The following is a 57671-nucleotide window of genomic DNA, read 5'->3' as shown; positions in this document are numbered from 1 at the left end:
CCGTCCGAGATGGAACTCATGGACGAATCGGGGCTGTCACGCAGCACCGTACGCCACGCCCTTAAGGTGCTCGTTGATGAGGGCCTGGTGCGCACCGAGCGCGGGCGTGGCGCCTTTGTGGCCGACACGCCCGCGCTCCACGAGAACAACCTGGTGTTTTCGAGCTATACCAAGCAGGTCGAAGGCCAGGGCATGAGGCCCACCACGCGCACCGTGGACTCGGGCTTTGCCAAGGCGGCCGGCAGCATAGCTAAGTTCTTTGACGCCGCCGTGGGCAGCAAGCTCGTCAAACTTGTCCGCCTGCGCTACCTGGACGACGCGCCGCTGTGCCTGGAGACCACCTACCTGCCGCCAAGCTTCGAGACGCTCATCGATCGCGATATCAACGGTTCGCTCTACGCCACGCTGCGACAGGAGTTCCATCGCGCACCGGCACAGGGGCATAAGACCTTTGAGGTGTGCTATGCCTCGCAAAACGAGGCGTTTTTGCTCAACGTTGAGCGCGGGCAGGCGCTGATCCTGATCACCGACTACGTCTACGACACCGACGGCCGACCGCTCCATGTCTCCAAGCGCATCCAACGCACCGACCGCGCCAAATACACCGAACCCATCGGCTAACCTGCCAAAATAAACCTGTCCCTAAATGGTAGGTTTGGGGAGGTCGGGGAACCAGGTTGGTTTGGGTTGGTTGGGCGTGCGCTCGGCTAGGACCAACTCCATCCAACACATGTCGTACCAGCGACCGAACTTTTGGGCGCAGCGGTCGAAGGCACCCACCAGGCGGTAGCCCATATGGGCATGGAAATCCTGACTGTTGTGCGTCAGGTACTCGTCGTCCTTGTCGTGCGGCACGGCGATGAGGGCGCACATGTTGGTGATGCCCATCGCAATCAGGCATTGCTTGAGCGCATCGTGCAGCTTGCGGCCCAGCCCGCCGTGGCGCACATCGCGCGCCAGGTAGATCGACGTCTCGACCGACCAGTCGTATGCCTCGCGGCTGTTGAGCGGACTCACATAGGCATAGCCTACCGGACGCCCGTCCAGCTCCATCACCAAATACGGGTAGCGCTTGAGCGTACGCTCGATACGCCCGGCGAACTCCTCAACGCTCGGCACCTCGTATTCGCAGGTAATCGCCGTATGGCGCACATACGGCTCATAGATGGCAAGCAACGCCGGCGCATCGTCGGGCGTCGCCAGGCGAATCGTCGGCTCGGACATTTCGGTCATACAACCCTTCCCCCTCAAAAACAAAGGCTGCCCTGCGCCAAGCTCAGGCGCAGGGCAGCCCCTTGTCACTACATCAGGCTACAGGACAGCCGCCAACGCGTCGATGTCCTCCTGCGTCGTGGCCCAGCTGGTACAAAAGCGCACCACCGTGTGGGTCTCGTCGTACTTTTCCCAGTACTCAATCGAGGCATGCTCGCGAATGCGGGCCATGTCCTCGTTGGGCAGAATCACAAACTGCTGGTTGGTCGGCGTCTCCAAAAAGAACTGGTAGCCGCGCTCGTGCAGCACGCGACGAAGCGCCTGAGCGGTCTCGATCGCCTGGCGCCCAATCTCAAAATACAGGCCATCGGTAAAAAGAGCCTCGAACTGCACGCCCGTCAGGCGGCCTTTGGCAAGCAGCGCGCCATGCTGCTTAATACGCGGAATGGGATGCGCCGGGGCGTGCATACCGCAGAACACCACAGCCTCTCCGCAGAGCGCGCCGCACTTGGTACCGCCGATGTAGAACACGTCGCACAGCTGCGCCAGCTCGGGCAGGGTAATGTCGCACTCATCGGCCGCCAGCGCATAGGCCAGGCGAGCACCGTCCACAAACAGCGGAATCTCGCGCTTCTGGCACACTGCGTGAATCGCCGCGAGCTCGGCCTTGGAGTACAGCGTGCCGTACTCGGTCGATAGACTCACGTACACGGCACCCGGGAACACCGTATGCTCGTAGCTCTCGTTTTCGTAGAACACCTGGATATAGTTCTCAAGGTCCTCGGCGTGCATCTTGCCCTCGTAGCCGGGGATGGTGAGCACCTTGTGGCCGCCAAACTCGATGGCGCCCGCCTCGTGGCAGGCGACGTGGCCAGTCTCGGCAGCAACGACGCCCTCGTACGGCGCAAGCAGCATGTCGATCACCGTCGCGTTGGCCTGCGTGCCGCCCACCAGAAAAAACACGTCGGCATCGGGGGCCTGACAGGCCTCGCGGATAAGCTGCTTGGCACGCTCGGTATGTGCATCGGTACCGTATCCGGGCTGCGGCTCCATATTGGTGTCGACGAGCGCCTGCAGCACCGCCGGGTGTGCGCCGTGGGAATAATCGTTGTTAAACGCGAGCATGGCAATCCTCTCTTACCGGGTATCGGCCAGATGATTCAAACGGAGCTATTGTACGCCGCTGGGATAGGCAATGCGCGCGGCAAGGCACTCAAGTGCCAGCACCAGAGCAAAACCGCAGCTCACATCACTCAAAAAGTGCGCTCCGATCACGATGCGGCCAAACGCGACGAACGCCACAACCACAGCCGCCGTCCAAAAGACCACACGACGGCGCGACGGCTTTTCCTTAAAGGCCGCTGCGGGAAGCCCGGCGAGCATAAGGCCAATCGCCGCGTGCGCCGCGTGTCCGCTCGCAAACGACTTAAAGCCGTCCTTGGCTACACCGGCGGCAATATAGGCCCGCTTGTCGGGGTTGCCGATCACCCACCACGGCTGAAACTCGAGCCCCGGCGTCACCTCGACCACGCGCATGCGCGGGCGCGACCACAGCGGCTTGACGATCACGTTGAGGATGATGGCCTGAGCGACCCACACGGCAAGCACCATGAGCGCCCAGCGTGTGAGCTCATCAGGCTCGGTCGTGCGCGTGAGGCGATAGACGATAAGGTTGGCGACGATGGCCAGCACAAACGTCAGCACCAACTGAGCCACGATGAGTTTGCCGCCAACCCTCAGGGACGAAACGATCTCGTAGCCGGTCAGGCCAACATTGACGAGGATGCCGAGCACGGCGAGCCATTTGCTCCCCCTGGAGTCGGGACGCACCGCGCGCACGAGCATAACGCCCGCGACGCTCGCCGTCAGCTCAAACGGCAGCTCGCCGGTCGCCTCGATAAAGCGGCCGTACATACTGCCGATGTTGAACAGCGAGTTCGAGATCTGATAATCGAAGAAACTGCCCACGCCCAGGCAGAGGGCAAGGATAGCCGCGATAGCAGCGGCATCTTTCTTATAGATGTACCCGAACATGCTTTCCTTTCGATGGAACCAGATTGCCCAAATGGGGCGTTTACGACGTCGACCCGTTAGTCATCGTCGGACGTGCCCAGCTGCTGCAGCAGCATGAGTGCCGCGGCCACGGGGCCGGTGCCGTCGTTGGCGTCGAGACCGCGACCCAGGCCGCTGCCCGCGCCGGCGCCCGCCTTGTAGGGCACCGACAGTTTGCGGCTCTTGGGGAAGTTTACCGCACCATAGCGGGTCTTAAGCTCATAGGCCACCTTCTTGGGAACGTCGACGCCCAAAAACGTGATGCGACCGCCGCTGAGCGTAACGCTCTCGAGCCCCAGGCGCTCGCCGCGAATGCGGATTCGCGCGCGATTGAACAGGTTGAGTCCCGCCAACGGCAGCTCGCCATGCGCGGCCTCGGTCTCTTCCTGCACCTCGTCGATGCTCTCCAGGTCCCCGGCCGCCGCAAGTTTACGGTATACGAGCACGCGCTGATCCACCGCCGGCAGGTACTCCTCGGACAAGAAGTAGTCGGCCGGCAGGTTGATGCCCACGCTCGCCGCCTCCACACCGGCATCGTCGTCGCCGCGCGCCTCGGCCACGGCCTGACCCAGCATCTGCGTAAACAGGTCAAAGCCCACGCTCGACAGATTGCCGTGCTGCTCGGCGCCCATGAGCGAGCCGGCGCCGCGAATCTCCAGGTCGCGCATGGCGATACGCATGCCACTGCCCAGGTCCTGGAACTCGGAGAGTGCGGTCAGGCGTGCCGTAGCCTCCTCGGTGAGCGGCAGCTCGCCCGGGAACATAAAGTACGCGTAGGCTTGCGTGGCAGAACGGCCCACGCGGCCCTTGAGCTGGTAGAGCTGCGCCAGGCCCAAGCGCTGCGAATCCTCGATGATGAGCGTGTTGGCGGTCGCGTTGTCGATGCCGCTCTCCACGATGGTCGTGGCGATGAGCACGTCGATCTTTTTGGTCGCGAACTCGATCATGACGTCCTCGACCTCGCGCGGGCTCATCTTGCCGTGCGCCACGCCCACGCGCGCCTCGGGCGCGGCCTCGTGCACGCGTGCCACGGCGTCGTCGATGGTCTTGACGCGGTTGGACACGTAGTACACCTGGCCGCCGCGGCCCACCTCCAGGCGAATCGCCGCGCTCACCACGTCGGGGTCGTACTCCCCCACGTGCACGATCACGGGGCGGCGCCCGGTCGGTGGCGTGGTGATCAGGCTCATGTCGCGCACGCCGCTCGTGGCCATCTGCATGGTTCGCGGAATAGGCGTGGCCGAAAGCGTGAGCACGTCAATCTGCTCGCGCAGGTTTTTGAGCTGCTCCTTGTGCTGCACGCCAAAGCGCTGCTCCTCGTCGATGATCACCAAACCCAGGTTCTTGGGGTTCACATCGGCCGAAAGCAGGCGGTGCGTGCCGATGAGCACGTCGATCGTGCCCTCGGCAAACGCCTTGAGCGCGCGCTTCTGCTGCGCCGGCGTGCGAAAGCGGCTGAGCACCCCGACCTCGAGGCCAAACGGGGCAAAGCGCTCAAAGAAGGTCTCGTAGTGCTGTTGGGCCAGAATGGTCGTGGGGCAGAGCACCATGACCTGACGGCCGGAGTCCACGCACTTAAACGCCGCGCGCAGGGCAACCTCGGTCTTGCCAAAGCCCACGTCGCCGCACAGCAGGCGGTCCATGGGCTTGGGCGCCTCCATGTCGGCCTTAATATCGGCGATAGCCTCCAGCTGGTCGCGCGTCTCGTCGTAAGGAAAGCTCTCCTCCATCTCGATCTGCTCGGGCGTGTCGGGCGGGCAGGCGATACCGGTAATCGACGAGCGGCGCGTATACAGATCGACCAGGTCAAACGCCAGCTTTTTGGCGTTCTTGCGCGCCTTGTTGGTGGCACGCGTCCAGTCGGCGGTGTTGAGTCTAGTCAGGCGCGGCTTGTCGCCGTCGGGACCAACATAGCGCGTGATGCGGTCGACCTGCTCGAGCGGCACGTAGAGCTTGTCGCCGTCGGCATATTCCAGCAAAAAGTAGTCGCGCTCCTTGCCGCCCACTTCCTGGCGCGCGATCTCGCTAAAGAGCGCGATGCCGTGGGTAGCGTGCACCACGTAGTCGCCCGGCTTAAACGGAAACGTGATCTGCGTAATGTCCACCTTGCGACGGCTGCGCGCGCGGTTGGCGTCCATGCGGGCATTGAGATCGGCGATCGAGAACACGGCTAGGTTGGCATCGGGCACCACCACGCCCTGCGGCAGGGCAGCATCCACAAAGGTCACGCGTCCGCGCGAGATGGTGGGTACGGCAGCACCGGCGGCAGCCTGGGCGGCGCCCGCCTCGAGCGAGCGGGCGTTGAGCGCGTCGGCCTTGCGCTCGCGAATTGCAGCATGAGCATCCTGGCGGGCAGCACGGTCGGCAGAATCTGCCGCTGCCACGCGTACGCGCTCGCCAATAACACCGGCGTTTTCGGGGGCGGCCGTCAGCGACTCCTCAAAGGTAATGCCCTCGTCGCCAAAGGTGAGCTCCATCGACTCGCGCGCTCCGCGGTCGGGAATGGCAAACACGCAGGCATAGCGCTTGCCCACGACTTCCCGAACGCGCGTCATAAAGCGGTTGTCCGAGCCTGCGATAGCCGGCTGCTCAATCTTGAGCTCTGCCGTAACCGCACCGCCGGCGCGGATCAGGCTCACGTAGTTCAGGCGCTGCTGAGCACCAAAGTCGAGCTGCTGGGCGCGCACGTACAGGCCGTCCAAGCGGTCAATCCCCGCCTCGCCGGCGCGCGCCTCGATATCCTCGTAGGCACGCAGGCAGTCGTCGAACAGCGAGCGCGGCTCGGACAGAACCACTAGCGCCTTGCCGCTCACGTGCGCCAACGGGCTCACGGTCTGGCCGTACATCACCGGCAAAAAGCGGTCGAGCTCGGGTGTGACGATGCGCGCATCAACCATCTCGAGCAGTGCCGCCAGCTTGCTGTCGCCCTGGCTTGCGCGATAGAGCGCCACGTGCATGTTGTGAACGGCTTCGTCGGTAAGCGCCAGCTCGCGGCACGGGAAGATCTCGATGCTGTCCTCGTTGCCGATGGTTTGGCCCGTGGAGCTCACCATACGGCGAATGCGATCAATTTCGTCGCCAAAGAACTCAATGCGCACGGGCGCTTTCTCTTGTGCGGGGAATACCTCGACGGTGTCGCCGTGCACGCGGAACAGGCCGGGTGCGTCGGCGGCGCCGGCATTGGTGTAGCCCATGCCCACCAGGCGCTGCGGCACTTCGTCAAAAGGAATCTCCTCGCCCACCGCAAAGGTCGTGGACTCCCAGTAGCGGCTCTCGACTGGCGGCACGCAACGCAGCAATGCACGGGCCGAGGCAACCATGATGCAGTTGTCCCCGCGCACGATACGCCCCAGAGCCTCGCAGCGCTGCGCCACCACGGCATCGTCGGGCGCCTGCTCGCGCCACGGATAGTCCTTGCGCTCGGGAAAGCGGCACACGTGCGCCAGGCCCACGTAGGCGGCAAGGCTGCGCGCGGCGCGATCGGCCGCGTCCTCGCCGCTCACAATGTAGACCGTAGGGCGCGGGCGGCGCGCAAACTGAGCAGCCGCCATAAGCGTGCGGCCCGACTGCGACACGGCCAGCGTCACATCCTCGCCGGCGTCGAGCCCGGCCTCGACGGTCTGCAAGGCCTCGGCAGTGTAGAGCTGCGCGGCTATACGGTGAATGAGCATGCTGTTCCTCCGGCATCGCAACGCCAAAAGCCCGCCGGGGCAAGCTCGGCGGGTCGTGCGTCAAAAGTATTGATTATCATGGTAGCGCATGAGGTGAACACGCCAGCGCACGCCAAACAGCTACCCCAAAACGCGCATGCTCGGGCACAAATCCGCCAGCGGGCACTCGTCGCACTTGGGCTTACGGGCATCGCAGATCTCGCGGCCAAAGGTGATCCACTGGTGGTTGACCGACTCCCAATACTCGTGCGGCAAGATCTTGAGCAGATCCTGCTCGGTCTTGAGCGGCTCTTTGGCGTGCGTCTTGGGACTCAGCATCAGACGGTGCGCGATGCGGTTGACGTGCGTATCGACCGCGATGCCCTCGACAATGCCAAACCCCACGTTGAGCACGATGTTCGCCGTTTTGCGTCCCACGCCCGGCAGCTTGACAAGCTCCTTCATGTCGGCCGGCACCTCGCCGCCGTAATCGGCGACAATCATCTGTGCGGCCTCCACGGCGTGCTTGGCTTTGCTCTTATAGAAGCCGAGCGACTTAATGGTATCTGCCACATCGGCAACGCTCGCCCCCGCCATGGCCTCGGGCGTGGGCCACTGGGCAAACAGCTTCGGCGTCACCTTGTTGACCTGCGCGTCGGTCGTCTGCGCCGAGAGCAACACCGCTATGAGCAGCCTATAGGGATTCTCGTGGTCCAAAAAACACTCAACCGGGCCATAGCGACGGTTAAGGCGCTCGCACACCTCAACGGCGCGCTCGCGCTTGGCGGCATTGGTCTCGCGTGGCATAACGACTCCTCGGATTGGCGGCATAACTTACCTATGGGCACGATTGTCCCACGTATGGGGTCTTTACGCCTCCAAAAATGCGCCGGTCTGGCGGCCCCACAAGCTTGCGTACTCGCCGCCTGCCTCGACAAGCTGCGCATGTGTACCGTCCTCGACAATCTCGCCGTCCGCCAGCACCACGATGCGGTCGAGCGCCGCCACGGTGGACAGGCGATGTGCCACCACAATGGAGGTGCGGCCGCGCATCAGGTTCTCAAGCGCCTCCTGCACCAGCGCCTCGGACTCACTGTCCAGGGCAGAGGTCGCCTCGTCGAGCACCAGAATCGGCGCGTCGGTGAGGATGGCACGGGCGATGGCCACGCGCTGGCGTTGGCCGCCCGAAAGCTTAACGCCGCGCTCGCCCACCATGGTGTCAAAGCCCCGGGGCAGGCGGTCGATAAACTCCAGGGCATTGGCCAAGCGGGCCGCCTCGCGAATCTGTTCGTCGGTGGCATCGGGGCGGCCGTAGGCGATGTTCTCGCGAATGGAGCGGTGAAACAGCAGCGCCTCCTGCGGCACGTAGGCAACCTGGCGGCGCAGGCTCTGCTGCGTGCAGCGCGAGACATCCTGACCGTCCACGAGTACGCGACCGCCCTGTACGTCGTCCAGGCGCAGCAGCAACTTGGTGAGCGTCGTCTTGCCCGAGCCCGATTTGCCCACCAGGCCCACGCGCTGACCCGCCGCCACATGGAGCGTCAGGTCGTCGAACACGCTCTCGCCCGCCGCGGCGTCGCGGTATGCAAAGCTCAGGTGCTCAAAATCAATCGCGCCCTCGCCCACCTTGAGCTCGGGAGCGTTCTCGTCGTCTGCCACCAGACGCGGCTCGTCCAGCACGCGCGTCATCTCGGCCGCATCGCCCAGCGCGCGGTTGATGCGCTGCATCATGGAGCTTACGTAGTTCAGGCGCATGGTGAGGTTGTACGTATAGGTAAAGATCATGACGAGCGCGCCGGCAGAGATGCCAAACCACGCGTTACCGCCCGCGACGAACACGCTCACCACGGCCATGGTGATGACGATAAGGCCCGAGGTCGTAAAGTTGCGCTGCATCATGGCGTGCATCGAAACCGTCTCGGCGTCGCGCGCGGCGCGGTCGGCGCTATCGAACAGGTCGCGCTCAAAGTCTTCGCGTCCGCAGGTCTTGACGGCCAGGATGTTCGTGACCGCGTCGGAAAGCACGCCCGACAGCTTGTTCTGCGCGGCAGACGTCGCGGCCGAAAGCGGCATGATGCGCTTATACATGAGCCAGACAAACGCAATGTAGACGACCATAATGCCCACCAGGATCACGGTAAACGTCGGCACCACCGGAGCGAGCGCCGCCACCGTGCAGACAACCGAGGTGATAGTGGGAATGAGCGAATACACCGTCACGTCCACCAGCCCCGTGTAGCCGCTCATAAAACGGCTCGTCTGGCTCACAAGCGATCCGCCAAAACGGCTGGTGTGGAATGTCATGGATTGATTGGAGAGCGTGTCGAAGCACAGGCGCGCCAAGTGATAGTTACCCGCAATCTCGAGCTTGTAGACGGTGTAGTCCTGCAGCTTGGAGAGGATCTGGCCTACCAGGTTAACGAGCACGAGCGCCAGGATGTAGGGGCCAAAGACCTCAAACACCCGGTCGCCCGCCACGGGGCCGGCCTGGACGCGGTCGACGATAAGCGCCATCACGTAGGTGTTGGCAAACGTGAGCAAAAAGATGTAGCCCGCCGACGAGAACACCGAGAGAAAGACGATCAGCGGCTGCGTGCGCGTGACGCCCCAAAAACGCTGTAGCGTGCGGCGCACGGTTGAGCGTTTGAGCGGACTGGTGCTTCTCTGTGACATGGGCTTCCTTTCACATCTGGCGGGGCTAAACGTCATTGTTGCATACTAAAGCGCACTTCAGGCAAGCACGATGCGAAAAGCAGCGGGGTGCCCGCGTTTGCGCCGGCGCCCCACCGTCTTGTTGTAATTATTCCTCGTCTTCTTGGTCTGTGGGAAGGCCCGCGGGCGTGAGTCCCAAGATCTCATCAGCTTGGTCGGCGTCTTCCAGCGCGTCGATGTCCTTGAGCTTGCGCTCCATGACGTTGGTGCGCGTGGTGATGATGCCCTCGACCGTCTTTCCCGCGGTCTCGATTTGCTGCTGAGCGCGGCGCAGCGCCGCCTGATAGCGCGGCAGCTCGGCCTTGACGGCAGAAAGCACGCGCAGCACGTCATCGGTGCGTTTTTGCAGCCTAAACGTCTGGTAGCTCATCTGTAGACTGTTAAGGATAGCCGCCATGGTGCTGGGACCGGCAACGTTGACGTGATAGTCGCGGCCCAGGGTCTCGATAAGTCCCGGACGACTGACAACCTCGGCGTACAGCCCCTCAAACGGCACGAACATAATGCCAAAGTTGGTCGTTGCCGGCACACTCAGGTACTTTTCGCAGATGTCCTTGGCCTCGCGCTTGACCATGGCATCGAGCGTCTTACGCGCAGCGGCGACGGCCTCAGCGTCACCCGACTCCTGGGCGTCGAGCAGATGCTCGTACGCATCGCCCGGGAATTTGGAGTCGATCGGCAGCAGCACGGGATCGCCCTCGTCTACCGGCAGCTTGACGGCAAACTCAACGCGCTCCGAGGCACCGGGCTTGGTGGCGACGTTTTCCAGATACTGGTCGGGTGTAAGGATGTCCGCCAGGATTGCACCCAGCTGCACCTCGCCCAAAATGCCACGCGCCTTTACGTTGCCCAGCACGCGCTTAAGGTCGCCCACGCCGGTGGCGATGGACTGCATGTCGCCCAGGCCCTTGTACACGGCCTCGAGCTGGTCGCTCACCTGCTTAAACGATGCCGACAGGCGATCGTTGAGCGTGCGGGAGAGCTTCTCGTCCACCGTCGCGCGCATCTGATCGAGTTGCACGTTGTTGTCTTTGCGGATAGCACCCAGCTGGGCATCGACCGTCTCGCGCACCTTGTCCAGGCGGTGCTCGATGCCCTCGCGGTTGGCACCGAGTTGTTGGGCCGTCTCGCGGCGCAGGTCATCCATCCGGTCACCAGCTTGCGAAAACTCGCGTGCGATGTTCAGGTAACGTTGCTGCTCCACGGCCGCATCTGTCGTCTGCTGCTGCGCGATGGCATTGGCCGTACGGCGGGTTTCGGCCAACGCGACGTTCAGGGCATCGAGCGCGTTGTTGGCCTGCTCGAGTGCCGCCATCGCCTCCGCACCGCCATCGCTGCGCTCTCGCAGCTCGGCGCGAAGGCCCTTGAGCTGCAGGGCGCAAGCCACAGCCACTCCTACCGCTACCAAGGCGATCACGACCAGCACAATATCAACAGCAGACATAGACTCAGCCCAACAAACCCAATCGATCATCAAACAAAACCGCAATCAATCTTACCCCGCCACACGCACCGGGCGCCCGGCCCCTTCTTGGGCGCCCCTCTCCTCCGCATATTCCATAATGCGGCGCGCCGTCTCCCTGCTCACCTTTGAGTCATCGCCGGCTAAGTATGCGTACACGTTTCCCTTATTCAGATTCAAATCGCGGCAGAGACCGTAGCGCGTTACGCCCGATTCCCCTAGCGCTCCCAACGTTCTTTTTCGCATCAGAGCGTTGATCCTTCTGTCCGCCACTGGCTTTTCCTTCACCGCTCTATACGCACGCCAAACGTTGGCATAACGATTAGGGAGTTTGTCCTCGGCGCATAGAGATGCCAGGCTACCCGTTTGGGCGTACAAGGACAAAACGCCCCGGTAACCCTCTTCCATCCACGAACCCTCGGATAAGCCCAGAACGTATTCGGCTTTACCCTGCGCCAAAGCGAGCAAAAACAGGGGCTCCGCCACGCGCGGCGCAACCGTCGTCGCCTGCTTAACCAGTTTTCTAAAACTGAGCGACTGCTGTCCGGATAGCTCTCGGCAATAGCCTTTTAAGAATCCCTCAAAGGTCAGATTCAACCGAGCACCTCCTTTTTGTATTGCCTGTATGCGCAGACCATCTCTTGATAACTCCGCTCCGAAGGCGACGACGCCAGCGCCTCGCCCTCGTCGAATATAAGCCGTTCGAGCAGTCCCCAATCAAGTCGGTCGACGAATGCCTGGCTATGAAGATCGACGATGTCGTTCGGACGGTAGGCATAGAGCTTCATTACCGCTAGGTCTTCCAAGGATGGCGTAAAGTACCTGATAAAACGCGCCCCAATATCCAAGGGAATCAAACGATCTTCGTAATTGAATGGCATCTGATTACAATATGCCGCCGCCATACCATTCACCTCGGAATATCGAGCTATGATCTCGCGGAGGCACCTGTCTGCCTCAAACACATCAATGTCATGTGTAACCGACCGATTCGTCACATCGTTAAGCATGAAGGCGCTCGGTCTATCGTCTCTTGGACCTATTTCCAGCTCCGCCTCTTCGTCAATACCCAAAAGAGTCTGCTCTAAATCCTGCTTATGCATAGCAAATCCTATTATTAATTATCATCAATAATACTATTCAGTCGCACGACAGGACCCACAGGATGCAAGAATTCTACTCGTGGCGATAATCCCTGCACCCTAGAAGTCCTAATGTGACAAACGCTAACTCTCCCAGCCGGCGCGGATGGTTGTTACGACATCGCCCAGGCGCTGGCCGAGAGCTGTCAAATGTTGGAGCACTTCGCTGGGCGAAGCGCCGTTGAGAATGCACGTAAGGGCATATGAGGCCAAGAAGATTGCCGCGAGTCCCAACGGGATCAGCACGATCATCGCCAGCGTACGCAGGCGCTGGGCCCAGCGACGGCGACGCGCACGACGCTTGTCGAACGCAAGCTCCTGCGCATATGAATCTTGCTGTACGGAATAGGCTCCTGGGTCCACCTCACCCGCAGACGATACCGCGGGCGCGGCGTTTTGCGCAGGAGGCTGGACGGCTGCCCCTTGCATTTGCATCTCCATAAGCCGCTGCTGTTGGCGCAGCATGCGCTCGGCTTGTTGCTGCGGGGTCTCAAGAAACAGATCCATGTTGGCCTCCTCAATAGGAGCATTCGATGCTTGCGCCCAGCATCCCGCACCATCGCGGCCGCGACAACGAAATCCGCGGCAATAGCCGCAAAGATTCTTTTGTCAGAAAACTGTCGAAAAGTTCAACAACTCCCCTACCAGCACTTTCTTTGAGCTTTTTTCGCCAGCAATCTTTTGCCCTCTCGCCCTTGCGCCATCCGACCAAAACCTAACCAAAAGCTTGACGGAAATTGTGAAGACAGGGACCCCAAACAAAACGTGCCGCCCCAAAAGGGGCGGCACACAAACTAATCTATTAGCCAATACTCGTTGGCAAGCCCGCGCCGTCAGAACCGCGGCGCATGCCTTTGCCTCGCGCGACCCTGCGGAGCCGTGAGCGAGAGGCAAAGGTATTTCCCCGCCCTGCGCTCCGCAGCAGCCAGCGCCACGCGCTAGTAGTTCACCACCTGCTCCTCAAAGTACGCCTTGGGATGGTTGCAAACCGGGCACACCTCGGGCGCCTTGGCACCAACATGCAGGTGCCCGCAGTTCAGGCACTTCCACACCTTTACGCCCTCGCGCTCAAACACCTCGCCCGATTCAATGCGCTCGACGAGCTTGTTATAGCGCTCCTCATGAGCCTTCTCGACAGCGCCAACGCCACGGAACTTCGCGGCGATCTCGGCAAAACCCTCCTCTTCGGCGGTCTTGGCGAACTCGTCATACATCGTGGTCCACTCGTAGTTCTCGCCCGCGGCGGCATCGCGCAGGTTGTCCAGCGTATCCGGAACAGCACCGTCGTGCAGGTACTTAAACCACAGCTTGGCATGCTCGGACTCGTTGCCCGCCGTCTCTGCAAAGATATTCGAAATCTGAACGTAGCCGTCCTTTTTGGCCTTGGATGCATAGTAACGATACTTGGTGTGCGCCTGGGACTCACCGGCAAAAGCGGTCTCGAGGTTCTTCTTGGTTTGAGAATTCTCAAAATCCATAGGTGTACTTCCCTTCAATACGCGCCGCCCATAGACTTTGAGCGGCATTGCCTTTAGGATACCCTCATGCCGAGAATCTAAACCTTACTATCCTGTTCTGCAAATTCGCGTCATTACACACTCAGCCAGCGCTCGCCTTCGGCACGACAAAAGCCTTCGCGCTCCAGGTCGGCAAGAATGCCCGCAATAAAATCGCAACCAACCGGTTCGCGACCCGCTGCGGCCTCCATCTTGTTAACGTCTGCAACAGCTTCAACAAGCGTTATGCCCGCCGGCTGTCCGTCGCGAGCTGCAAGCAGCATGCGCACGATATGGGCACGCTTTTGCCGACGCGAGCCCTCAAACTTGGACTGGCGGCTGTAGCCCGCCGAGCGCCTAGACGGATTGGGCAGCGTCTTTTTAAGATACGCGCCGTAATCCAGCAGCGCGTAATACCACGCGCGCGGCGTATCGGCATCGTCGAGCGGCACGGCAAAGGGAGCGACCTCATCCGCCGCCGCACCGGGCGCCGCCGGGCAGGCCGCCTGAATCAACGGCACCAGCTCGCGGTCGGGAACAGACGGAACGTCAGGAAAAAAGTGATGCAGAAAGACCGTGCGCACATTGGTCTCCAGGTACACTCCCGGAAGATCAAACGCAAACGACCGAATGCCCTGCGCCGTTGCGGGCCCAATACCGGGCAGCGCGACCAGGTCGCATGTATCACGCGGAAACTCCCCATCCCAGTCCTCCACGAGTCGCTGCGCGGCCTTATGGAGCGCCAAAGCACGGCGGTTGTAGCCCATGCCCTGCCAAGCGTCCAAAACATCAGAAGGAGCGGCCTGGGCGAGAGAATGCACGGTCGGAAAGCGGTCGAGCCATGCCGGCATGCGCGTCTCTACGCGTGGAACCTGCGTCTGCTGCAGCATGACCTCGGAAAGCCAGATGATGTACGGGTCGCGTGTGCGGCGCCACGGAAGGTCGCGATAACGCAGAACCCCTTCCGAACGAATCATCGAACGAAAGGGGTCCTGAATCATAGCTATGCTCCTTATGCGGCGCTACTCCTCCCGGCAAGCACACGCGCAAACGGCATACTCGGGAAAGGCGTCGCGGTCGGCGAACTTGGGATCGACGGCGGGGAACTGGCGGCGAGCGACGACATCGTCCAGCGAAACGGAATCGAGGTAGTCACGCATCAGCGCCTGGGCCCCAGCCCACAGGGAATGATAGCAGCACGTGCCCCTGCGTGCACAGTCGCCATCGAGTGCCGTGCAATCATTCATAACCATAGGGCCCTGAACGGCCTCGACGACCTGACGGATAGTGACCTCGCTCGGGTTGACCTTAAGACGCATACCGCCGTGGACGCCACGCAGGCTCTCCACAATACCGGCCTGAACCAAACCGTGTTGGATCGAACGGGCAAACGAATACGGAACATTGACCTCTTCGGCAGCAGTGCGAACAGAAAGCAACCGCTCCGGCTCCTCGGCAAGCATCGCAAGCATGCGGAGGGCATAATCAGTCTTCCTCGATATGTCCATGTTTCCCCTTTCAAGGAATACGAACAGCTCGAACGGGCTCCGGGGCCGAGCTTACGTCGAGACGCTAAATAACCGCCGGGACAACCAAATAGTGAATTAGATGTCCGCTGAAGGTCGAATCCAAAGCAAATTGCATCAGATTAAGCCAACAGTGGAATTTAGTATAACCTAACCCCCTGTTTCGTTGAACGAGTGTTGCGCAACAAACCCCCCCCTGTTTAAACCGATATACTTAATTCATTTCCGCATTTCGGAAACAAGGAGCAGAATGAAAGGGACGGCCGAGCGGTTGTCCTATTAAACGCAAAAAGCCACGTCCGAAGACGTGGCTTTAATTGCGTTGGCGGGAAGTACGGGGCTCGAACCCGCGACCTCCGACGTGACAGGCCGGCGCTCTAACCAAACTGAGCTAACTCCCCAGGCAGTCGTTCGCGTTTGTTTCCGCTCGCGTGCGCTGCGGGGATTAGTATACACAGAAGTCTGTTCGCCGCGCAACAACTTTTTTGAAAATATTTTTTGGGTCCCTCCGGGAGGGTCTCCGGGGCCGGCTGGCGCGGGTTAAGTTTGCTGCTCTACAGTCCTGCGCAAGACGGAAAGCACATTAAGTGCTTTCCTTTGCGTGCGGAACTCGCGACAAACTTAACCCGCGCCAGCCGGCCCCGGAGACCCTCCCTGCCGTCACTATGTTCAACCAGTTTTGCGGGCGTGCGCCGCTGCGCGGCTAGCCCGCGTGCTCCTCGGCGAGGTTGGTCTGATTGTTCTTGTTGAAGCTCGGCCTTTGGCTCAAATGGAAACGGGGGATGCATTGTGCATCCCCCGTTTTTGTTGCGGTTAATCTAAGTCAATAAACTTGACGCTTAAGACCTTGCCGTCCTTGACGAGCATTCTGGCCATGGTGGGGCCTCGGGTGCCTCTGGGGTAGCTAGCACTGCCGGGGTTGAGGACCAAGCAGCGGCCTACTTGAGTTTCTTTGGTTACGTGAGTGTGACCGTTGATGGCTACGTCCACGGATCCCACCGGGAGGTCTTCGCGGTAGTGGGCTACGGCGAATTTGAGTCCTTCGTAGGTGAAGAGGGCCAATCGATCCACGTCGGGCCCGTAATCACGGTAGTAGTCGTTATTGCCCAGAACCGCTCGCACGGGGGCAATGGTTCGCAGATGTTCGTAGTCCATCTCCGACGTAAGATCGCCGGCATGGATAATCAGGTCCGCGCCGCTCAACTCATCTAAAAGCGCGGGCGACAGATAACCGTGGGTGTCCGAGATGATGTCGATACGCTTGGCGCTTGCACTGTTCATGGGATCCCTTCCGCAAAACGATTTGGTGCATTCATACAAAAAGCCCCGCGGCTCCGCAGACGATTTTGGTCTACAGGGCTGCGGGGCCGGTGTGCTAGAGGCTCAGGGCCTTCTTGAGCGGTACGACGCGACGGCGCGAAACCGGTACGCGTTCGTCGACGCCCGTAATGCCCAGCTGGATAGCGCCCGAGGGAACCGTCTCGACGTCGGTAACACACGCCAGGTTAACGATATAGCGGCGGTGAACGCGGAAGAAGCCAAAATCACAGAGCTTGGCCTCGAACTGTGCCAGCGAGGTCGTCGACAAAAAACGGTCGTCGACGGTATAGATACAGGAGTAATCGTCCTTGGCCATAATGAAGCGAATGTCGTCCACGGGGATGAGCACCTTGCGGCCGCCCTTCTCCACCGGGATGCGCTCGATGGTCACCTTGCTGTCCGCAACGGGCTTCGTGCGCTGCATGACCTTCTCGATTGCACGATCCAGGCGGGCTTCCTCTACCGGCTTCATCAGATAGTCGACGGCATCCACATCAAACGCCTCAACCGCATGATCGCTGTACGCGGTCACAAACACGATCGCCGGCGGATTCTTAAGCTTATGCAGCGCCTCGGCAAGTTGCAGACCCGAAGCGCCAGGCATCGAAATATCGAGGAACACGACATCAACGCGACTCTCCATAAGCATCTCGATGGCGGAGCGAACGCTCGACGCTTCTGTGATCGTGCCGATCTTGCCCGTCTGCTCGAGCAAGAAGCGAAGTTCCGAACGGGCCGGGGCCTCATCATCCACAATCATCGCACGCAGCATGGGGATAAAACCTTTCGTCAACTAACTACGTCGGGCACCCGCCAACCGGCGTTAAGCCCGTGACCAATTATTCTACTCTTGAATGTCGAAGATGCTCTCCGACAAATCGAGATGTAGGAGCACTTTAGCGCCCTTACCCGGCGCCGATTCGACGCGCGTATAGGAGTGCGGCCCATAAAAGCGATGAATGCGCTCCGAAATATTGTGCATGGCAACGCCGGCGCCGCCACCCTGCGGGGAGCTGGCGTCGGGGCGGGCAGAGCGCTCGTCAAACAGTCTGGCAGCGATGCCCTCGTCCATGCCCACACCGTCATCGGCCACCGAAATCAAAATCGCATCGTCACCATCCCTGCGCACCGTCACGTCAATCTTCAGCGCACTGGCATCACCCATGCCGTGACGCACGGCGTTCTCGACAATCGGTTGGATCACAAATGCCGGAACCAGCGTGTCCTCGACGTCCTCGGACACGTCAAAGGTCGCCAGCACGCGATCCTCGCCAAAGCGCGCCTTCTCAAACGTCAGGTAGCGCTTGGTCTGTGCGACCTCGCGCGACACGGGAATGAGCGAACCCGAATTGTCGAGCGTTGCGCGATAGAACGAGGAGAACTCGCGCAGCAGCTCGCGGGCGCGCAGCGGGTCGGTACGCGTAAACGATGCGATGGTGTTGAGCGTGTTGAACAGGAAGTGCGGGTTAATCTGCGCCTGCAGGGCACGCACCTCGGCACGGGCCGTGAGCTCCTTTTGCACCTCGAGCTCGTGAATGGCGAGCTGCGTGGACAGGATTTCGGCAAAACCCGAGGCGAGCGCATACTGGGTACGGTCGACGGCACGCGGGGTCTTGTAATAGAACTTGAGCGTGCCGACGGTGCGGTCGCCCACCTTGATGGGTGCGATGATGCCAGCGGGGACCTGGTTGTGTGAGCCATCCGAACCCACCACGTCCACTACGCGGTTGAACGACTGGACGATACCGTGTTCGATGACGTAGCGCGTGGCGAGCGTATGAATGGGAGAATTGGGCAGCAGCTTTTCCTCAAACTCGCCCGCGCAGGCCAGTACGTTGCTCTCGTCGGTAACGGCAACTGTCATGGCGCGTGTCTCGGGCAAAATGCGCTGGCACACCAGACGTGCTGACTCCTGCGTCAGACCGCCTTTAATGTCCTCGAGCATGGCCGAGGCCACCGAGAGCGTCTCCTCGGTGTACTGCGAGCGAACCGAATCGGGATTGAGCGTCAAAAAGATAAAGATACACAGGAAGATGCATAGCAGCGCACAGGCGACCACGGTCGCGATTGGCTCGATTCCAGTCGCCAGGGCAAAAACAAAGTACACCAGCACACAAATGGCGCAGGATACGGCAATGATGCGAAAGATTGACATTGAACTATCGCGCTGGGCGCGGCGGTCGATCATTCAGCCCCCTCCAGGATGCTGGTCAGCTGGGCGTCACGCCAGAGCCCATCCATAATCTTGGGCCAGAAGCTCTGGAAACGCAGGTAGCTTGCGGCGTTTTGGCGTGCGTAGGTCCTGGCCTCGTCAATACCGTGGCGCCAAATGCGTAGGTATCCCTCGTGCTCGCGGGTAAACATGCTGCGGACCATGGCAGTCTTACGCACGCGATCGTCAAGCTCGCGCGAAATCCACGGGCCCGGATAGGGCATGAGAGACGCGGCTGTAACGGGAACGAGCTCTTTCTGGTGCGCGGCAAACGTTAGCTTGGCACGTTCGTAGTACCAACGGTACACGTCCTGCATAAAGCGCGGCGAGCGTTTCTCGGACTCAGGCGGCAGATGGCGCACGGTCCACTCGTTATCAAACCATACGTCGTAGCCAAACATGCGCATATTAAAGAGGTAGTCCAGGTCCTCGCCACGAGTGATAAACGGGTCAAATGCCACGCGGGTAAAGGCGCGGGCATGGAGGGCCATAAGGCCGCCGCACACATAGTTTGAACGCGAAATACGGGTGCCCGAGAGCGCCTTTTTCATCCAGCGATTGAACTCAATACGCTTGGTCCACCAACGGTGGCAGATGCCCACCTTGTCCGTGGGGGCCAGCGGCGATCCGTCTCGATCGTAAAAGTAGCCGCTCTTAACCAAGATTGGCAGGCCCTGACGTGTCTGCTGCCCCAACGCGTAAGTCGCGCGTTTCATAAAGTCGGCATCGATGACAGTCTCGTCGTCATCCAAAAAGATGACGGCATCGTGACCCAGCACGGCGGCACAGGCAAGTCCCATATTGCGGATGGCGCCATAGCCGCGCAGGCTCACGCATTCTCCCGAACCCTTGGGCGCAATCTGCGCTACGCGGTCGGCGATACGCGATGCCTGGGTATTGGTGACTACGGTAACTTTGAGCGTAGGGTGCGCCTCGACGATTTCGCGTACGCGCTTCGACACATCCGCCGTGGCCGAGATGGGACAGACCACCAAAAGGATGATTCGCGGAATATCGCGTACCTGCTCGAGCGAAGCAAGACAGCGATCGAGCTCGGGATTGGCGGCGTTGAGATTCGTCGAGTGGTCATAGACACCGGGAGCGTTTGCATGGGCATCATCGCCCGCCCAATATGTTGGAATCACAACCGTGGCGTTCATGCCTTCCCTCCCTGCAACACAAAAACGAGGCGCCGCCAAACACAGGCGACGCCCCGCGACCTAGCTGATTCCATCATACCCACTTGGGCAAATCATTGCTCGCAAGTCGCAATGTTTATTGCGGATAACCCCAAAAGAGTACCGCAGACAGGCACAATAGCCGCCCGCTCCTATGCGGCATGCTCTGCCGCTCGAGTCATGCGAGACAGGCGGGCCAGCAGCATAAAGCCAACGACCAGCAGCACAGCAATGGAAAGAACGCCCAGCGACGGGTTGCCGGTCAGCGAGGTGACGACCGACACCAGAAAGGTGCCCATAACGCTTGCATAGCGCCCAAAGATGTCAAAGAAGCCGTAGTACTCGTTGGACTTTTCCTTGGGGATGATGCGGCCAAAGTAGCTACGGCTGAGTGCCTGCACGCCACCCTGGAACAGGCCGACCATAATGGCAAGCACCCAGAATTCAAAGGCGGTCTTGAGGAAAAACGCGGCGAACAGCACAATGCCCATGTAGGCGGCGACCGCCACCAGGATCATGTTGAGCGTGCCCACGCGTCCGGCGAGCTTGCCGTAGATGATGGCGGACGGAAAGGCCACGAACTGTGTAACGAGCAGGGCCAGTACCAGCTGGGTCGAGTCGATGCCCAGAGCCGAACCGTAGCTGGTTGCCATTGAAATGACCGTGTGCACACCGTCGATGTAGAAGAAGAACGCAATCATGTAGACCAGCACGGTCTTGTTGTGGGCGATCTCGCGCATGGTGTGTACGACCTCGGAGAACACGCCGCCCACGATGTGGCCGATGGTGTCCTCGGGACCGCGCTCGCGACCGTACTTTTGCTTATAGGTGCGAATGAGCGGCAGGGTAAAGATGAGCCACCAGGCACCAGTGATGACAAACGACAGACGCGTTGCCAGCATGGTGGGGACGCCAAGAGCGGGACCACCCATGATAAGCGCCAGGCAGATGATGAACGGCACGGTGGAACCGATGTAGCCCCAGGCATAGCCCGAGCTGGACACGGCGTCCATGCGCTCGTCGGTGGTAATGTCGGGCAGCATGGCGTCATAGAACGTCATAGAAGAGTTAAGGCCGATGGTGCACAGCACGTACACGGTCAAAAATGCCATGGCGGACATTGGGATAGCCTGCGCCAGGCAAAGCACCAAGCCCGTGAGGAAGAAGCCCAAGAAGAACTTGATCTTGTTGCCGGCGTAATCGGCAAGCGCGCCCAGAATGGGCATGAGCATGGCAATGACCAGCGAGGCAATCGTCTGCGCGCTACCCCAAGCGACCACCAGATCGGCCGAGGAAGCACCGGTATTGATGGCGTTAAAGTAGATGGGCACCACCGAGGTGTTGAGCAACACGAGGGCCGAATTGCCCACATCGTACATAACCCAGTTACGCTCGAGCTTGGTGTATTTCATGGACAGGGACCCTTCGTATTCGCCCGATATGAAGTCAGTTCATCGTACCCCAATTGCACAGAGGCACCGGTAAGGATTCGGCAAAGGGGCACGCACGAGCCCTACTCCTCGCGGTCGAACTCTTCGTCAGCGCCGAGCACGCGACCGCTGTAATTGACGTGGTTGGTCACGGCCTCCATATCGCCGGTCTCGATAAAGCGGGTGACCGTGCACTCGTAATCGACCAGCGCGCGGTCAAAGACCTCGGGGAAGCTCTCGTTCGAGACCTCATCGGTAAAGGGATTCTTCCACGTCAGATGGTCCAGATTGCCGGTGCGCTCGGGCGGCTCGGTCGTCACGCGGTGAGCAAGGCCATCGAGCAGGGAGTAGTCGTGTACTAGGCCTTCGACCAGGGCAATTGCACGCGTCTTGGCCGAGCCCGCCGGTTCAATGGTGCGATAGAGTAGCTGCATGTCGGCAACGGCGGCACCGTACTCCCCCGCTGGGATATCGATACCGTACACACGCCCGGCAACATAGCTCATCAGCACGCCGGCCACGCGATTGATGCGGTCGGTGGTGACGATCTCGCCCGCCGGCGGATAGTCCTCGACCGTGGCCCCGTCGCGCTTGAGCTGCAGCATCAACACGTCCAGGTCACTTTCGAGCACCGCATGGACCTGGCTGCCCGAATCCCCCAGCTCGGGATCGGACTCGACAATGCCAAACTGCTGCTCGTAGACAAAGGGGTGGGCATTACGGTCGAGCACGTAGTGCGACAGCAGGCCCAGCGCAAAGGCGCGGCCCAAGTTGGCATCGCGCGGGAGCAGATGGGACACGCCGTCGCGCAGGCACGAGAACTGGCGCGACATGCGCGAGCGATGCATGGCCTGCGCCAGCAGCGTGCAGTCGGAAACGCGCGGCGTCAGGATGTGGAAGAAAAACGGGTCGGGACCCTGGTTGCCCAGGATAAAAGCAATGCGTTCCTCGTCGGACGTAATGACGCCCTGCGGCAGACGATCGATGCTTTCCTCGCCAAACAGATGATGCGTAATAAGCGCAGGCATAATGATCCTTTCGATTTCATTCGATGTCACCCATTATGCCCACCGCGCGGCCATGCCAAACCCGCGTCGGCAAACGATGGCATGCGGACCGTCTACACAAGCCCCAGGCGCGCCTTAACCTCGGCAGCGCGACGACGGGACACGGGCACCGTCGAGGTTACGCGATCGAGCCTGAGTTCCATAAGACCCGTAGAACCGATCTCGACATTGTGCACGTCTTCCAAATTGACCAGATAGCTGCGGTGGACACGGATAAAGCCCTCGGAGGCCAGGCGCCGCTCGAGCGATGAAATCGACTCATTGATCAGATATGTTCCCTCGGCGCAGACGGCGTTGCAAAAATCGGCGCGCGCCTCAAAGTAGCAGACATCCGCCACGGGAATGAACACCTTTTTACCCCCACGATCCACCGTCAGGCGCAAAGGCTGGCGCGGAGCATGGACGACACGGCGAGCGCCCAGGGCGGTCTCGATCTTATCGAGCGCCTTTGACAGGCGAGCATCCTCGACCGGCTTTACGATGTAATCGACGGCATCGAGGTTATAGGCATCGGCCGCATACTCGGCAAATGCCGTCACAAACACCACGACCGGCGGTGTCTTTAGGTTCTGAAGCGTCTCGGCAAGCTCAATTCCCGAGCGACCAGGCATAGTAATGTCTAAAAACAGCACGTCGGGCTTGTTCGACAGAATCGATTCCACGGCTTCGGTGACATTGCCCGCCTCGGCAATCTGGCCCACACGCGCATCCTTTTCCAACAGATAGCGTAGCTCAGCCCTAATTGGGGGCTCGTCATCAACCACCAAGATATTCCAGCCTTCGGACATATGCGCTTCCCCTCTTTTTTCTCTCAATCCAACCGCGTGCTACACCGTTAGCGGCGCCGGCTCATGCGGCTCGCCGTTCAACTCAACGATGACCTGCGTTCCCACGCCCTCCTGGGACTTCACGCGCATGCCAGAATCTTCTCCGTAAAAGAAATGGATGCGCTGAAGCACGTTGAAGAGCGCCAGGCCGCAGCCTCGCTTGACGGAGCCGTCGGCGGTAATGCTTTCGGGCTCCTCTCGGCGATGCTGCTCAAACAGATGCGCGCAGACTTCTTCGCTCATACCGATGCCGTCATCTTCGACGATGATCTCCAAGCCGTCATCGGTCTCAAAAGCCCTAACACGAATGGAAAGCGGCTCGGTCTCACGCTGCGCATGCTTGATGCAGTTTTCGAGCAGCGGCTGCAAGATAAACGGCGGCACCAGGCTGTCGCGCACCTCAAAGTCGATGTCGACCGAAACGCGCAGACGGCCGTCGCCATACCGGGCCTGCATAAGATTGATATAACGCGTGCCCTGCTCCACCTCGTGCTCGAGCGTGGTGAGCGTATCGGAGTCAGAAAGCGTCTGACGATAGTAGTTGGAAAAGTCGATCAGCAGCGATCGCGCCTTGTCGGGCTCGGTTCGAACGAGCGAAACGATCGTGCTAATGGTATTGAATAGAAAATGCGGATCGACCTGCGACTGCAGAGCGCGGAGCTCAACGCGGGCCGTGAGCTCATCTTGGCGCTCGAGCTCAAAGCTGGCGAGCTGCGTGGAAATGAGATCGGCGAAACCCGAGGCAAGCGCCGTCTGTCGCATATCGATGCTGCTCAGGCGTGGGTAATACAGCTCGAGTGTGCCCACGCAATGACCGCGCACGCTAAGCGGCGCGACAATACCGGCACGCAGACGGGGAAAATAGCCGCCCGTCTCATTGGAGGCATCACGCGAAAACACGCTCTGCTCGCCCGTCTCAATCACGTTGAGCGTGGTCTTGAGCACTACCGGGGTTCCGGCAGGGCACTTTGCCGAGTCCTCGCCCCAGCTTGCCAGCACCTGCCTGCCGTCAGTAAAGCAGATGGCAGAAGCGATGGTCTCGGACAGGATAATTTTAGAGGCACCCAGGGCCGCTTCGGGCGTAAGGCCGCGCGACGTGTAGGCAAATATTTTTGATGCGATGGCGAGCGTGCGGTCGGTTGCGCTCGATGTGAGGTCATCGGGGACCACAAAGACATACGAGAAGAAGAAGCACAGCATGACCAGGCCGGCAATAACGACAACGCCTGGAACGGGATTGGGATTATCGGTTAAATCCCAGATAAGCAGCAAGATAAGCGCCGGAACGACAACACCGAGTAGGATGGCCTGAACCACATGCTGGGCCGTACGAAAGACCTTGGTAGAGTTGTAACTCTTGCCCAGATTCAGCCTGTTTAAATCCACCGTCATCCCCTCTTGTCCGTAGTACCGATAGCAATAAAGAGGGCCGCAAGCGACCCTCTCCATTGCATTATGCAATCAAAAACTGTGTTTTACATCCAGCCATCGACAAACGGTAGCTTAGGCGCTGTACTTGTTTGGCTCGCCGAAGGTGCCGGCCTCGACAATCCAGCCGTCCTTCATGATGACGTCCATGTTGTCGGTGTTGAGCACGTGGATGTCGGCGGCGACGTCACCGTTGACGACCAGCAGATCGGCGCACTTGCCGGCCTCGATGGAACCGGTCTCGTCCTCGATGTGGCACATCTTGGCACCGTTGAGGGTGGCGCAGGTGATGGTCTCGACCGGGGTGAAGCCGATCTTGTCGACGAACTCGTACATCTCCTCGATGGAGCAGGTGCCGTACGGGGTGACGAAGGAGAAGGAGTCAGAGCCGATCGTCATGACGACGCCGCGCTTCTTGGCCTCGCGCAGGCAGTCATAGTTGCGCTGCAGCTCCTTCTCGACCAGGGTACCCTCGTACTTGTCGTGCAGCTCGGGGACATAGACGGGAGGATAGGTGGCGTACCAGGTGGGCAGGAAGGCGATCGTCGGGGTGAAGAAGGTGCCCTGCTCGGCCATAAGGTCCATGGTGCGCTCATCGATATCGAAGCCGTGAATCAGCTGCTCGCAGCCAAAGCGAACGGAATCGTAGGCGGCGGCGTGGTTGTTGTAGCAGTGGCTCCACACGGGGATACCGACCATCTTGGCCTCTTCGACCACGGCCTGGATCTCCTCGGAGCAATAGTGCTGGTCGCGACCGGAGTCCCAGCGCCAGATGCCGCCACCGGTAGCCCAGATCTTGATGGCATCGGGGTTCTCGCGCAGGCGACGACGGACGGCCTTGCGCAGATCCCAAGGACCGTCGACCTGGTCGCCCCAGGGATGGGATTCCTTGTTGAGCTCCTGGGTGCAGTGGTGGGAGTCACCGTGACCGGCAACACGGCAGAAGCCGAGGCCGGTGGCCAGAACGCGCGGGCCCTTAAAGACGCCCTTGTCGATGCAGTCGCGAATCTGGATACCAAAGCGGCCGATCTCGCAGACGGTGGTGAGGCCGTGGGTGAGGCAGTCGTAGGCCTGCTTGACGGCGACGGCCTGCTTCTCGAGGAGCGGCTGCATGACCCAATCGGTGTCATCGTCGGTCAGGTTGCCCGAGAAGTGCAGGTGGGTGTCGATCAGGCCGGGAAGGACAGTCTTGCCGGCGGCGTCGATAACCTCAACGCCCTCGGGAAGGTCCTGCATAACACCGGCGTACTCGATCTTGCCGTTATCGTCGACGAGAACGAGGGAGTTCTCGACCGGCTCGGCACCGGTACCGTCGATGAGCTTGCCTCCAACGATTGCATACTTAGTGGACATGGTTCCTCCTTATGGATCCATATAGTGGGTGAGGCCGTGTTGGGTTAAGGCCTCACAAAGCTACCCAAGTGATGCCGGGTTCGGTACGCGGGAGAGAGGGCACCGCGCACCCAATCCGCCCCGGCTCGGCGTTACTTTTTACGGGAATTGGTGAAAGCCATGAGAGCCAGGCCAATAGCCAACCAGCCGATCACGATGCTCCACTCCACCATGTTGAGGGAGGCGGGAGAGAACGGAATCACGAGCAGGCCGATGATGATGGCGCAGGCAGCGATGGCGAGGCTGATGCCAAACTTGCCGCCGGGCACCTCGTAGGGACGAGGTAGGTCGGGCTCGGTGAAGCGCATGCGCAGGCAGGCAAGAGCGACCATGCCGCAAGAGAAGATGAAGGCGAGAGCCGACACATTGGTCAGAGGGATGAGCATGTTCTTGCCCAGGAACGGACCGACGACGGTGATGATGGCCAGAACGACGCAGGCGAGCTTGGGAGCGCCGGAATTGGGATCGACCTCGGCAAACTTCTCGGGCAGCTGGCCCTTGCGGCCCATGGCGAGCATAATGCGGCTCGTGGCGCCGTAGAAGGAGTTCATCGGGCCCATGGGTCCAAGCGTGGCGATGACGAGCATGGCCAGGTACAGGAGCATGTTGATGCCCTTAAGACAGGCAAGCGCGGGAACCGGGCTCTTAACAAACTCATGCCAGTCAAGGATAGTGCCGAACGAGTAAATGCAGACCATGTAGAAGCCGCCGGCGGCCAGCAGGGCCAGGGAGATGATCTTGCCGAACTTGTTCCAGTTAAGGCCCTCGGCTGCTTCCTCAGCCTGCTGAGGAATGGTGTCGAAACCGGCGTAGAAGAACGGGGTCAGAACCAGGACCGACACGATACCGGCGAACAGGCTGGTGCCCTCGGTGGCGGCCTTACCGCCGCCAGCACCGGCGACCTGGGAGAACACAGGCATGGCGTTGTTCGGCGAGCCGGTGAACAGCGAGACGCCCATGGCGAGTAGCATGCCGCAGAGCAGGGCCTTGGTCAGGAAGGCTTGGAGCTTGGCGGCCGAGCTGGCACCGCGGAAATTGAGGAAGATGACGTAGACTGCAAAGCCGAGCGCGATCAGCGTCGGGAACAGGTAAACGTCGGCGCCCAGGATGGTGTAGAGCTTGATGGCGCGCAGCCACTCAAGACCGGGCAGGCTACCGAACATCTCGGACACGAGAGTCGAAATGGCAATGGCCTCCCACGGGCACAGGATGCCGTTGCCCAGGGCCAGGAGCCAACCGGTAATGTAGCTCATTGTACGGCCAAAGCTACGATCGACATACTCGACGATGCCGCCCGAGATGGGGATAGCAGCCGTAAGCTCACCGAAAACAGCTCCGACGGGCACGAGGAAGATTGCACCCAAGAGGAATGCTATCATAGCGGGAACGGGACCGCCGCCCACGACCATCCAGTCGCCGACCTGCAGAACCCAACCGGTACCGATGATGGCACCGAAACCGATGGTGAAGAAGTTCCAGAGCGAAAGCGTTTTCTTCATGCCGCCGGTATCCTCGACTGCAACTTCTGCGTTCTTGTCCGCCATTGTTCCCCTCCTTTCCTTTCTGACGCCCCTTGGCGTCACCCCTTGCACGGCCTGTTTTGCCGCGCACTTTTTATTTCATGGCTTTAAGATACGGCCTTGGCACAGCAACGCCACTCGTAGCTCGACCGAAGGCAGAACTGCAAAACGAGCGGCGCCGTTTTTGGGACGAACGGCGAGGGGCGCCACTCGGTGCGGGCGTCCGTTTTGATGACGCGACTCAATCGCTCGCGGAGGGCGTCGCTTTATGACGCCAGGCTCGCTCCCGTCCATGCCGCTTACCGAGGTTTTGGTGTATGTCCTCATTTGCTGCACGTCTTTTTTGTAGGATGGACGGGTTATACATGAGACGAGGCGGTGCAAATGGCATACGAATACAACGGCGGCGAACGACAGCGAAACGTTCGCCTTGCCGGGCGTACCACGCCAGCATCCAGGAGTGTTTCTGACAACGACGGGCCGCAGCGTCCGCAGGATCGCCCCTTGTCGTCTATGCCGCAGAATACCAGCACGCGTCAAGCGGATCGCCCACGCTCGGGCACCCGTCAACGCCGGGCCGAAGTGCCTCGGCGGCAGAAAATCGATCGGCGAAAGTCTGACAACCACATCAGCCGTTTCTTTTCGAAGCCCCGCGGCGGACGCGGCGCAAAGCAGCCACGGCCGCTGGGACGCGGCCGGGCCGCCAATCCGCAGATTCATCGTCTCTGTCTTGCCCTGTGCTCCATCATGGCATGTCTGGCCTTTGTGTATCTGGGGTCGTGTGCCTCGCATGGCTCTGCCGGCCTAGAGCCCACCGCCGAGGAAAAGCTCCTCAAAGCCCCAGTCGCACCCGGCTACTCGTTTGCTTTTTCGACCCCACGTTCGCAGTGGAGTGCCGGCACCATGCCGCATATCTACCAGATCGACCCCGCATGGTCGGAGCTGCCCTACGCCGGTGGAACCATCCGCCAAAACGGCTGCGGACCCACCTGCCTCACCATGATCTACATCTTTAAAACGGGGCGCACCGATATGACACCGGTCGATATGTGCGCCCTTTCCGAGGCGGGCAACTATGCCCCCACCGGTGCCACCGAGTGGTCGTTTATGACGAGCGGCGCCGCGCAGCTGGGGCTTAACGGGACGCAGCTCTACAACGACCGAGACTCGATGGCCCAGGCCTTGCGCTCGGATGCTCCCGTAATCGCCGTCGTGCGTCCCGGCACGTTTACCAACGTGGGTCATTACATCGTCCTCTACGGCATTGACGACGCCGGCCACATCGGTGTCTACGATCCCAATTCGCCCAGCCGTAGCGCCCGCCGCTGGGGCGTCGTAGAAGTCCTCAACGAAATCGAAGCCATGTGGGCCTACTACTAGTCATTGGGTAGTCGTTGGGGACAGCCCTTGTGGACGCCACTTGTGGGCGGCCGGACAGGACCATTCCCAACAGCCAGAAACTGCCGTGCGCGGAAAGTGCATCCCGCTTTGGAGCTCGATTGCGGGATATACTTTCCGCGCACGGCCTGTTTGGGAAACTGCGGGCCACTTTTCGGCCAAATTCCGGGATGCATTTTCCGGTTGAGGGGTCTAGGGAAACTGTGCCCCATTTTAGAGGCTCTTTCTGGGATACGCTTTCCGCAGTTGGCGGCGCAGCCTTTAAGGACTGTCCCAAGCTGCCGGCAGGAAAGGAACGTCCCCAAGTGCCGGGTTGAAACAAAAGCCCCGCAGTCGGAGCGGACTGCGGGGCTCATGAAGAGAGGCTAGTTTGTGGGCGCTTTGCCTGGCGCCCACAAGAGAGGCAACAGAGTAGAGGCTACTCGTGGATGCGGGTACCGGAGAGGCCGGCCATGGTCTCGGCGGCCTTGTCCAGGGCGCCGATAATGCAGGTGCGGCCCTTGCGGGAACGGGCGAACTTGATGGCAGCGCGGACCTTGGGCTCCATGGAACCCTTACCGAACTGGCCCTCGTCGGCCAGGCGCTCGGCCTCGTCGGCGGTGAGGTCCTCGAGCTCCTCCTGGTTGGGCTTGCCAAAGTTGATGGCGACATGCTCAACGGCGGTCAGCAGGAACAGAACGTCGGCGTCGCAGTCCTCGGCCAGCAGCTCGCCGCCCAGGTCCTTGTCGATGACGGCGGGAACGCCCTTGTAGCAACCCTTGTTCTCGTAGTCGCGGACGACGGGAATGCCGCCGCCACCGCAGGCGATGACGATGAACTCGTTGTCGAGCAGGTTGAGGATGGAGTCGGCCTCGACGATCTTCTTGGGATCGGGGGAGGCGACGACGCGGCGCCAGCCGCGGCCGGAATCCTCGACGAAGACCTTGGAGGGATCCTCGGCCATGAACTCCTTGGCCTGCTCCTCGGTGTAGAAGGGGCCGATCGGCTTGGTCGGGTTCTTGAACGCGGGATCGTCGGGATCGCACTCGATCTGGGTGACGACGGTGGCGGCGTGCCAACGCTTATAGCGCTTGTGCATCTCGCGGCCGATGCCCTGCTGCAGATGATAACCAATGTAGCCCTGGGACATGGCGCCGCACTCGGGCAGCGGCATCTCGGGGGTGCCGATGGCGTCGTGGGCGGCGGCGAAGGCATTCTGGATCATGCCGACCTGCGGGCCGTTGCCGTGGGTGATGATGATCTCGTTACCCTGCTCAATGAGGCCGAGGAGTGCGTGGGCGGTGTTGCTCACGGCCTCGATCTGCTCGACGGGGTTGTTGCCGAGGGCGTTGCCGCCAAGGGCGACGACAATACGATCGGGCTTGCCAAGAGGCTTAGACATTGCTGGAATCCTTTCTGTAAAAGGCCTACATCCCATTAATAACCCACGTCCGTGCAATACGCGAGTTTATTAAGGTTTATATTCTCTTTATCGCTCATTTTATTCATTTTGAAAACAGTTGAACGGTGAACGGTCGTTTTTACCCGTTCAGCGTAAAGATGCCCAGCTCAAGCATATCTAAGCTATTTACGTGCGACTTTATTTTGATATAGCAGGGATTAGACCAGATTATGCAAACTATATCTTTGCTAAACACAAAACAGACAGCGCAATATCTTACTCGCACTATACGAGATTCTATACATTTTTAAGACGAGTATGCAGCCCTGCAATAACATGGCGTTTTTCATCCAACTTAGGGAATAGACGAGCACCTTTACCGCGCGTCGGCCGGCAGCCGGCGAGCCGTCTCGTCGATTGCCGCTTCCAGAAATTCAAAAACTGATATTGCGCGCGCAATTACGGCATGGTACTTTAGCGAAGAACAGCGCGGGCTGGGGCGACAGAGATCTGTCGTGAAGTTTGGGTTCGGCGACCCCGCTGCTGTCTTCTCCTTATCCGCCAGCGAACCCCTTGAGCGACGGATTGAGGAGGTCCTTACTATGACAAAAATGCTCAAGATCACGCTGAATGGCGAGACGTTTCTCGCCGACATGCTCTGGGACAAGGCTCCCGAGGCGTGCAAGCTGTTCGAATCGTCCTGTCCGGTCGAGTCACGTATCTTTTCGGCCAAGATCTGCGATGCCGAGGTAACCTATCCCGTATCGGGCCCCATCGCCAATTACGAGCACATCGAGAACCCCGTCTTTCACGAGCCGGCGGGCGCCGTGAGCTGGTATGGCGGCTGGTCGTCAATTTGCATCTTCTTTGACGTGTGCGAGCCCTTTGGCACCTGCAACATGTTCGCCCGCATCTGCGAAGCCGACCGCGAGCGCTTTGCCGCCGCCTGCCGCAATGTCTGGGACAACCAGGGCATGTACATTAAAAACGAAATCGTCGAGATCGAAACGGAGGCCTAAAGATGATGGATATCAACACCCTGCTCGCACTCGACCTTGCCGAGTACACCACTGCACTTGAGGCCCTCGCTGACCAAATGATGCTCGAAGAACCCCGTGACATCGACTACATGCGCCGCCGCAAGCTCGACACCGGCCGCGAATTCGCCGTCTGGAACTTCACCGTCGGCTACTGTATGAACGCCGCCGACGCTCTCTCCCTCCTGCGAGCCCAGGCCAACGAAAACGCCAACGACGGCACCGCCGACCTCGCAACGATCAACAACAGCGCCGCGCGCCTGTGCGACTGGTTCTCGGGCGCCTTTGACGTCACCGGCAAAATGGATGACACTACGGCAATCCTCGCCCACAGCCGCGACCTCTACGCCCAGGTAGAGACTCACGAACAGTTCGCGGCCCTCACCCGTGCCACTGAGCGCTATCTGGTCCAGCTCCAATTTTGGGTCGACCGCCAGATTCCCTGGCCGGCTATTAGCGACCTCGTCCACGGCTACCGCCTACGCACAGAGAGCGGCGAGACAAGGTAAAAACAGCCAGGTAGCACCAACATAGTCCCACCACGGGACCCAAAGTAAGAATCAGAGGGCTGGAGACGCACGCAACAGCGTCCCCAGCCCCTTCGCAAAGTAGAGCGCTGTTTCAGTGGCTTTGAGACCTTATCGGACCTTTGCTATCTTCCAATTTTTGTATATTTACGACGTTATTATCTGCCAATTTTTGTATGATTTTAGGCGATTCTATCTGTCAATTTTTGTCATTTGGGGGTTTAATGCTACGCCGTAAGGTCACTGATAGGCTTTTGAGCTGGAAGAATAACTCCAATAAGGCATTACTTGTTACTGGTGCGCGTCAGATCGGCAAGAGCTATGCGATTCGCGCGTTTGGAAAAAGCAACTACGCTTCGTATTTTGAGGTCAATTTACTACTCGATATCGAAGCAAGGAATGCACTTGTTGGCGCAAAGAACTCCGTTGACTTTATCAACCGCGTAGCCCTTCTTGCGGATGCGCCGCTTGTTGAGGGCGATACGCTTGTCTTTGTCGATGAGATTCAGGAGTATCCGCAGATCGTTACACTCATGAAGGCGTTGGTCGAGGATGGGCGCTTTAGCTATGTCTTCTCGGGGTCTATGCTTGGGACTGAGTTTAAGGGGATCTCTTCTTTTCCGGTGGGGTATGTAGAGCACATTGTTATGCGCCCGATGGATTTTGAAGAGTTTTGTTGGGCAAACAGCGTTAGCGAGAATGTGCTTGCAGGCATTCGCAGCTGCCTTGTCGAGAAACATCCTGTCGAAAACTATATTCATGAGGCGATGCTCAAGAACTATAGAGCTTATATCGTTTGCGGCGGCATGCCGGAGGTCGTTCAGAATTATATTGATTCGGGTTATTCGCTCGTGAGCACACGTGAGCTTCAAACTCAGTTGGTCGATCAGTACAAAAGCGATATCTCAAAATATGCATCGACTCGAGCGTTTAACGTTCGGTCGATTTTTGAGCAAATTCCCGTTCAGCTTGAGGCGGAGTCTCATCGCTTTGTTGTTTCGTCTCTGGGTGAGGGAGCTCGCCTTAAAAAATATGAGCAGGATTTCCTGTGGCTTGTTAACGCAGGTATTGGATTGATGGTCGCCAGGGTGACGGAGCCACGGAGTCCTCTCAAGAGGACGGAGAAAACGACAGCCTTCAAACTATACGAGTCTGATACAGGCATGCTCGCATCGCGATACCCCGGCAGCACTGCACGCGCTGTCTATCTTGATATGAAAACTCCCAACCTTGGTGGTCTCTATGAGAACGTGGTCGCGCAGGAACTCGTTGCCCTCGGGGCGGATGCATGGTACTACCAAACGCGTGAGGTCGGTGAAGTTGACTTTGTGATCGAAGGCGCCCACGGGCATGTTGTCCCAATCGAGGTCAAATCGGGCAAGAAAGTTCGAGCGCATGCGGCCCTCGATCGTCTGATGAGTGTAGGCGAGTACAAAATTCCCGAGGCCGTTGTACTGAGCCACGAGAATCTCAGCAAAGAGGGCAAGGTTCTGTACGTTCCAATCTACATGACGTTTTGTCTCGATGAGTTTATGGAAAAGGATGACCCCAATAACGATTTCTCGTTCGCACCCATATCTCTCTAGCCATTTGAATCCGCAATCCAGCCCCGCCCACGCATCAATGCATTTCCCAAGGTGCTGCGCGTTTCGCGGCAAAGCCGCGAAAAAGCAAAGGGATAAGAAGCGGCAACAGCCAAATCCTCCATCCATCCCCAAAGTAGCGCGACTTTCGCGGCAAAGCCGCGAAACAGCGAAAGGGGCAAAAGGCCCCCTCAGCCACGTCCTTCATTCAGCCCCACAATCCGAGGACGTAGTCGTAGCAGGATCTGAGGGCTAACCTTCGCGGACATTCCGCAGGACGAAAGAACCCCCGCCGCACGTAGTGCGCAGCGGGGGTTCTTTCATGTCCGAGGACGTCCGCGAAGGTTAGACCTCAGATCCTGCGGTGGGAGACCTAGGCCTCGTTGTACACCGTCTTAAGCTTCAGCAGGTGAGCGTAGCGGTCCATAGCGGCCTGCTCGTTCTCCTTGAAGAGCTCCTCGGCGCGCTCGGGGAAGGAACGCGTCAGCGAAGCGTAACGGGCCTCGTTCATCAGGAACTCCTGATAGCCGCCCGCGGGCTCCTTGGAATCGAGCGAGAACTTCTTGCCGGCAGCAGCCTCGGGGTTGAAGCGGAAGAGGTTCCAGTAACCGCACTCGACAGCCTTCTTCATCTCGGCCTGGCAGTTCTGCATGCCGCCCTTCTTAATGGAGTGCATCTCGCAGGGGCTGTAGCCGATGATGAGGGACGGGCCGTCATAGGCCTCGGCCTCGTGGATGGCCTTGAGAGTCTGAGCCGGGTTGGCGCCCATGGCGACCTGCGCCACGTAGACGTAACCATAGCTCATAGCGATCTCGGCCAGAGACTTCTTCTTGGTCACCTTGCCGGCAGCGGCGAACTGAGCAACCTGGCCCAGGTTCGAAGCCTTGGAGGCCTGACCGCCGGTGTTGGAGTAGACCTCGGTGTCGAAGACGAAGACGTTGACGTTGTGGCCAGAAGCCAGGACGTGGTCCAGACCACCGAAGCCGATGTCGTAGGCCCAACCGTCGCCACCGAAGATCCAGAAGGACTTCTTGGTGAGGTAAGCCTTGTCGGCGAGGATCGCCTTGGAAGCGTCGCAGCCGCACTTCTCGAGCTCGGCAACGTAGGCGGCAGCAGCAGTCTTGGAGGCCTCGGCGTCGTTGACGGAGTCGATCCAAGCCTGACCGGCGGCCTTGAGCTCGTCGGACGGACCGTCAGCGGCGATGAGCTCCTGGGTGGCGGCGATCAGCTTATTCTGGACGGCCTCGTAACCGATGGCCATGCCCAGACCGTGCTCAGCATTGTCCTCGAACAGGGAGTTGTTCCACGCCGGGCCGTGACCGTCCTTGTCCTTGCAGTAAGGAGCGGTGGCAGCGGGGTTGCCCCAAATGGAGGAGCAGCCGGTGGCGTTGGAGATGAACATGCGGTCGCCGGCGACCTGGGTCACCAGACGTGCATAAGCGGTCTCGGCGCAGCCGGCGCAGGAGCCGGAGAACTCCAGGTAGGGCTGCTTAAACTGGCTGCCCTTGACGTTGGCCGCGATGAGCTCCTTCTTCTCGGAGACGTTCTTGACCATGTAGTCCCAAACGGGCTGCTGATCCATCTCCTGCTCGGCGGGAACCATCTCGAGGGCGCCCTTGGGGCAGACCTTGACGCAGTTGGTGCAGCCCATGCAGTCGAGCGGGGACACGGCCATGGTGAACTTCATGCCCTTGGCCTTGGGACCCATGGCGTCGAGCGTACGGGTAGCCTCGGGCGCAGCGGCAGCCTCGTCCTCGGTCATCGCGAACGGACGGATGGTGGCATGCGGGCACACATAGGCGCACTGGTTGCACTGGATGCACTTGGTCTCGTCCCAGTGAGGAACGACCACGGCGACGCCGCGCTTCTCGTATGCGGAGGCGCCCAGCTCAAACTGACCGTCGGCACAATCGACAAAGGCAGAAACGGGCAGGCTGTCGCCATCCATGCGATCGATGGGCTCGAGCAGGTTCTTGACCTGCTGGGCGATAGCGGACTTGGTCTCCTCGGAAAGCTCGACAGGAGCGGCGTCCTCGGCGGTAGCCCAGTCGGCCGGAACCTCGAACTTACGGAAGGCGGTAGCGCCGGCATCGATGGCCTTGTGGTTGGCGTCGACGATGGCCTGGCCCTTCTTCATGTAGGACTTGGTAGCCGCGTCCTTCATGTACTGCAGGGCGTCCTCGGCGGGCAGGACCTTGGCCAGCGCGAAGAAGGCGGACTGGAGCACCGTGTTGGTGCGCTTGCCCATGCCAACCTTGGCGGCCAGGTCGATAGCGTCGATCAGGTAGACGTTGACGTTGTTGTTCGCGATGTAGCGCTTGGCCACGGCGGGCATGTGCTCGGCGAACTCCTCATCGCTCCACTGGCAGTTGACCAGGAAGGTGCCGCCCGGCTTGACGTCGCGGACCATCTTGAAGCCCTTGACGATGTAGCTGGGGTTGTGGCAAGCGACAAAGTCGGCCTTGGTCACGTAGTACGGCGAGCGGATCGGGGAATCACCAAAGCGCAGGTGCGAGACGGTAACGCCGCCGGTCTTCTTGGAGTCGTACTGGAAGTAGGCCTGGACGTACTTGTCGGTGTGGTCGCCGATGATCTTAATCGAGTTCTTGTTGGCGCCGACGGTACCGTCGCCACCCAGACCCCAGAACTTGCACTCGATGGTTCCGGGAGCTGCGGTGTTGGGCGCATCCTCGGCCTCGGGCAGGCTCAGGTTGGTCACGTCATCGACAATGCCGATGGTGAACTCGCGCTTGGGCTCGTCCTTCTTGAGCTCCTCGAAGACGGCAAACGCGGACGCGGGAGGCGTGTCCTTGCTGCCCAGGCCGTAACGGCCGCCGACGACCTTGATACCCGTCTTGCCGGCCTCGTAGAGAGCGGAGACGACGTCCTGGTAGAGCGGCTCGCCGATGGAACCCGGCTCCTTGGTGCGGTCCATGACGGCGATCTTCTGGACGGTCTCGGGGAGAACGTCCACGAAGTGCTTGATGGAGAACGGACGGAACAGGCGAACCTTGACCAGGCCGACCTTCTCACCGTGAGCGTTGAGGTAGTCGATGACTTCCTCGAGCACGTCGCAGAAGGAGCCCATGCACACGACGACGCGATCGGCATCGGGAGCGCCGTAGTAGTTGAACAGGCCGTAATCGGTGCCGAGCTTCTCGTTGATCTTCTTCATGTAGCCCTCGACGACGGCAGGGAGCTCGTCGTAGACCTTGTTGCAGGCCTCGCGGTTCTGGAAGAAGATGTCGCCGTTCTCATGGCTGCCGCGGGTGTGCGGGTGCTCAGGGTTGAGCGCGTGGTCGCGGAAAGCCTGGACGGCGTCCATGTCGCACATCTCGGCAAGATCCTTGTAGTCCCACATGGCGACCTTCTGGATCTCGTGGCTGGTGCGGAAGCCGTCGAAGAAGTTGAGGAACGGGGTCTTACCCTCGATGGCGGCAAGGTGAGCCACCGGCGAGAGGTCCATGACCTCCTGGACGTTGCCCTCGGCGAGCATGGCGAAACCGGTCTGGCGGCAGGCCATGACGTCGGAGTGATCGCCAAAGATGTTCAGGGCGTGGGAAGCGACGCAACGCGCGGAGACGTGGAAGACGCCCGGGAGCTGCTCGCCCGCGATCTTGTACATGTTCGGGATCATCAGGAGCAGGCCCTGAGAAGCCGTGTAGGTGGTGGTCAGAGCACCGGCACCCAGCGAACCGTGAACGGTACCGGCTGCACCCGCCTCGGACTCCATCTCGACGACCTTGACCGGGGTGCCAAAGATGTTCTTGCGACCCTGGGCCGCCCACTGGTCGACATGGTCGGCCATCGGGCTGGACGGCGTAATGGGATAAATTCCCGCTACCTCGGTGTACGCATACGAAACATATGCGGCCGCCTCGTTGCCGTCCATAGACTTAAACTTACGCGCCATATACCCCTCTCCTCTCATATAGGTATACAGGCCCCGGCGATTACCGGGATGTTGGCGTGATGGGATTTTCGCTGTTGCTTCCAGTCATCTGACAGGCGGACTCAGCAGCAGGTACATGGCGTGGAGAGAAGGCATGCCGAGGCGAGGAGGCTGCACGCGCTCCACAGGCCCAGCTACCCGTCTTGCACATGATCGAGCGCCGCAAAGGCCGCATGCCGGATGCTCCCGGGCACGCCCCGGTGATGGGAAGCGCCCGCAACGGAAATCCGCATGCGGGTTTATTGTACCCCGCCGTCAAGTGTAATTTCGACAAATATAGGCGGGCGGTAAAGGTTTATCCCGAGCGACCATCAAGGGCAAAAATTATCCTTCCGTCACCGAGGGACCAAATGGCAGCTGCGGTGAAATAGGAACTGTTTTTGCCGGCCGTAGCCTTAAACAGTCCCTATTTCACCGCAACTTATTTAGGAGATGAGTCAGAGGGCGCCGAGGAGGATGGCGTAGGTTGTGGATTCTCCGAGCCTGAGCTCGTCACCGGGGTTGAGCTGAGCGGAGCGGCCGGGCTCGACCTGGGTGCAGACGTTCGTCGCGCCGTTTACCACCACAGTTCCGTTGGTGGACGACAGGTCCTCGACGTACCAGACATTTTGGTCATCGCACCACACGTGGGCATGGCGAGCCGAAACGTCATCGCCCACATCGGTGATATCACCCTCCCCCGTCGCCAGCGCGCCGATCTCGACGCCCTCCTCACTCGGCTGAATCCAGCGCGGGGCGCTCACCACGTAGCCGTTTTGCACGCGCAGCAGTCCCAACGGGTGCGCAGGCGCCGCCTCGTGCTCGCCCGTGACCGTCGAGGTGCTCAGCGAGCGCGGCGTCGACGTGGCGCCGCCACAGGTCGCATGAGCGTAGTCGAGGGCATAGGTCACCGACGAGCGGACATCTGCCGAGCAGCCCACGGCGACAAACAGCACCAGGATGGCCTCGGCGCGCTCGGCGGGCATGAGCTCAGCCGCCTGCGACAGGCGCTCGAGCGCATTGCGATAGAGATTCGTGTCCTGATGGCATTCCTCGAGTGCCCGCACCATGGGCTCGCCAGCGGGGCCGCACACCATGTTGGTCACGGCCGCGGCGTCCATGGGATTGCGGCGGCGCAGGGCCAGCTGCGACATAATGCGCGCGGCCGAGGTGCCGTAATCGGCAAAATAACGTTCCTGCAGCGTGCCGACCGGCGCGCGCACGATAAAGCGCGAAACCCAAGAGCGATCGGCAGCACGGCTCTGCGGACTACGGCCGTCGACGAGCGGGCGGCTCGAGAGCACCAGGCCGCACAGTTCGATATGGCTCAGGTGCGCTGCGCGCTTAAAGATGTCAAACATTGCCCCGCACGGGGTGAGCTCAGCTTGAGAAGCCATGGCTTAGCCCTCCTTGGTCGCAGAGATAGTGTCGGATACTTCGGCCGGCCCGCCAAAGGCGCGAGCAGCCGCGGCTCCGCCGGCAAGCGGCGTCGCCATGGAAATTTTCGCACGTCGCGCTGACACGACGGGAAGCTCAAAGGCAAACCCCATCGCCAGCAAAAACCACGTGAGCGCATAGGTTGCAATTAAGGCGGCAACGAAGCCGCTCGCTACGGCGCGTTGGGAAAACACGGTGCATGCAACCGCGATCAGCACCGGAACCTCGCAGGCAGAAAGCGCCAGTACGCCTTGCAGGAACCCCGTGCGACGATCGTGTGCCATGGCGCCGGCAGCGATGCCCACCATGCTCGGCGGTGCCAACGCCAGTGCGGCGATAATGGCCGGCAGCTTCCCGGACCACATAAGCGGTCCTACGACGAGCGTCACATGGGCGCCCGACGCCAACAGCGCAGCTGATACCACGACCACAGCCCAAAGCACGCCGCATACCGCCGTCGCACCAACCATCGCCGCACGCCGGGCCGTGTGCCCCGATACCTCCATCGGGCACGGCATGAGCGGCTCGGCGCGAAGCGAGCGGGCGACATTTTGCGCATAGTGGTCGCAAAATGCCGAGAGCGCCGCCTCCACCGCAGCCGGCTCGGGACGATCTTCCTGATGGCAGGACAGGCAGGCCATGACCACGTCGAACAACTGGGCATCGACAAACGCCAGCGCATCGCGCAGATCCTCGGAATTTGGATCGAGTCCGAGCTGCTGAGCCTGTTCGGCCGCGGCAAGTGCCACATCGGGCTCGCGTCGCAGCAGTTGCGTCAAGTCGCAGCCGGGCGCGTGGGCGCCAACGGGATAATCGGGCAGCGTATCCATCTTGAGGCGATAAGGGCTGGCGATATCGCACGTCTTTTTGCGCGAGCCCGAAGTACCCGACGCACCCGGCGCCACTTCGTACGGCGCGACACCGGCGATGAGCTCGTAGACCGTACTCGCCGCTGCATACACATCGATTGCCGGCGACATGCGAAGCATGCGCAGGTCGGGGATATCGTCGGTGAGCATCTCGGGCGGGGCGTAGGCCACCGTCGCGCGGCGCAACGTGGCATAGCGCTCGGTAAACGACGCCTTGCCGCCGGTGCCGGCCACCGCAGAGGCGGGCTCGAGCGCCAGCGAAGAGCCAAAGTCGATCAAGCACAGGTCGAAGGTGCCTTCGGCAAGCTGTCGGTCGAGCGGCAGGCGCGCCGTGCGCACCATAATATTAGCGGGCGAGATATCGCGATGGACGAACCCCTCGCCTACCAAGCTCATGCGGCAGAGCAGATCGAACAGGTCGCGACCCAGGCGCGCCGCCACGAGCGGCGACAGACGCCCGGCCTCGTCCACGGCAAGGCGCGAGCGCAGGCGAGCGAGCGTCTCGCCCTCGACCCACTCCATGACAATCGCGGGCACGCCGTCAACCTCGCCCCATCCATACAGGCGGGGAAAGCCTCTAAGGCCCGAAAGGGCGCGATGGCATTCGTATTCCTCGCGAAACGCCGCCTTGAACTTGGTGACCAGCGCCTCGTGGGCGACATCGTCATCAAATTCGTCGCGCGTTGGCAAGATGAGCTGCTTGAGTGCCACGGCCTCGCCCTGCGCGTTGACGGCACGCGTCACACGGCCGATACCGCCGCGGCGCATGGTGGCGTCATCGGCAAACAGCATCGTAAAACGGCGCAGGTAGGCGGGAAGCTCGTCCGGGCCCAGCGCAATGGCGGGCTCAAACCCTCCAACGCGCGCCAGGCGCAGACCCACCATAGGGTCACGGCTGAGCGACTGGGTTGCCACAGAAGCAAGGCTATTCGTCATAGGGCGATCGCCGCCACTTTGGTATTGAAGTTGTTGAGCGCGACGTCGTCATCGCCATAATGCCCCACCCATTGGCACAGATTGGTGTAGCAACCCCATAGGTTGGCGTATTGCTGATACCACTTTGACTTGGGAGAAAACGTTTGCCGGCCAAACTCGGCACGGATGACAAACATATCGTTGGTCAGGCTATCGCACGGTCCGGTATCGCCCGTAGCGTTATAGGTCGAAACCACGCTGTTGGCGCGGGCGACATAGCCATCGAGCATGTTGTATTTGGTCACGAGCCAGCTGTGAATACTCTCCTCCTCGGCAGCCGAGAGACCACCCGAGCCCGTGTCGCCGCCGGCACCGCCGTCCGTCGAGCCATCACTCGAAGATCCACCGCCAGAGGCGGAGCCCGAACCGGAACCGCCGCCCGACGAATCGGAGCTGGAGCCAGACGAACCCGAACCGCCGGGCTGGCCTGCCTGTTGGGCGTCCTGCCCCTTCTGCTGCTCGGCCTTATTGACGACAGAAGCCACACTGTTGTTGGAAAGCTTCGTAATGACCTTGGTGTTGGTGAGCACGATGGTCTTGCCGTTTGCCAGCGTAACCTCGTTGTCCGATGTTTCTGGACTGTCCGCATCGTCGCCACCGAACACAACATGCGAGACCACGCTCGCCCACGCATATCCGGTTGTCGTTCCCAAGTCGCTTTTGGCCTTGCGCCCAATATGCAGCTCGCGTGCAGCATACGCCTGTACCATGGACGGCACCGTCATGCCATAAGCCGAAACACCGGCTATGACCAGCACGAGCGAGCAAGACAGCAGCACGTACGCCCGAGGCGCCAGGCCCAGCCGGCGTCGAATGCGCACCGCGGCGCCATGCTTTGTCTGAGTGCTAGCGGGCCGCATGCGTTCTCCTCCAACAAAAACACGCCGCTTAAAAGCGGCGCATTCTTTTCATATCCACATTTGAGTGTATCAGCGAACCCAAAAGGTTGTGCAACGAATGGGCAAATACGAGGTGCGAGTGGACCCATCCACGCGATAAGCGGATGAAAAGCAGGTTTGTTGTACAACAAATGCATGAACGCGTGCCCAATTATGAGCGCCCCGTGCGGCAGGCCGACGGGACATGCCGCGGAGCTGACGCCGCCTAGATCGCACGACGGGCCTCGATAGCACGGCCGAGCGTAAGCTCGTCAGCATACTCCAGGTCGCCTCCCACGGGCAGGCCGCTCGCCAGACGCGACACCTCGACGCCCAGAGGCTTGATGGTGCGGGCAAGGTAGCTCGCCGTGGTCTCGCCCTCAATGTTGGGGTTGGTGGCGATAATGACCTCGTGGATGTCCTCGTGGCCCAAGCGCGCCAGCAACTCGCGGATGTGCAGCTGCTCGGGGCCGATCTTGTCCATGGGGCTGATCACGCCGCCCAGCACGTGGTAGAGGCCGTGGTAGCTGCCCGTGCGCTCAATCGCCTGGACATCGCGCGGCTCACCCACCACGCAGATGCGGGTGGTGTCGCGCATCGAGTCTTGGCAGATGGAGCACTCGTCAGCGGTGGCGTAATTAAAGCAGCGGCTGCAAAAATGCACTTCCTGCTTAACCTCTAGAATGGCCTCGGCCAGGCGGCGCGCCTCCTCGGCGTCGGCCTCGAGCAGGTAGTAGGCGATGCGCTGGGCCGATTTGGGGCCAATGCCCGGCAGACGGCCCAGCTCATCGAGCAGTTTTTGCAGACTATGGTTGGCACTCATATATGTGCGCGTCTTAGAACGGCATGCCCGGGATGTTGAGGCCGCCGGCGATGGCGCCCATCTGCTTGTTGGCGAGCTCGTTGACGCCGCGGACGGCCTCGTTGACGGCAGCCATAATCATGTCCTGCAGCATATCGACGTCCTCGGGATCGAGCGCATCGGGGTCGATGGTAAGGTTGACGAGCTCCATCTCGCCGTTAACGGTCACCTTGACCATGCCGCCGCCGGCAGAAGCGTCGACGGTCTGGGACTTGAGGTTCTCCTGCGCGGCGGCAAGCTGCTCCTGCATCTTGCGGGCCTGCTTCATCATCTGCTGCATGTTCATACCGGCCATGATGGCTCCTTTACGTGTGGTCGCGCGACAAGCTGCAAGGGCAGCCGGGCACGGCGGGACTTTCAAACTCAAAAATCGTACCACGGCGCGGGGCAAACGAGCGGGGCGGTCGCGCTAACTCAGTCGATGTACATGTCCTCTGGCGTGACGCGCCGCCCAAGACTATGCAAGGTCGAATTATGCAAGGTCTCACAACTCGGCGTATATACCCGCCCGCATAGTTACTCCACCGGCTTGAAGATGGTGGACTGGCCAAAGACACTACGTATGAGGGCTTTGGCCTCGTCCTCGGTCTGCGGGATGCCCGGGGCTGCGCCCTGGTGACCGAAAGGACTGCCAGCACCGGGGTTGGACTCCCAAGGGGCAGCGAGGGCGTCGTCACTTGCAGGAGCGGACGTCGCAGCTGCGGGAGCTGCGGCCGAAGCGGCAGGGCTGGGCGCAGGCGCCGCGGCAGGCATGTCGAACGGAGGAAGATCTTCCCCGCTCGCATCGCCGGCGAAGCCGCCGACCATGGCGTCGTCGTAGGGTACCTGCTCGGATTCCCATGGCGCAGCCTGCACAGACGGCTGAATCTTGGGAGCAGACGCGCACTCGGGCACTCGGGGCGCGGGCTCGGTCGGGAGCTTGCCCGTGGCAGGAGCACCGGCAGGGTTGTCGGAGCGCAGCCAAGGGGCCTTGGCCAGGTCGGATGACTTGGGTGCAGGCGCGGCAGCGGGCTTGGACGCGGGGATCGGAGCAGCCGGTTTGGGCACGGCGGGTTCAGTCACCGACGGGATCGGTGCCGCTACCGGTGCCGCTTTTGGCTGCGTCGCGCTGGCGCTCAAGGATGCAGGGGCCGCCGAGGACACGGGTTGCGGGTCCGCAGATGCCGCAGCCCGTACAGATGGAGAATGCTCCTCATGTTGAGGAGCCGGCCTGACACCCCCATCCAGGACATAGTCGACGGTGCGACGACCGAAGACCGCACTGACTGTCGGCAAAAACACCGCCTGTGTATCAGCACGCCCGAGCATCTTGATAGCAAATGCCGTAGGGAACGAGACCGTGAGCTTAGAACCATCGTCTGCCGTAGCGCGAGCGTTCAACAGGAGAGCCGCATAAGAAGGTTGTTGGGCCTTGACGCGCTCGACGACCTCGACCCATTTGCGCTGGAGCTCGCCGGCATCCTCGACCGCAGGGGTCTCGGCGGCGCCGGCGGCAGCAACCTGAGCGGCAGTGTTGGGCTGGGGCTTAGGCGCCGGCGCAGCGGCAGGTACGGGAGCCGAAGCGGCGGTGGGCTGGGGCATCGGAGCCGGGGCAGGCTGAGGCGCAGGCGCAGCGGGCTTGGGGGCCGGCGCGGGCTGGGCCGCCGGAGCGGCAGCGCCGCGGTCCCAGGGCATGCCGCCCTGGTGCGCAGACGCAGCGGCGGGAGCGGCAGATGCCGTCGGAGCGGCAGCTCGGGCACCCGAGATCAGCGTCGGTTGTTGTGTCGCCACAGGTGCAGCCGCGACAGCCGCGGGCGCAGCACCACCAGCAGCAGCCACGCTCGCCGGCACCGCGGCGTTGGCGACCATGGCCTCCAAGCGTGCCACGCGCTCGGCCAGGGCCTCAATGGTCAGATCGGCCTCGGGACGTGCCAGGCGCGTGCAGGCAATCTCGAGCACCAGGCGCACGTCGCTCGCACCCCTCATCTCCAACGCGGCATCGTCGAGCACTGTCAGCACGCGGGCCAGACGGTCGGCCGGATGCCCGCCAAAGGCAGCGGCCTCGGCAGCAAGCGCCTCGGCCTGCTCGGCCCCGCCCTCAAACAGCTCGGCACGGGTACCGGCAACGCAGGCCACATACACGTCGCGCACGTGCGCCACCAGGTCGCGCGTCAGCTCAAGCAGGTCATTGCCCTCCTCGACCTGTGCGCGAATGAGCCCATAGAGTCCAGCAATATCACGCTCGGCGATGGCGCGGGCAAACTCGCCCAGGATCTGGTCCGAAACCTCGCCCAAAAGCGAGCGGGCATCGTCCGCATGCACGGCGCCGTTGCCAAAAACGCTCAGCTGCTCCAGCGTGGAAAGCGCGTCGCGCATGCCGCCCTTGGCATGGCGCGCCACGATGGCCAGCGCCTCGTCGTCGTAATCGAAGCCCTCCTGCTCGCACACGTAGGACAGACGATGCTCGATATCCTCGTTGCCGATGCGGTGGAAATCGAAGCGCTGGCAGCGCGAGAGGATGGTCTCCAGAATCTTTTGCGGATCGGTGGTGCACAACACAAAGATCACGTGCGCCGGCGGCTCCTCGAGCGTCTTGAGCAGCGCGTTAAACGCCGCCGTCGTGAGCATATGGACCTCGTCGATGATATAGATCTTGTACTTGCCACGCACCGGGGCAAAGTTAACGGAGTTGATGATCTCCTCGCGCACATTGTCCACGCCCGTACGGCTTGCGGCATCGAGCTCGTAGACATCGGGGTGGTTGCCCTCGGCGATGAGCTCGCACTCTTCGCAAGTGCCGTCGGGCATGCAGCCGCTTGCGCCCTCGGCGCGCGCCGCCTCGGCATTGCGGCATAGCAGCGCCTTGGCCAGGATGCGCGCCATGGTGGTCTTGCCCGTGCCGCGCGGTCCGCAGAACAGGTACGCGTGGGACAGGCGCCCCTCGGTGATGGCGTGCTCGAGCGTCGAGACGATATGCTGCTGGCCCACCACGGAGTCGAAGGTGAGCGGGCGATACTTTCGGTACAACGATTCCATGGGTGCTCCCCCGGGTATACTGAGTCTTGTTGCCGCGACGGCCATGCGGTCGCACGGCATACTGCACTCATAATAACCCGTACGGCGAGCCCGCCGCGATAGGAGTCCAAAGAGCATGGCAGACGCAGAGAGCAACCTCGTTCCCTCCGAAGTAGCCGACCAGGTCGAGGTCGCGCTCGAGAAACAGGCAGCAGCCGACGACGGCATCCTGTACCTCAACGAGTATCAGTACGAAAACGACCTCGTCACCGACTTCGCCCGCTTGGTCGCCTCGCCCAGGCGTCGCGGCTCGCTGTATGTCGCCGCGGCAATTGCCGCGCTGCTCGGCATCGGCATGTTGGTGGCCGGCGGCAACTGGATCAAGTTTGGCGTCGTCCTGATCGTGTTCGGCGCCTTTTTGGCCTGGTGGAGCAAAAACCTGCACCACACGCTCGCCCGCGACTTTATCGACGCCGTCGAGGCCGACAAGTCCATGGGTGGCCGCTATCGCCGCGTCGCCGCCAACGAGGACGGCTTGATGGTATGGGGCAAGAGCGGCAAGTCGCAGTTCTTCCCGTTTGAGAAGCTCGACCACGTACTCGACGGCGAGCGCATCTTTGTTGCCATGTTCGCAGACCAGGGCGTGACGATCCCCAAGGACACCTTTGTTCGCGGCGACGCCGAGCAGTTTGGCTCCTTCCTTAAGGCGCGCATCAACAAAAAGCTCCGCATCGAGACCAAGAAGAAGAAAATGAAGGCCGAGAAGGCTGCAGCCGAGGCCAAGCAGGGAGACAAGGCAGACAAGCCCCAGGACAACAAGGGCAAGCAGTGCAAGCAGAAGAAGGGCAAGAAGAAGCGCTAAGGCCAAGTCAGACAGGCAGCCTCGCATCCCGCTATCCTCCCCATGCACCAGAGCGTGCTACACTAGCAGCATCTATGCCACCGCGAATGGCTCGGCCCCGCGCCCGCCGCTCGCAAACGAACTTTAAACGCACGAGGGTTGGCCATGCCGCTTTTCTCGCAACATACCGCCCGGTTCTCGCCGGACGTCCCTTTGGAGGGCACCAGCTCTCGCGAGCTGCTCAAGCGGTACCAGCCGCTCGAGACGCTTGCGACCGGCGGTTTTGGCTCCATCGAGATTTGCCGCGACACGCACCTGCGCCGTCGCGTGGCCATTAAGCGCATCCCTCTTATCAACGGCTCCGGCATACCCGCCAGCGACATCATGGATGTACTGCGCGAGGCACATACCGCCGCCATGCTTCAACATCCCAATATCGTGCAGGTTATCGACTTTACGCATGACACCGCCTATGCCTACCTGGTCATGGAGTATGTCGACGGCATGTCGCTGGCCGAGTTTTTGCATCGCGTGGACGGCCACTCGCTCACCTTTGACGAGGCAGCGACCATTGCCGACGCGTTGGGTCAGGCGCTCACCTTTGCCCATGCAAACGGCGTGCTTCATCTGGACATAAAGCCCGCCAATGTGCTCATTGACCACTCGGGCAATGTAAAGCTCACCGACTTTGGCATGGCGCGGCTGTCATCTGCCGGCGGCTTTGGCGGATCGTGCGGCGGCACCATCGGCTACATGCCGCCCGAACAACTCGATATCGAGACCGGCACGGTCGACGAGCGCGCCGATGTCTTTGCCCTTGCCTGCGTGATCTACGAGGGCCTGTGCGGCAGCGCCCCCTTTATGGCGGCAACGCCTGCCGACTCGCTCGACCGCATCATCGGCGGCGCCACCTACCCCAGCGAGCTGATCCCGCACTTTCCCCCGGGAGCCGAGGCAGCGCTCATGAGCGCCCTCTCCCCTATGCCGCAAGACCGCCCCGATAGCATCGAGGCATTCTGCGACCAACTCCTTGCCGGCTTGGGGAGCGTGCGCGAAGGCCGTCGCAGCTTGGAGCAGATGGTAAGCGAGCTTTCGGACGACGAGCACGCAGCAGACGATATGGAGTCGCTGCCTTACGAGGATAACGCCATCGAAGTCGACCCCGCGCTTGGTTGGGCGGGCACGCGCTGGAGCTGCGCGCGCGATTACACCATGCGCGGTATCTCGGCGCTAACGTGTGCAACCTTCAGCTTTTTGCTTATGCAGACAGCGGGCGTCGCGGCGCTTCCCGGGCTGGTCGCCGCGGCCATCGCTATTGGCGCGGCGGCAGGCTTGGCACCGCAGATCGGCTCGGCTATCTCGGCCGTGGGCTTTTTGGTGCTCATGGCCAACGCCACCATGCAGGCGCAGGGCATCCTGTCGATGCTGCCGGTCGCGGTCATTTTTGCCGCCGCCATGTCCGGATGGTGGATTGCCTGGGGACGCACCGAAGCGGCCGCGAGCGCGGCACTCACCTGCGCGCTTGCGCTAGGTTGTCTAACCGGCGACGCCATCCTTGCCGCCGGGGCCGCCGCGGGCTTCGCGGCGTTTTGGCTCGGCCCGGCAAGCGCCGCTGCCGCCACGGGTATAGGCGCGCTTTTTGCCCGCCTGGCCGCAGCTGCCCTCCCTACGGGAGGCGTGCTGGGGCTTGGCAATGTCGCCGCAGCGCTGGGCGACGCGTTCCTCTGGGCCGCCTTCGCACTGATCGCAGCAGCAGCCGCGGCAACGTCGCTGCTGCTCAATGCCCATGCCAAGCGCGCCGAGCAGGGGTCAAACCTCGCCGCCATCGTCGCAATTGCCGTCGCCGGTATCGGCTCGGCCGTATCGTTTTGTCTTGCACACCATATGGAAATTGCCAGCCTTGCGGGCACGGTCGTCGCCAAGGCGGCGGTTGCGGGAATCCTATCCTCTATAATCGTTGGGATATGCCTGTATTTGCTCGGATACCAAAGAACCTATACGGAGAGTGATCTTTCGTGAACTTCCTGAACATCTTCGAGGACCACGTGGCCGGCATCTTCGGTGCCACCCGTGCCCCGTTCTCCTTTAAGAAGCTTGCCAAGCAGGCTGCTCGCGACATGGAGGATCAAACTCTGGTGATCAACGGCGTCAACACCGCGCCGGCGCTCTATACCATCCTGATCGCCACCGATGACGATCCCATGCTTGCCCCGTTCTATCCCGAGCTTTCGCGCGAGGTGCGCGAGTTTGTGAAGGCGCAGGCCGAAAAACGCCGCTACGTCTTTGTCGGCGAGCCCCTTGTTCGCTTTATGATCGACCCTCAGCTGCGCGCCGGCAAGTTCTCGGTCTTTGCCGAGAACGTCGACGCTCCCACGCTCGGCCGTCTGTACGAGGAAGAGCGCGCCTATCAAAATGGCCTGGGACAGAACAGCTCGGCCACAAGCCGTGCCGCAAGCGCCCCCCGCGCCGGTCAGCAGCAGTTTGCATCGCCGCAGCAACACCCGGCCGCCATGCCCCAGCAGCAGCCGACACCCCGCGCTGCCACTCCCGACCCGCTCGCTGCGGCCGACCCCTTTGCACCCAATGTCCCCGATCCCGCAGCCCCCATCCCTGTGCCGCAAACCGTCTCGCGCGACGCACTTGCCGGTATGGGCGGAGCGGCTGCCACTGGCGCCGCCGTGGGCCTTGGCGCTGCGACCAGCATCGCCTCCAACATGGCAAGCCCCCGCGCCCCGCAGCGTCCGCTCGCCCAACTCGTCGACGTCGTGAGCGGCGAGAGCCACAACATCACCTCCGCGCAGGTGACCATCGGTCGTGAGCGCTCGGTATCCGACATCGCCCTGCGCGACCCCAACGTGTCGCGCCGTCATGCCCAGCTCACCTTTACCGGCTCTGACTGGTCGATCGAGGACCTCAACTCCACCAACGGCACGCTCGTCAACAACCGCCGCATCACGCGCTGCCCGCTGCGCAACGGCGATCTGCTAACGTTTGGCCTGAGCACCTTTGAATTTAGGGGTTAATCGCTTATGAACATCGATATCGTCCTTTTTGCAGGCCGCATCGTACTGGTCGTCCTGCTTTATATCTTCTTGTTCGCCGTCATGAAGACCGGCGTGGGGCTCGTGCGCGGCCAGCGCCGCGACTCTGCCATCTGGACGATCGATGTGGACAAGGGCCCGCGCGGCATCCGCGGTATTCACGTGGATATGCTTGGCCCCGTCATCGTCGGTCGTTCGCCGTCATCTGACATCTGCATCAACGAGCCGTTTGTCTCTGCCTCGCATGCGCGTTTTTCGCTGCAGGGCCCGGCACTTATTATCGAGGACCTCAACTCGCTCAACGGCACCCTTGTTAACGGCCGCCAGCTGGTGGAGCCCGCAACGCTGCGCGAGGGCGACGAAGTCCAGATTGGCGACGTGGTCATGAAGGTGAACCGTCGATGATCGACGAGGAGAACAAGTCCGCAACCATGTCCGAGGCGCTGGCTGCCCCCGCGGCCGTGCCGGCTCATGCCGCCCCGGCGGGCCCTGCGCCCGTGGAGCCCGAGGACACCGTGTTCTCCCCGCCTCTTTCGCATGTAACGCAAGACCATCCGATGCCCACCGATGGCCGGGATGAAGATAATTCCACCGATGCCCCCATCGGCGCGCACGCCGTTGCCGATCAACCTTCGGCACCGGAAACTACACCTGCGCCGGCCCACTTTGCCGAGTCTGTCGCCGCGGCAATCGATGAGAGCGCCGCGGTGTTTTTGGCCCCCGAGCCCACGGCACCGGTGTTTCCCGTAGTTCCAGCACCCACCGCAGCGCCCGAGCCCGCATCTACACCGGCACCCGCGGCGGCATCCTCCCCCGCGGCCGCATCGGCGCCCGAGGCCGTGCAGCCTACGGCCGAAGAGATGCCCGTCGCAGCGACGGAGGACGCCTCTCAGCCCCACAGCACGCCCGCGCCCGCGCACTTCGCGGCACCCGAGCCCGCAGCCGTCGCCCCGCAAGACGAAGAGCCTGCCGACAACACAACCGAAGTGCCCGCCACGTCTAAAGTCGACGACCCGAGCAACGAGGCCAACGCCGTCTCGCCCGGCGACACGGCCGAGATTGATGTCGCCGCCGTGGAGGCCAAGCTCAAGGACCCTGGTTCGACCATGAGTTTTGAGCCGCTGGCCGACGAGCGCATCGAGACCGATTCGACCTACGATGCCGGCACCACCACGCAACTCATGTGGGGCGCCCGCTCCGATGTTGGCTGCGTGCGTCCGCACAACGAGGACTCCTACCTGGTACAGTCGCCGCTCTTTTGCGTGTGCGACGGCATGGGTGGTCACGCCGCCGGCGAGGTGGCCTCATCCATCGCGGTCGAGACCATCGCCAAGACGGCGCCACAGGCTGCCGACGCCGCGCGCCTAGCCGCAGCCGTCGAAGCTGCCAACGCCGCCGTCATCGAGGCCGCACTCAACGGCCTGGGCAAGCCCGGTATGGGCTGCACGGCGACCTGCGCCTATATCGAAAACGACATGCTCGCCATCGCCCACGTGGGCGACTCGCGCGCCTATCTGCTCCACGAGGGCACGCTCATCCGCGTGACCCGCGACCACTCCTATGTGGAGGAGCTCGTGGACGCTGGCGAAATTACGGCCGACGAGGCGCGCGTCCATCCCAACCGCTCGGTTATCACACGTGCACTGGGTTCGGACCCCGCCATGTATGCCGACCACTTTACCCTGCACATCGAAGAGGGCGACCGCCTGATCCTGTGCTCGGACGGCCTTTCGAGCATGATTCCCGATAGCGAAATCGAAAACATCGCCACGCAATCGTCTACGGCGCAGATTTGCGTCGACAACCTGGTGGACGCCGCGCTCGCTGCCGGCGGCCACGACAACGTGACGGTAGTCGTTGTGGACCTGGTCGACGACGGCGTCATGCGCGAGGCGAAGCGTGTTCGCCGCCGCAACGTCACCATTGCCGCCATCCTGGGCATCGCTTTTGTGCTGGCGGCAGCCATCTGGGCCTACGCGGGCGTCACCGGCTCGTATTACCTGGGCACCTACAAGGACACCGTCGCGGTCTACCGGGGCATTCCCGGCAAGCCGCTCGGCCTTAAGCTGCACTGGCTCGAGAGCACGACCGCCATCAAGCTATCCGACCTACCCGAAGACACGCAGAATCGTCTGAAAGCAGGCATTCCGCAAACGAGTGTTGACGACGCGCAGGACACTATCTCCAAGTACCGTCATCAAATCGATGAGGAACAGACCCGCCAGGTGATCGACGCGCAAACGATTCGCGACAACACCGACCAGGAATCGACTTCCAAATCGAATTCCGCAAAAACCGCCGAACAGTCCGCCGAGGCCGAAGCCTCCGATAAGAATTAGAAAGGGAGTGCCGCTTATGAGTCGCCGCAACACCGAAATGCTCTTGCTCATCGCCTCGGCGTTCCCCGTCATCCTGCTGTATGCGATGTACGTGCTCACCGCAGGCGCTTCCATCTCGTTTGAAACGCTCGCCGTGCCGATCGGTCTTTTTGCCGCCTTCGCCGCGGCGCATATCGCCGTGCGCATCCTGGCGCCCGGTGCCGATCCGGCCATCCTGCCCATCGTCTTTGTGCTTTCGGGCATCGGCATCACGTTCGTAACGCGTCTGGCACCCGCCCTCGCCATCTCGCAGCTCGTCATTCTGTTTGTCTCGGTGGCACTGATGGTGGGCACGCTCGCGATGATCAAGAATCTCGATGTGGTCATGCGCTACAAGTACACCTTTGGCATCATCGGCATCATCTTGCTGATGCTGCCCATCTTTATCGGCACCACCATTTCGGGCTCCAAGCTGTGGATTCGCATCGCCGGCTTCACCATCCAGCCCGGCGAGTTCGCCAAGATTTTTATCGTATTGTTCTTGGCCGGATACCTAGCCGAAAACCGCGAGCTACTCTCCATCTCCAATCGCAAGATCTTGGGCCTCAAGGTCCCGCGCCTGCGCCTGCTGCTACCGCTGTTCGCTGTGTGGGGTGTATGCCTTCTGGTCGTTGTCTTCGAGCGCGACTTGGGCTCCGCTGTGCTGTTCTACACCATCTTCTTGCTGATGCTCTACGTCGCCACGGGACGTTTCTCGTATGTCGTCATCGGCCTTGCGCTTTTGGCAGTGGGTGCCGTGGGCGCCTACAAGTTCCTGTCGCATGTCCAGGTACGTTTCCAGATCTGGGCCGACCCCTTTAAGGATGCCCAGGGCCAGGGCTACCAGATTGTGCAATCCCTTTTCTCGTTGGCTGACGGCGGTCTTATCGGCGTTGGCATCGGTAATGGCATGGCCAATAACATCCCCGTCGTCGAGTCCGACTTCATTTTCTCGGCCATCGGCGAGGAAATGGGCCTTTTGGGCGGCGGCGCCGTACTCGTCCTGTTTATGCTCTTTGCCGTGCGAGGCCTGACCACGGCCGCCCGCGCTAAGTCCGACCTTGCCGCATTTAGCGCCACGGGCCTCACGGCCGCCATTAGCTTCCAGGCCTTCTTGATCGTTGGCGGCGTTACCCGCCTGATTCCGCTGACCGGCGTCACCCTGCCCTTTATGAGCCAGGGCGGCTCCTCGCTGCTGGCGAGCTTTATCATTGTCGCGCTTTTGCTGCGCGCCGGCGATGAGGCCACCGGTCGCGAAGCCGAGCTCACCGGTACCGGCACCATGGCCGCCATCACTGACGACCAGGTCGCTTCTGCCGCGGCGCATGCCGGCACGCGCTTCGCTTCTTCGTCTTCCTACGGCCGTGGCAGCCACTCCACCGGCTCGCGCATGCGTCGTCGCCTGCTCGATACGCCCGAATCTGGCGTGCTCGGCCGCGTGGCGCTCGCCAACCGCCTAACCCGCGCGGTGTTTGCCTTTACGGCCCTGTTCGCCATCCTCATCGGCAACCTCACCTATGTCCAGGTCATCAAGGCCAAGGATTACCAGGATATGCCGACCAACAATCACACCATCGCCCGTTCCAAGTACATCCAGCGCGGCTCCATCATCACGTCCGACGGCGTGACGCTGGCCGAATCGCTGCAACAGGAGGACGGCACCTACGTACGCTCCTACCCTAACGGCAACCTGGCCGCCCATGTGGTTGGCTATGTGAGCCAGCAGTACGGTACCGCCGGCATCGAGAGCGTGATGAACGACACGCTCACCGGTTCCAAGGATTACTCCAGCTGGAACAACGCCATCGCGTCGCTCGCGGGCCAAAACCAGCCGGGCAACACCGCCAAACTTACCATCGACTCCCGCATCCAGACGGCCGCCGAACAGGCTCTCAAGGGCTTTAAGGGCGCCGTTGTGGTCATGGACCCGCGCACTGGCGCGGTGCTCGCATGCGCCAGCTCGCCCACCTACGACAACACCAACATCGACGCCCTGCTGCAATCGGGCGGCGGTGAGGATGGTTCTATGTACGACCGCGCCATGGACGCCCTCTATACTCCGGGCTCCACGTTTAAGGTCGTCACGCTTTCGGCGGCACTCGAGACCGGCACCGCAAGCCTTTCGAGTACTTATCAGGCGCCCGGTTCCATGGATATCGGCAATGCACCGGTCACCAACTCCGCCAATGAGAGCTACGGCACGATTAGCCTGCAGCAGGCCTTTGCCGTGTCGTCCAACGTCGTCTTTGGTCAGGTGGCAAACGAGGTCGGCGCCAGCTCGCTCGTACAGTTCGCCAACGCCTTTGGCTATGGCCAAAAGCTCGGTCAGGACCTAACCGCCGCGGCGTCCATCATGGCCGACCCCTCGCTCATGACCGAGTGGGAAACCGCCTGGGCCGGCGCCGGCCAGCCCGTCGGCATGGACCACACGCCGGGCCCGCAGACCACCGTCATGCAGAACGCCGTTATCGCGGCGGCCATCGCCAACAGCGGCGTCGTCATGGACCCGTTCTTCGTTGCCCAGGTGCTCGCCCCAGACGGAACCGTGGTCAAGACCACGCAGTCCCGCTCACTGGGCCAGGCCGTCAGCGCCACCACGGCCGAACAGGTCAAACAGGCCATGCTCGACGTCGTTCAATCCGGCACCGGCACCGATGCCCAGATTCCGGGCGTCAAGGTTGCCGGCAAGACCGGCTCTGCCGAGATCGTCGGCACCAAGGTCAACTCGATGTTCGTCGGTTTTGCGCCTTACGATTCACCCACGGTCGCCATCTCGGTAGCCTTGGAGGATTACGACAAGCACGACGTCGAGGCGGCAAAGATCGCCGGCATCGTCCTGACCGCGGCACTTGCCGCCCAGGGAGCGTGATGCCCGTGATCGATGCGCAAGCATGGGGCGTGCCGCGGCCGATAACGCTAGCGGCAATGCGCCACACGGCCCCAGCGGCCTCAAATTTGGTACTACACACATCGTTGAGCGAATAGTCATGTTAGGAGCAGGAATGGAACAGAGGGTCCTCGGGGGAAGATACCTCCTCAAGGATAAGGTAGGAACGGGCGGCATGGCGACCGTCTACCGTGCACAGGACCAGGTCCTCGACCGCACGGTAGCTATCAAAATCATGCTGCCGCAATATGCCGGCGACGCCACCTTTGCCGCACGCTTTAAGCAGGAGGCCCAGGCAGCCGCCGGCCTCTCCTCCCCCTATATCGTCGGCGTCTACGATTGGGGCAAGGACGGCGACACCTATTACATCGTCATGGAATACCTGCGCGGCACCGACCTTAAGAGCGGCATCAAGAGCCACGGCGCCCTTGACCCCAAAAAGGTCGCTCAGATCGGCTCGCAGATCAGCTCCGCGCTTTCGGTCGCCCACAAGCACGAGATCATCCACCGCGATATTAAGCCGCAGAACATCATGGTGCTGCCCGACGGCAACATCAAGGTCATGGACTTTGGCATCGCGCGCGCCAAGAACAGCCACCTTACGCAGGACAACAACGTTTTGGGCACCGCCCACTACGTAAGCCCCGAGCAGACCCGCGGGCAGGATCTAGGCCCCACCTCGGACATTTACTCGCTGGGCGTCGTGATGTACGAGTGCGCCACCGGCCGCGTGCCTTTCGACGGCGACGATGCCATCTCGGTCGCACTCAAGCAGGTCAACGAGCTGCCCGTGCCGCCGAGCCAGATCAACTCCGGTGTCGATGCCGATCTTGAGCGCATTATCCTCAAGTGCATGGAAAAAGATCCGGCTAACCGTTTCCAGACGGCCGACGAGCTGCGTCAGGTGCTCAACAGCTACCTGTCTGGTCGCGCCGTCAACGTGCCGGAGCCTACGCGCGTTATCGGCGCCGTTGGCGACCTGGGTGCCACCAAGACCCGAGAGCTATCCGACCAGACGCGCGCCATGGTACGCCCCGTCTCGGGCGTAAGCGGACAAAATAACGCTCGCAGCTCCGTCTCGGGTTCAACCGGCTCTTACGCCACCGAGCAGCCCAAATCCAACAAGAACAAGATCATCGCCGCCGTAGTTGCTGCGGTAGCCGTAATCGGCGTCATCGTGGCCTTTGCCACCGGACTCTTTGGCGGCGAGCAGGTCCCGGTTCCCGATGTGTTGGGTAAGGACCAGGAGACCGCCGTCGAACTGATTAAGGATGCCGGCCTTGACGTCGGAACCATTGACCAGAGCTACAACGACGACGTCGACGAGGGAAAGGTTGTCGAGCAGACTCCTAACGGTCACACCAAGAAGCCCAAGGGCACCAAGGTGAATCTGGTAATCTCCAAGGGTCCCAAGCCCTCCGAGAAGGTTGATGTCCCGCAGCTCGTTGGTCTGACCAAGGACCAGGCAGAGGCGGCGCTGGCAAGCGTCGGCCTTAAGGGCAATGCCACCGAGGAAGCCAACGAGGCCGAAAAGGGCGAAGTCTTTGAACAGGGCACCGATGCGGGCAAGGAAGTCGAGAAGGGCACGACCATTTCGTACAAAGTCTCGAGTGGACCCGACACCACCTCCGTTCCCGATCTGACCGACATGACCGAGGCTCAGGCACGCAACGCCCTCGATATGGCCGGCTTCGGCGTCGATGTGACCTACCAGGAGAACGATTCCGTCACCGAGGGCACCGTCATTAGCTGGAACCCCAGCGGTAAGCAAAAGCCCGGCGCCACGATTACCGTCGTCATCGCCAAGAAGTCCGGCAAGGCAAACGTTCCGGGCAACCTGTACGGCAAGAGTATCTCCTCCGCCGTCACCGCGCTCAACAACGCCGGATTCTACAACATCGCATTCTGCGATCAGAACGGCAACCCCGTGAGTGGTAACGAAAACGCCACCGTGACGGGCGTCTCCCCCACTGGCAAGCAGTCCACCGACAGCACGATCACGCTGACGGTCGCACTTTCTGGCTCGGGTTCTGGCACGGGCGACGATTCCGGCACGACCAACTAGTCATCGAGACATTGCCCACAGCGGCTGATGCCGCAAACATATTCGCTCACAGGCGCCCGCTTGCTCCCCCAGCAAGCGGGCGCTTTCTTTATCCGAAGCAGTGAAAACTACGGTATGCCTTTAAACCAGAAGAGCCCGGTACCGCAGCGGTACCGGGCTCGATATTGCTCTGGTGCCCCCGGGCGGATTCGAACCGTCGACACCCGCTTTAGGAGAGCGGTGCTCTATCCCCTGAGCTACGGAGGCATGTTGTACTAGTGTAGCAGATTTGCGCCACTGCCATGCAGCGCATAGCCACTCTTCGAAGTTACGGTGGAACAGCCTTCCGGAAAGCGTGTCCCACTATCCAGACGAATTCTGGGACGTGCTTTCCGGATGGGGCCTCTCTAGGAAACTACGACCCGAAATTTGAGCGGGACTGCGGACGATTTCTTGGACCGTTACGCGGCCCTTCCCAGCGCGGCGCGGAACTCGGCCGGCGTGCGGCCGCCGAGCGCATCGCTGCGCCTCTCCGTATTGTATCGGCCGATCCAGCCCCCGAGCTCCTCGATGAAGCGGGCAGGGGTCCAGCCCGACCAGTCCCTGCCGTGCCAGAACTCCCTCTTGAGCAGGCCGAAGAAGCCCTCCATCGCCGCGTTGTCCGGGCTGCAGCCCTTGGCGGACATGCTCCTGGCGAGGCCGTGCCCCTCGCAGATCGAGATCCAGCCGGGCCAGCGGTAGTGGCCGCCGCGGTCGGAGTGGATGACGGGGCGCTCGCCGGGCGCGAGCAGCGCGCAGGCGTCCTCGAGCGTCGAGTTGGCGAGCGCGGCGTCCGGTCTCTCGCCGGCCCTCCACGCCACGACCGAGGAGTCGAAGCAGTCCCTGATGGCCGACAGGTAGACCTTCCTGCCGGAGGGCAGCCTGAACTCGGTGATGTCGGTGAGCCACAGGAAGTTCGGCAGGGCCGAGCGGAAGTCGCGGCGCACGAGGTTCGGCGGGGCCG

General features: G+C 61.3%; 46 protein-coding genes and 2 tRNA genes (1 of these 48 running past the window's edge). 13 read left to right on the top strand and 35 right to left on the bottom strand.

All coding sequences use genetic code 11. From position 1 onward, the window contains the following. Nucleotides 1–621, top strand: the 3' portion of a protein-coding gene (locus tag ACTQXM_RS06765) for a GntR family transcriptional regulator (RefSeq protein ID WP_441537364.1). It extends 102 nt beyond the left edge of the window; only the last 621 of its 723 coding nucleotides appear in the window; its start codon lies beyond the left edge, outside the window; it ends in the stop codon at nt 619–621. Between the two features lie 21 nt (nt 622–642). Here the strand turns inward: ACTQXM_RS06765 and ACTQXM_RS06760 are convergent, their stop codons facing one another. From ACTQXM_RS06760 to ACTQXM_RS06715, 10 genes are all read right to left on the bottom strand, one after another. Further along, nucleotides 643–1233 (bottom strand): N-acetyltransferase family protein, encoded by a 591-nt coding sequence (locus tag ACTQXM_RS06760; RefSeq protein ID WP_441049011.1) that lies wholly within the window; start codon nt 1231–1233, stop codon nt 643–645. 78 nt (nt 1234–1311) lie between these two features. Next, entirely contained in the window at nt 1312–2337 is a 1026-nt protein-coding gene (locus ACTQXM_RS06755) for a threonine aldolase family protein (protein WP_118271027.1), read from the bottom strand. 45 nt (nt 2338–2382) lie between these two features. Further along, nucleotides 2383–3246 carry a phosphatase PAP2 family protein gene (locus tag ACTQXM_RS06750; RefSeq protein ID WP_441537363.1) on the bottom strand — a complete coding sequence of 288 codons (864 nt, stop codon included), beginning with the start codon at nt 3244–3246 and terminating at the stop codon, nt 2383–2385. A gap of 56 nt (nt 3247–3302) precedes the next feature. Continuing rightward, nucleotides 3303–6935, bottom strand: a complete 3633-nt coding sequence (gene mfd, locus ACTQXM_RS06745) for a transcription-repair coupling factor (RefSeq protein WP_441537362.1) — start codon at nt 6933–6935, stop codon at nt 3303–3305. A 120-nt stretch (nt 6936–7055) separates the two neighbouring features. Then, entirely contained in the window at nt 7056–7721 is a 666-nt protein-coding gene (gene nth, locus ACTQXM_RS06740; protein ID WP_427719497.1) for an endonuclease III, read from the bottom strand. A 63-nt stretch (nt 7722–7784) separates the two neighbouring features. Next, nucleotides 7785–9587, bottom strand: a complete 1803-nt coding sequence (locus ACTQXM_RS06735) for an ABC transporter ATP-binding protein (RefSeq protein ID WP_441537361.1) — start codon at nt 9585–9587, stop codon at nt 7785–7787. A 127-nt stretch (nt 9588–9714) separates the two neighbouring features. Continuing rightward, entirely contained in the window at nt 9715–11070 is a 1356-nt protein-coding gene (locus tag ACTQXM_RS06730; RefSeq protein WP_441537360.1) for a DNA recombination protein RmuC, read from the bottom strand. A gap of 51 nt (nt 11071–11121) precedes the next feature. Continuing rightward, on the bottom strand, nt 11122–11685 hold the full coding sequence (locus tag ACTQXM_RS06725) for a hypothetical protein (RefSeq protein WP_427719501.1): 564 nt from the start codon (nt 11683–11685) through the stop codon (nt 11122–11124). Continuing rightward, a complete protein-coding gene (locus ACTQXM_RS06720) occupies nt 11682–12191 on the bottom strand; it encodes a DUF6036 family nucleotidyltransferase (RefSeq protein ID WP_441537359.1) in 510 nt (169 codons plus the stop codon). The genes ACTQXM_RS06725 and ACTQXM_RS06720 overlap by 4 nt, the downstream gene beginning before the upstream one ends. A 123-nt stretch (nt 12192–12314) precedes the next feature. After that, on the bottom strand, nt 12315–12737 hold the full coding sequence (locus ACTQXM_RS06715) for a hypothetical protein (RefSeq protein WP_154518493.1): 423 nt from the start codon (nt 12735–12737) through the stop codon (nt 12315–12317). A gap of 26 nt (nt 12738–12763) precedes the next feature. Between ACTQXM_RS06715 and ACTQXM_RS06710 the strand changes: the two genes are divergently transcribed. After that, nucleotides 12764–12949 carry a hypothetical protein gene (locus tag ACTQXM_RS06710; RefSeq protein ID WP_441537358.1) on the top strand — a complete coding sequence of 62 codons (186 nt, stop codon included), beginning with the start codon at nt 12764–12766 and terminating at the stop codon, nt 12947–12949. A 219-nt stretch (nt 12950–13168) separates the two neighbouring features. On the opposite strand, the gene rbr is transcribed toward ACTQXM_RS06710, so the two are convergent. From rbr to ACTQXM_RS06640, 14 genes are all read right to left on the bottom strand, one after another. Further along, nucleotides 13169–13708, bottom strand: a complete 540-nt coding sequence (gene rbr, locus ACTQXM_RS06705) for a rubrerythrin (protein WP_154518486.1) — start codon at nt 13706–13708, stop codon at nt 13169–13171. Between the two features lie 113 nt (nt 13709–13821). Further along, complete coding sequence (locus tag ACTQXM_RS06700; RefSeq protein WP_441537357.1) at nt 13822–14727, bottom strand: adenine glycosylase; 906 nt, start codon at nt 14725–14727, stop codon at nt 13822–13824. 21 nt (nt 14728–14748) lie between these two features. Further along, on the bottom strand, nt 14749–15234 hold the full coding sequence (locus ACTQXM_RS06695) for an RrF2 family transcriptional regulator (protein WP_441537356.1): 486 nt from the start codon (nt 15232–15234) through the stop codon (nt 14749–14751). Nucleotides 15235–15575: 341 nt separating this feature from the next. Next, nucleotides 15576–15653, bottom strand: a tRNA-Asp gene (locus ACTQXM_RS06690). Nucleotides 15654–16065: 412 nt separating this feature from the next. Continuing rightward, entirely contained in the window at nt 16066–16533 is a 468-nt protein-coding gene (locus tag ACTQXM_RS06685) for a YfcE family phosphodiesterase (protein WP_441537355.1), read from the bottom strand. 94 nt (nt 16534–16627) lie between these two features. Next, nucleotides 16628–17344: a LytR/AlgR family response regulator transcription factor gene (locus tag ACTQXM_RS06680; protein ID WP_154518646.1), complete on the bottom strand. Its 717-nt coding sequence runs from the start codon at nt 17342–17344 to the stop codon at nt 16628–16630. 72 nt (nt 17345–17416) lie between these two features. Beyond that, nucleotides 17417–18727, bottom strand: coding sequence for a histidine kinase (locus ACTQXM_RS06675; RefSeq protein WP_441044855.1), 1311 nt, complete (start codon nt 18725–18727; stop codon nt 17417–17419). Between the two features lie 29 nt (nt 18728–18756). Next, nucleotides 18757–19944 carry a glycosyltransferase gene (locus ACTQXM_RS06670; RefSeq protein WP_441537354.1) on the bottom strand — a complete coding sequence of 396 codons (1188 nt, stop codon included), beginning with the start codon at nt 19942–19944 and terminating at the stop codon, nt 18757–18759. Nucleotides 19945–20114: 170 nt separating this feature from the next. Beyond that, on the bottom strand, nt 20115–21374 hold the full coding sequence (locus ACTQXM_RS06665; RefSeq protein ID WP_427719512.1) for an MFS transporter: 1260 nt from the start codon (nt 21372–21374) through the stop codon (nt 20115–20117). Between the two features lie 101 nt (nt 21375–21475). Further along, entirely contained in the window at nt 21476–22420 is a 945-nt protein-coding gene (locus ACTQXM_RS06660; protein WP_441537353.1) for a zinc dependent phospholipase C family protein, read from the bottom strand. Between the two features lie 92 nt (nt 22421–22512). Next, nucleotides 22513–23247 (bottom strand): LytR/AlgR family response regulator transcription factor, encoded by a 735-nt coding sequence (locus ACTQXM_RS06655; RefSeq protein ID WP_154518631.1) that lies wholly within the window; start codon nt 23245–23247, stop codon nt 22513–22515. A 39-nt stretch (nt 23248–23286) separates the two neighbouring features. Continuing rightward, a complete protein-coding gene (locus tag ACTQXM_RS06650; protein ID WP_441041729.1) occupies nt 23287–24672 on the bottom strand; it encodes a sensor histidine kinase in 1386 nt (461 codons plus the stop codon). Nucleotides 24673–24789: 117 nt separating this feature from the next. Continuing rightward, the gene (locus ACTQXM_RS06645) at nt 24790–26067 is read right to left on the bottom strand and encodes a metal-dependent hydrolase family protein (protein WP_154518625.1); all 1278 of its coding nucleotides are present in this window, start codon (nt 26065–26067) and stop codon (nt 24790–24792) included. 131 nt (nt 26068–26198) lie between these two features. Continuing rightward, a complete protein-coding gene (locus ACTQXM_RS06640) occupies nt 26199–27650 on the bottom strand; it encodes an APC family permease (RefSeq protein ID WP_441031882.1) in 1452 nt (483 codons plus the stop codon). Nucleotides 27651–28373: 723 nt separating this feature from the next. Here ACTQXM_RS06640 and ACTQXM_RS06635 point away from each other — a divergent pair. Then, the gene (locus ACTQXM_RS06635) at nt 28374–29006 is read left to right on the top strand and encodes a C39 family peptidase (protein WP_441537352.1); all 633 of its coding nucleotides are present in this window, start codon (nt 28374–28376) and stop codon (nt 29004–29006) included. Between the two features lie 436 nt (nt 29007–29442). Here the strand turns inward: ACTQXM_RS06635 and arcC are convergent, their stop codons facing one another. After that, on the bottom strand, nt 29443–30405 hold the full coding sequence (gene arcC / locus ACTQXM_RS06630) for a carbamate kinase (protein WP_006235166.1): 963 nt from the start codon (nt 30403–30405) through the stop codon (nt 29443–29445). Nucleotides 30406–31007: 602 nt separating this feature from the next. Between arcC and ACTQXM_RS06625 the strand changes: the two genes are divergently transcribed. From ACTQXM_RS06625 to ACTQXM_RS06615, 3 genes are all read left to right on the top strand, one after another. Further along, on the top strand, nt 31008–31424 hold the full coding sequence (locus tag ACTQXM_RS06625; protein WP_154518619.1) for a DUF3830 family protein: 417 nt from the start codon (nt 31008–31010) through the stop codon (nt 31422–31424). 5 nt (nt 31425–31429) lie between these two features. After that, nucleotides 31430–31951 (top strand): hypothetical protein, encoded by a 522-nt coding sequence (locus tag ACTQXM_RS06620; protein ID WP_271758658.1) that lies wholly within the window; start codon nt 31430–31432, stop codon nt 31949–31951. Between the two features lie 272 nt (nt 31952–32223). Further along, complete coding sequence (locus ACTQXM_RS06615; RefSeq protein WP_441547628.1) at nt 32224–33555, top strand: ATP-binding protein; 1332 nt, start codon at nt 32224–32226, stop codon at nt 33553–33555. Here the strand turns inward: ACTQXM_RS06615 and ACTQXM_RS06610 are convergent. The 8 genes from ACTQXM_RS06610 to dnaX all read right to left on the bottom strand — a co-directional run bounded on the left by ACTQXM_RS06610 (nt 33552) and on the right by dnaX (nt 45519). Next, on the bottom strand, nt 33552–33734 hold the full coding sequence (locus ACTQXM_RS06610) for a hypothetical protein (RefSeq protein ID WP_427729279.1): 183 nt from the start codon (nt 33732–33734) through the stop codon (nt 33552–33554). The two genes, ACTQXM_RS06615 and ACTQXM_RS06610, sit on opposite strands and share 4 nt — an antisense overlap. A 191-nt stretch (nt 33735–33925) precedes the next feature. Further along, on the bottom strand, nt 33926–37465 hold the full coding sequence (gene nifJ / locus ACTQXM_RS06605; protein WP_441031887.1) for a pyruvate:ferredoxin (flavodoxin) oxidoreductase: 3540 nt from the start codon (nt 37463–37465) through the stop codon (nt 33926–33928). 476 nt (nt 37466–37941) lie between these two features. Next, nucleotides 37942–38880 carry an FHA domain-containing protein gene (locus ACTQXM_RS06600; RefSeq protein WP_441057700.1) on the bottom strand — a complete coding sequence of 313 codons (939 nt, stop codon included), beginning with the start codon at nt 38878–38880 and terminating at the stop codon, nt 37942–37944. Nucleotides 38881–38883: 3 nt separating this feature from the next. Continuing rightward, complete coding sequence (locus ACTQXM_RS06595; RefSeq protein WP_441537350.1) at nt 38884–40725, bottom strand: serine/threonine protein kinase; 1842 nt, start codon at nt 40723–40725, stop codon at nt 38884–38886. Then, nucleotides 40722–41624 carry a hypothetical protein gene (locus ACTQXM_RS06590; RefSeq protein WP_441537349.1) on the bottom strand — a complete coding sequence of 301 codons (903 nt, stop codon included), beginning with the start codon at nt 41622–41624 and terminating at the stop codon, nt 40722–40724. The genes ACTQXM_RS06595 and ACTQXM_RS06590 overlap by 4 nt, the downstream gene beginning before the upstream one ends. Nucleotides 41625–41868: 244 nt before the next feature. Then, a complete protein-coding gene (recR, locus tag ACTQXM_RS06585) occupies nt 41869–42465 on the bottom strand; it encodes a recombination mediator RecR (RefSeq protein ID WP_099432550.1) in 597 nt (198 codons plus the stop codon). 13 nt (nt 42466–42478) lie between these two features. After that, nucleotides 42479–42799 (bottom strand): YbaB/EbfC family nucleoid-associated protein, encoded by a 321-nt coding sequence (locus ACTQXM_RS06580; protein ID WP_427719331.1) that lies wholly within the window; start codon nt 42797–42799, stop codon nt 42479–42481. Between the two features lie 221 nt (nt 42800–43020). Then, nucleotides 43021–45519, bottom strand: coding sequence for a DNA polymerase III subunit gamma/tau (dnaX, locus tag ACTQXM_RS06575; protein WP_441537348.1), 2499 nt, complete (start codon nt 45517–45519; stop codon nt 43021–43023). 115 nt (nt 45520–45634) lie between these two features. Between dnaX and ACTQXM_RS06570 the strand changes: the two genes are divergently transcribed. From ACTQXM_RS06570 to pknB, 7 genes are all read left to right on the top strand, one after another. Beyond that, complete coding sequence (locus tag ACTQXM_RS06570; RefSeq protein WP_441537347.1) at nt 45635–46360, top strand: hypothetical protein; 726 nt, start codon at nt 45635–45637, stop codon at nt 46358–46360. A gap of 144 nt (nt 46361–46504) precedes the next feature. Next, complete coding sequence (locus tag ACTQXM_RS06565; protein WP_441537346.1) at nt 46505–48358, top strand: serine/threonine-protein kinase; 1854 nt, start codon at nt 46505–46507, stop codon at nt 48356–48358. After that, on the top strand, nt 48355–49362 hold the full coding sequence (locus ACTQXM_RS06560) for an FhaA domain-containing protein (protein ID WP_441537345.1): 1008 nt from the start codon (nt 48355–48357) through the stop codon (nt 49360–49362). Before ACTQXM_RS06565 ends, ACTQXM_RS06560 begins: the two co-directional genes overlap by 4 nt. A 6-nt stretch (nt 49363–49368) precedes the next feature. Further along, nucleotides 49369–49785: an FHA domain-containing protein gene (locus tag ACTQXM_RS06555; protein WP_055250779.1), complete on the top strand. Its 417-nt coding sequence runs from the start codon at nt 49369–49371 to the stop codon at nt 49783–49785. Next, a complete protein-coding gene (locus ACTQXM_RS06550; protein WP_441537344.1) occupies nt 49782–51719 on the top strand; it encodes a Stp1/IreP family PP2C-type Ser/Thr phosphatase in 1938 nt (645 codons plus the stop codon). The genes ACTQXM_RS06555 and ACTQXM_RS06550 overlap by 4 nt, the downstream gene beginning before the upstream one ends. A gap of 16 nt (nt 51720–51735) precedes the next feature. After that, complete coding sequence (locus ACTQXM_RS06545) at nt 51736–54606, top strand: FtsW/RodA/SpoVE family cell cycle protein (protein WP_441031907.1); 2871 nt, start codon at nt 51736–51738, stop codon at nt 54604–54606. Nucleotides 54607–54739: 133 nt separating this feature from the next. Beyond that, nucleotides 54740–56689 carry a Stk1 family PASTA domain-containing Ser/Thr kinase gene (pknB, locus tag ACTQXM_RS06540; protein ID WP_441537343.1) on the top strand — a complete coding sequence of 650 codons (1950 nt, stop codon included), beginning with the start codon at nt 54740–54742 and terminating at the stop codon, nt 56687–56689. A 170-nt stretch (nt 56690–56859) separates the two neighbouring features. Here pknB and ACTQXM_RS06535 read toward each other — a convergent pair. Further along, nucleotides 56860–56935: transfer RNA gene (locus tag ACTQXM_RS06535), tRNA-Arg, on the bottom strand. Nucleotides 56936–57129: 194 nt separating this feature from the next. After that, the coding region (locus ACTQXM_RS06530) for an IS3 family transposase (protein ID WP_441537342.1) at nt 57130–57671 on the bottom strand (542 nt) is incomplete at its 5' end.

It is taken from the genome of Collinsella sp. LCP19S3_D3 (genome assembly GCF_052121455.1).
Taxonomy (GTDB): domain Bacteria; phylum Actinomycetota; class Coriobacteriia; order Coriobacteriales; family Coriobacteriaceae; genus Collinsella.
The sequence above is the reverse complement of the archived record's forward strand: the minus strand, read 5'-3'. Positions and strand labels throughout refer to the sequence as shown.

Coding starts and splice junctions, on each gene's coding strand:
- ACTQXM_RS06760 (WP_441049011.1), bottom strand. CDS start 1,233: ATGACCGAAATGTCCGAGCCGACGATTCGCCTGGCGACGCCCGACGAT.
- ACTQXM_RS06755 (WP_118271027.1), bottom strand. CDS start 2,337: ATGCTCGCGTTTAACAACGATTATTCCCACGGCGCACACCCGGCGGTG.
- ACTQXM_RS06750 (WP_441537363.1), bottom strand. CDS start 3,246: ATGTTCGGGTACATCTATAAGAAAGATGCCGCTGCTATCGCGGCTATC.
- mfd (WP_441537362.1), bottom strand. CDS start 6,935: ATGCTCATTCACCGTATAGCCGCGCAGCTCTACACTGCCGAGGCCTTG.
- nth (WP_427719497.1), bottom strand. CDS start 7,721: ATGCCACGCGAGACCAATGCCGCCAAGCGCGAGCGCGCCGTTGAGGTG.
- ACTQXM_RS06735 (WP_441537361.1), bottom strand. CDS start 9,587: ATGTCACAGAGAAGCACCAGTCCGCTCAAACGCTCAACCGTGCGCCGC.
- ACTQXM_RS06730 (WP_441537360.1), bottom strand. CDS start 11,070: ATGTCTGCTGTTGATATTGTGCTGGTCGTGATCGCCTTGGTAGCGGTA.
- ACTQXM_RS06720 (WP_441537359.1), bottom strand. CDS start 12,191: ATGCATAAGCAGGATTTAGAGCAGACTCTTTTGGGTATTGACGAAGAG.
- ACTQXM_RS06715 (WP_154518493.1), bottom strand. CDS start 12,737: ATGGATCTGTTTCTTGAGACCCCGCAGCAACAAGCCGAGCGCATGCTG.
- ACTQXM_RS06710 (WP_441537358.1), top strand. CDS start 12,764: ATGCTTGCGCCCAGCATCCCGCACCATCGCGGCCGCGACAACGAAATC.
- rbr (WP_154518486.1), bottom strand. CDS start 13,708: ATGGATTTTGAGAATTCTCAAACCAAGAAGAACCTCGAGACCGCTTTT.
- ACTQXM_RS06700 (WP_441537357.1), bottom strand. CDS start 14,727: ATGATTCAGGACCCCTTTCGTTCGATGATTCGTTCGGAAGGGGTTCTG.
- ACTQXM_RS06695 (WP_441537356.1), bottom strand. CDS start 15,234: ATGGACATATCGAGGAAGACTGATTATGCCCTCCGCATGCTTGCGATG.
- ACTQXM_RS06685 (WP_441537355.1), bottom strand. CDS start 16,533: ATGAACAGTGCAAGCGCCAAGCGTATCGACATCATCTCGGACACCCAC.
- ACTQXM_RS06680 (WP_154518646.1), bottom strand. CDS start 17,344: ATGCTGCGTGCGATGATTGTGGATGATGAGGCCCCGGCCCGTTCGGAA.
- ACTQXM_RS06675 (WP_441044855.1), bottom strand. CDS start 18,727: ATGTCAATCTTTCGCATCATTGCCGTATCCTGCGCCATTTGTGTGCTG.
- ACTQXM_RS06670 (WP_441537354.1), bottom strand. CDS start 19,944: ATGAACGCCACGGTTGTGATTCCAACATATTGGGCGGGCGATGATGCC.
- ACTQXM_RS06665 (WP_427719512.1), bottom strand. CDS start 21,374: ATGAAATACACCAAGCTCGAGCGTAACTGGGTTATGTACGATGTGGGC.
- ACTQXM_RS06660 (WP_441537353.1), bottom strand. CDS start 22,420: ATGCCTGCGCTTATTACGCATCATCTGTTTGGCGAGGAAAGCATCGAT.
- ACTQXM_RS06655 (WP_154518631.1), bottom strand. CDS start 23,247: ATGTCCGAAGGCTGGAATATCTTGGTGGTTGATGACGAGCCCCCAATT.
- ACTQXM_RS06645 (WP_154518625.1), bottom strand. CDS start 26,067: ATGTCCACTAAGTATGCAATCGTTGGAGGCAAGCTCATCGACGGTACC.
- ACTQXM_RS06640 (WP_441031882.1), bottom strand. CDS start 27,650: ATGGCGGACAAGAACGCAGAAGTTGCAGTCGAGGATACCGGCGGCATG.
- ACTQXM_RS06635 (WP_441537352.1), top strand. CDS start 28,374: ATGGCATGTCTGGCCTTTGTGTATCTGGGGTCGTGTGCCTCGCATGGC.
- arcC (WP_006235166.1), bottom strand. CDS start 30,405: ATGTCTAAGCCTCTTGGCAAGCCCGATCGTATTGTCGTCGCCCTTGGC.
- ACTQXM_RS06625 (WP_154518619.1), top strand. CDS start 31,008: ATGACAAAAATGCTCAAGATCACGCTGAATGGCGAGACGTTTCTCGCC.
- ACTQXM_RS06620 (WP_271758658.1), top strand. CDS start 31,430: ATGGATATCAACACCCTGCTCGCACTCGACCTTGCCGAGTACACCACT.
- nifJ (WP_441031887.1), bottom strand. CDS start 37,465: ATGGCGCGTAAGTTTAAGTCTATGGACGGCAACGAGGCGGCCGCATAT.
- ACTQXM_RS06600 (WP_441057700.1), bottom strand. CDS start 38,880: ATGGCTTCTCAAGCTGAGCTCACCCCGTGCGGGGCAATGTTTGACATC.
- ACTQXM_RS06595 (WP_441537350.1), bottom strand. CDS start 40,725: ATGACGAATAGCCTTGCTTCTGTGGCAACCCAGTCGCTCAGCCGTGAC.
- ACTQXM_RS06590 (WP_441537349.1), bottom strand. CDS start 41,624: ATGCGGCCCGCTAGCACTCAGACAAAGCATGGCGCCGCGGTGCGCATT.
- recR (WP_099432550.1), bottom strand. CDS start 42,465: ATGAGTGCCAACCATAGTCTGCAAAAACTGCTCGATGAGCTGGGCCGT.
- ACTQXM_RS06580 (WP_427719331.1), bottom strand. CDS start 42,799: ATGGCCGGTATGAACATGCAGCAGATGATGAAGCAGGCCCGCAAGATG.
- dnaX (WP_441537348.1), bottom strand. CDS start 45,519: ATGGAATCGTTGTACCGAAAGTATCGCCCGCTCACCTTCGACTCCGTG.
- ACTQXM_RS06570 (WP_441537347.1), top strand. CDS start 45,635: ATGGCAGACGCAGAGAGCAACCTCGTTCCCTCCGAAGTAGCCGACCAG.
- ACTQXM_RS06565 (WP_441537346.1), top strand. CDS start 46,505: ATGCCGCTTTTCTCGCAACATACCGCCCGGTTCTCGCCGGACGTCCCT.
- ACTQXM_RS06555 (WP_055250779.1), top strand. CDS start 49,369: ATGAACATCGATATCGTCCTTTTTGCAGGCCGCATCGTACTGGTCGTC.
- ACTQXM_RS06550 (WP_441537344.1), top strand. CDS start 49,782: ATGATCGACGAGGAGAACAAGTCCGCAACCATGTCCGAGGCGCTGGCT.
- ACTQXM_RS06545 (WP_441031907.1), top strand. CDS start 51,736: ATGAGTCGCCGCAACACCGAAATGCTCTTGCTCATCGCCTCGGCGTTC.
- pknB (WP_441537343.1), top strand. CDS start 54,740: ATGGAACAGAGGGTCCTCGGGGGAAGATACCTCCTCAAGGATAAGGTA.